Source organism: uncultured Gimesia sp. (genome assembly GCF_937919775.1).
Classification (GTDB): domain Bacteria; phylum Planctomycetota; class Planctomycetia; order Planctomycetales; family Planctomycetaceae; genus Gimesia.
The window spans coordinates 1-40,427 of record NZ_CALFPF010000429.1 but is presented as its reverse complement, the minus strand read 5'-3'; the positions used below and the strand labels follow the sequence as shown (position 1 = coordinate 40,427).

The 40,427-nt window shown below is 52.7% G+C and carries 35 protein-coding genes; 17 read left to right on the top strand and 18 right to left on the bottom strand.

The features are described 5' to 3' along the window. The coding region (locus tag Q0294_RS12010) for an Mpo1-like protein (protein WP_299465353.1) at positions 1–182 on the bottom strand (182 nt) is incomplete at its 3' end. A 218-nt stretch (positions 183–400) separates the two neighbouring features. Here Q0294_RS12010 and Q0294_RS12005 point away from each other — a divergent pair. Together Q0294_RS12005 and Q0294_RS12000 are read left to right on the top strand one after the other, a co-directional pair. Continuing rightward, positions 401–1,573 (top strand): isocitrate/isopropylmalate dehydrogenase family protein, encoded by a 1,173-nt coding sequence (locus tag Q0294_RS12005; protein ID WP_299465351.1) that lies wholly within the window; start codon positions 401–403, stop codon positions 1,571–1,573. A 701-nt stretch (positions 1,574–2,274) separates the two neighbouring features. Next, positions 2,275–2,763 carry a hypothetical protein gene (locus Q0294_RS12000; protein WP_299465349.1) on the top strand — a complete coding sequence of 163 codons (489 nt, stop codon included), beginning with the start codon at positions 2,275–2,277 and terminating at the stop codon, positions 2,761–2,763. A 683-nt stretch (positions 2,764–3,446) separates the two neighbouring features. Here the strand turns inward: Q0294_RS12000 and Q0294_RS11995 are convergent. Further along, the gene (locus Q0294_RS11995; protein WP_299465348.1) at positions 3,447–4,763 is read right to left on the bottom strand and encodes a hypothetical protein; all 1,317 of its coding nucleotides are present in this window, start codon (positions 4,761–4,763) and stop codon (positions 3,447–3,449) included. A gap of 510 nt (positions 4,764–5,273) precedes the next feature. On the opposite strand from Q0294_RS11995, the gene Q0294_RS11990 reads away from it, so the two are divergent. From Q0294_RS11990 to Q0294_RS11980, 3 genes are all read left to right on the top strand, one after another. Further along, positions 5,274–6,092 carry an RDD family protein gene (locus tag Q0294_RS11990; RefSeq protein ID WP_299465347.1) on the top strand — a complete coding sequence of 273 codons (819 nt, stop codon included), beginning with the start codon at positions 5,274–5,276 and terminating at the stop codon, positions 6,090–6,092. Positions 6,093–6,488: 396 nt separating this feature from the next. Further along, a complete protein-coding gene (locus Q0294_RS11985) occupies positions 6,489–7,853 on the top strand; it encodes a hypothetical protein (RefSeq protein WP_299465346.1) in 1,365 nt (454 codons plus the stop codon). Between the two features lie 168 nt (positions 7,854–8,021). Continuing rightward, positions 8,022–9,236, top strand: coding sequence for a cofactor-independent phosphoglycerate mutase (locus tag Q0294_RS11980; RefSeq protein ID WP_299465345.1), 1,215 nt, complete (start codon positions 8,022–8,024; stop codon positions 9,234–9,236). Between the two features lie 395 nt (positions 9,237–9,631). Here the strand turns inward: Q0294_RS11980 and Q0294_RS11975 are convergent, their stop codons facing one another. Continuing rightward, positions 9,632–10,057 carry a bacterioferritin gene (locus tag Q0294_RS11975; RefSeq protein ID WP_299465343.1) on the bottom strand — a complete coding sequence of 142 codons (426 nt, stop codon included), beginning with the start codon at positions 10,055–10,057 and terminating at the stop codon, positions 9,632–9,634. A 353-nt stretch (positions 10,058–10,410) separates the two neighbouring features. Between Q0294_RS11975 and Q0294_RS11970 the strand changes: the two genes are divergently transcribed. Continuing rightward, positions 10,411–10,770, top strand: a complete 360-nt coding sequence (locus Q0294_RS11970; protein ID WP_299465341.1) for a co-chaperone GroES — start codon at positions 10,411–10,413, stop codon at positions 10,768–10,770. A 26-nt stretch (positions 10,771–10,796) separates the two neighbouring features. Here Q0294_RS11970 and Q0294_RS11965 read toward each other — a convergent pair whose 3' ends face one another. After that, entirely contained in the window at positions 10,797–11,897 is a 1,101-nt protein-coding gene (locus Q0294_RS11965; RefSeq protein WP_299465340.1) for an XdhC/CoxI family protein, read from the bottom strand. Between the two features lie 11 nt (positions 11,898–11,908). Then, complete coding sequence (eboE, locus tag Q0294_RS11960) at positions 11,909–13,087, bottom strand: metabolite traffic protein EboE (RefSeq protein ID WP_299465339.1); 1,179 nt, start codon at positions 13,085–13,087, stop codon at positions 11,909–11,911. Positions 13,088–13,414: 327 nt separating this feature from the next. Between eboE and Q0294_RS11955 the strand changes: the two genes are divergently transcribed. From Q0294_RS11955 to Q0294_RS11935, 5 genes are all read left to right on the top strand, one after another. Then, positions 13,415–14,032 carry a sigma-70 family RNA polymerase sigma factor gene (locus tag Q0294_RS11955; RefSeq protein WP_299465336.1) on the top strand — a complete coding sequence of 206 codons (618 nt, stop codon included), beginning with the start codon at positions 13,415–13,417 and terminating at the stop codon, positions 14,030–14,032. A 32-nt stretch (positions 14,033–14,064) separates the two neighbouring features. Continuing rightward, complete coding sequence (locus Q0294_RS11950) at positions 14,065–14,595, top strand: hypothetical protein (RefSeq protein ID WP_299465333.1); 531 nt, start codon at positions 14,065–14,067, stop codon at positions 14,593–14,595. After that, positions 14,567–15,859, top strand: coding sequence for a hypothetical protein (locus Q0294_RS11945; protein WP_299465330.1), 1,293 nt, complete (start codon positions 14,567–14,569; stop codon positions 15,857–15,859). Before Q0294_RS11950 ends, Q0294_RS11945 begins: the two co-directional genes overlap by 29 nt. A gap of 135 nt (positions 15,860–15,994) precedes the next feature. Then, on the top strand, positions 15,995–16,729 hold the full coding sequence (locus Q0294_RS11940) for a hypothetical protein (protein ID WP_299465327.1): 735 nt from the start codon (positions 15,995–15,997) through the stop codon (positions 16,727–16,729). Positions 16,730–17,169: 440 nt separating this feature from the next. Beyond that, complete coding sequence (locus tag Q0294_RS11935; protein WP_299465324.1) at positions 17,170–18,099, top strand: hypothetical protein; 930 nt, start codon at positions 17,170–17,172, stop codon at positions 18,097–18,099. A 24-nt stretch (positions 18,100–18,123) separates the two neighbouring features. Here Q0294_RS11935 and Q0294_RS11930 read toward each other — a convergent pair whose 3' ends face one another. The 3 genes from Q0294_RS11930 to Q0294_RS11920 all read right to left on the bottom strand — a co-directional run bounded on the left by Q0294_RS11930 (position 18,124) and on the right by Q0294_RS11920 (position 21,234). Then, positions 18,124–18,891: an NAD(P)-dependent oxidoreductase gene (locus Q0294_RS11930; protein ID WP_299465321.1), complete on the bottom strand. Its 768-nt coding sequence runs from the start codon at positions 18,889–18,891 to the stop codon at positions 18,124–18,126. Positions 18,892–18,933: 42 nt separating this feature from the next. After that, positions 18,934–20,283, bottom strand: a complete 1,350-nt coding sequence (locus tag Q0294_RS11925) for a membrane dipeptidase (RefSeq protein ID WP_299465318.1) — start codon at positions 20,281–20,283, stop codon at positions 18,934–18,936. Positions 20,284–20,388: 105 nt separating this feature from the next. Next, positions 20,389–21,234, bottom strand: a complete 846-nt coding sequence (locus tag Q0294_RS11920; RefSeq protein ID WP_299465315.1) for a Rieske 2Fe-2S domain-containing protein — start codon at positions 21,232–21,234, stop codon at positions 20,389–20,391. 111 nt (positions 21,235–21,345) lie between these two features. Here Q0294_RS11920 and Q0294_RS11915 point away from each other — a divergent pair, with 111 nt between their 5' ends. From Q0294_RS11915 to Q0294_RS11900, 4 genes are all read left to right on the top strand, one after another. Next, a complete protein-coding gene (locus tag Q0294_RS11915) occupies positions 21,346–21,888 on the top strand; it encodes a hypothetical protein (RefSeq protein WP_299465312.1) in 543 nt (180 codons plus the stop codon). A gap of 320 nt (positions 21,889–22,208) precedes the next feature. Next, on the top strand, positions 22,209–24,671 hold the full coding sequence (locus tag Q0294_RS11910) for a DUF1549 domain-containing protein (protein WP_299465309.1): 2,463 nt from the start codon (positions 22,209–22,211) through the stop codon (positions 24,669–24,671). Between the two features lie 58 nt (positions 24,672–24,729). After that, the gene (locus Q0294_RS11905; protein WP_299465306.1) at positions 24,730–26,064 is read left to right on the top strand and encodes a DUF1501 domain-containing protein; all 1,335 of its coding nucleotides are present in this window, start codon (positions 24,730–24,732) and stop codon (positions 26,062–26,064) included. Positions 26,065–26,094: 30 nt separating this feature from the next. Further along, a complete protein-coding gene (locus Q0294_RS11900) occupies positions 26,095–27,786 on the top strand; it encodes a PPC domain-containing protein (protein WP_299465304.1) in 1,692 nt (563 codons plus the stop codon). Between the two features lie 451 nt (positions 27,787–28,237). Here the strand turns inward: Q0294_RS11900 and Q0294_RS11895 are convergent, their stop codons facing one another. From Q0294_RS11895 to Q0294_RS11885, 3 genes are all read right to left on the bottom strand, one after another. Continuing rightward, entirely contained in the window at positions 28,238–29,794 is a 1,557-nt protein-coding gene (locus Q0294_RS11895) for a hypothetical protein (protein WP_299465301.1), read from the bottom strand. Positions 29,795–29,968: 174 nt separating this feature from the next. Further along, positions 29,969–30,412, bottom strand: coding sequence for a hypothetical protein (locus Q0294_RS11890; RefSeq protein ID WP_299465298.1), 444 nt, complete (start codon positions 30,410–30,412; stop codon positions 29,969–29,971). A gap of 111 nt (positions 30,413–30,523) precedes the next feature. Then, positions 30,524–31,519: a DUF1559 domain-containing protein gene (locus Q0294_RS11885; protein WP_299465295.1), complete on the bottom strand. Its 996-nt coding sequence runs from the start codon at positions 31,517–31,519 to the stop codon at positions 30,524–30,526. 565 nt (positions 31,520–32,084) lie between these two features. On the opposite strand from Q0294_RS11885, the gene Q0294_RS11880 reads away from it, so the two are divergent. Next, a complete protein-coding gene (locus Q0294_RS11880) occupies positions 32,085–33,074 on the top strand; it encodes an AraC family transcriptional regulator (protein WP_299465293.1) in 990 nt (329 codons plus the stop codon). Positions 33,075–33,119: 45 nt separating this feature from the next. Here the strand turns inward: Q0294_RS11880 and Q0294_RS11875 are convergent, their stop codons facing one another. Further along, positions 33,120–34,130 (bottom strand): alpha/beta hydrolase, encoded by a 1,011-nt coding sequence (locus Q0294_RS11875; protein ID WP_299465290.1) that lies wholly within the window; start codon positions 34,128–34,130, stop codon positions 33,120–33,122. 284 nt (positions 34,131–34,414) lie between these two features. On the opposite strand from Q0294_RS11875, the gene Q0294_RS11870 reads away from it, so the two are divergent. Then, entirely contained in the window at positions 34,415–35,083 is a 669-nt protein-coding gene (locus tag Q0294_RS11870) for a metallopeptidase (RefSeq protein ID WP_299465287.1), read from the top strand. A gap of 66 nt (positions 35,084–35,149) precedes the next feature. Here Q0294_RS11870 and clcA read toward each other — a convergent pair whose 3' ends face one another. The 6 genes from clcA to Q0294_RS11840 all read right to left on the bottom strand — a co-directional run. Next, positions 35,150–36,496 carry a H(+)/Cl(-) exchange transporter ClcA gene (clcA, locus tag Q0294_RS11865; protein WP_299465284.1) on the bottom strand — a complete coding sequence of 449 codons (1,347 nt, stop codon included), beginning with the start codon at positions 36,494–36,496 and terminating at the stop codon, positions 35,150–35,152. A 105-nt stretch (positions 36,497–36,601) separates the two neighbouring features. Beyond that, complete coding sequence (locus Q0294_RS11860) at positions 36,602–36,862, bottom strand: hypothetical protein (protein ID WP_299465281.1); 261 nt, start codon at positions 36,860–36,862, stop codon at positions 36,602–36,604. A 59-nt stretch (positions 36,863–36,921) separates the two neighbouring features. After that, a complete protein-coding gene (locus Q0294_RS11855; RefSeq protein WP_299465278.1) occupies positions 36,922–38,277 on the bottom strand; it encodes a DUF1501 domain-containing protein in 1,356 nt (451 codons plus the stop codon). A 336-nt stretch (positions 38,278–38,613) separates the two neighbouring features. Then, positions 38,614–39,375: an aldolase/citrate lyase family protein gene (locus Q0294_RS11850; protein ID WP_299465275.1), complete on the bottom strand. Its 762-nt coding sequence runs from the start codon at positions 39,373–39,375 to the stop codon at positions 38,614–38,616. Positions 39,376–39,557: 182 nt separating this feature from the next. Then, entirely contained in the window at positions 39,558–39,914 is a 357-nt protein-coding gene (locus Q0294_RS11845; protein WP_299465270.1) for a hypothetical protein, read from the bottom strand. Continuing rightward, a partial coding sequence (locus Q0294_RS11840) for a hypothetical protein (RefSeq protein WP_299465267.1) occupies positions 39,911–40,427 on the bottom strand: 517 nt, incomplete at its 5' end. The genes Q0294_RS11840 and Q0294_RS11845, both read right to left, overlap by 4 nt.

The following is a 40,427-nucleotide window of genomic DNA, read 5'->3' as shown; positions in this document are numbered from 1 at the left end:
AAATGTCCCCAAATCTGTAAAGCATAGCCGGAAATCAATGCAATCCCGGCGATCAGCCACTCTCCCGCCATCCCGAAACCGATAAATCCTCCCAAAGCCAGAGGGACACCGATCAGGTGCAGGATCTGGTTGGATCTGTTTTGATGGCGGAGTAGGTAGTTTCTGAGAAAACGTTGTATCATCTGGTTACCTGATTGGCTTGAAAAGTAAGCGATGGCTACCGCGTATAGTTGAAAAGCGAATTCTGTTTTGATACGGTCACTGCTTGCCTGTAGTACTGTTTATTCAGTATCAACCAGTATGGCCTTTGGTTTCAAGAGTCAGCAGGCCTGTAGCATTGCATTCATGCACTTGAGATCCTGGCCGCCTTCCCTTTTTGTCAGAAGTATTTGAGGAAACGATGTATAAAGTCACATTAATTCCGGGAGATGGAGTTGGCCCGGAAATCGCCGAGGCTACAAGAAAGTGTGTGGATGCCACCGGTGTAAAAATCGACTGGGACGTTCAGGAATGTGGAATTGAAGTCATTGAGGCCGAAGGGGGAGTTCCTGACCGGGTGATGGAATCGATTCGGGCCAACAAAGTTGCGTTGAAGGCACCGATCACCACACCAATCGGAAAAGGCTTCCGTAGTGTGAACGTGTTCCTGCGACAGGAACTGGGACTGTATGCCTGCATTCGTCCGTGTAAAACTTACAAGGGTGTGCGAACTTATTTCTCCGAATCGAATGTCGATCTGGTCATCGTTCGCGAAAATACAGAAGACCTCTACGCGGGTGTGGAATTTCAGGCAGGCCAGAAAAATACGGCTGCATTGATCGAGAAGATCAACGAATTTGCCACCGGCAAAAAAATCAACACGCCTCTCGATGAGACCGGCATCAGCATCAAGCCGATGTCTTATCAGGGAACTCGTGATATCTGCAATTACGCGTTTAAATACGCAGTCGATAACAAACGCGATACCGTGACATCCATCTGTAAAGCCAACATCATGAAGTTTACAGATGGTCTGTGGTACGATGAAACCCGTGCCGTTGCCAAAGCCTATAATGCGAAATTCGAATGGGCCGATCTTGCCGAAGGTGTTGCTCCTGACGCGAAGCTGAAAGGCATCGCGACCGACTGCGGCGGCAGCATTGAATACAATGAGCGGCTGATTGACAACATGTGCATGCAGCTGGTTCAAAAACCGGAACTGTACGACGTGCTCGTCACCTCCAATCTGTACGGCGACATCCTGAGCGACCTCTGTGCCGGTCTGGTCGGCGGTCTGGGTGTGGCTCCCGGTTCCAACATCGGTCCCGAGTCGGCCATCTTCGAAGCGACCCACGGTTCTGCTCCCAAATATAAGGGACAGAATAAAGTGAATCCGGTTGCCTTGATTCTGTCCGGTAAAATGATGCTGGATTATCTCGGCGAGCATGAAGCTGCGGACAAACTGGATCGAGCCGTCGCCGACGTGATTGCCGAAGGCAAAGACGTGACCTACGATCTGAAAGATGATCGCAACGATCCGACGGCCGTCGGTACTCAGGAAACGGCAGAAGCCATCTGCAAAAAAATGCGGTAAATTCTGAGACATAATGAGACCTCATATCAACGATGCAGAGCAGCCATCATGCTCTGCATCGTTTTTTTATTTCCGTCAGCGCAACGGACCATCCTGAAAAAATGAACTTGACCTCGTCGCGCCGGCGTGAATGCTGTTGCGTTATAAGCGTCGTCCGCGCGAGTGCAAACAACAAATTCACTGGAATATTCTGCAGCAGTGCCGAAAGCACACTATAAAAGTCCCCTGTTTCAGCGCGATTTCCAAAACCGCTACTCATACGTGCCCCGTTTATCGCAGCGCTTCGAATTTGTTTCATTGAAGTTCGCTGCAGGTTCATAGAACTTCGTTTCCGATTCACTGGACGTTCCCAAAAACAATTCATCGTTCCCACTTGACTCTCCCACGCCATGAAACAAAATCAGCACGATAAAATATTCATTGCAGACATACACCCATGTGCCTGCCCGCAGAGAACAACCACCGACCCCAAAAAACCACTCAGAAAATCCTGAATGAATCCCACCCTGAGCGGCAAAGCGCTAGCTGCCGTTAAAGCAAAACCACTCAGAAAATCCTGGAACCCCCCCCACTGTGAGCGGCACGGCGCGAGCTGCCGTTTTTTTCACCAACAAAATAACGACCAACAATTTTACCAGATCGCCACTGCCCCGGAGAGATGAAAACTGGTAAGCTGATAGAGTGAGCAGGTCCACGTCGCAGTGAAACGAATCCAAGGCACGCCGATGAAATGGTTCAACTTCAAACAGAGACGAAAGCGAGTGCTGCTGGCAGGCACGGCAGGCATCATTCTGCTTTTATGCGCGTATCAGCTTACCGCAGACAACCAGCCCCCTTTGACCGCGGCAGAGTTACAACTGGTGGGCCAATGGTCCGCGGAGCCCGGCGTGCCCACTCGAATTTTTAAACCGGATCGAAAATTCACCACCTCCACCGGGCAGTTTGCAGGTCACTGGCGCATCGATGAAGGAGAGTTGATCGTCACCGTCTGGCAGCCGTATGAGTTTCCCCGCTCGCTCAGCGTCGCCAGTCTCAGTCTGTCGCTGGACTCAATTCAGCGGTCACGCATCCAGGAGACTTATCAGTTTAAGATTGAGTTTTCTGACAGCGGTCAGCAGCACATCGTGAATCATCCGGTAGACAAAGCGCATCCCGATGGAAAATGGTTATGGACCCGCAAAACAGAATAAACCGTGTCGCACAGGATTGCGGCTGACTCCTGTGACAGAGTCCGATCATCAATAGATACATGATCCCGTACGCTCTATCTTCCCCTCGTGACATTGAGGGCAGCTTTGCCCCGCGTCGAATTCCTGTATCAGTTTTTCATCCGTGTCGCATTGGGGACAAGGCACATTGCCAAAGTTGAGCCGGACCACTAAATCCCATTCTTCGTCATTCTCTCTTGGTAAAATGTGTATCACGGCACGTATTTCAGTCGGCTCCTCACCGTCCGGGCCAAGTGCCATCAGCCGCAGTGTTTCGCCCTCGCGGGGGCCCCATTCCGATTGTCCGTCGCCAAGAGTAAATTGTGCGGCGCAGGAAGGGCAAACAACAAATAAACCACCAGCATGGTGCGACCATCCCGAGCAAAACTCGAAATCGCACCGATCACATGAGTAGCTGTGCCCCATCATTTTGCGTAACACCTCTTTAAAGACCTGATTGCTTTACTACCACGAAAGACACGAAAAAGGAAATCCATCCCATTGAATTTCGTGTCTTTCGTGATTTTCGTGGTAGAAAAAAAGAATCATTTCGAACAGTTTCTACATACTGGTTTTGTGAGCGGAATGCCGCTAGCCACCGTTTTTGAACCAGCGTCCCCAACACAAAACCGGCGGCTGGCGCCGAGCCGCTCACTTGATTTCGCTCAGAGTGACAATTCCTGAAACGCGTCCATGGGGATCTCTACGCCGACACCGAACGGCGCGGCGTTGATGGACGTCAGATCCAGTTCGCCGCCGGTGATGTTGACGCGCGCGTAGCCGTCGTCCATCGGTGTGTACAAGTCGCCGTGGTGCTGCAGCATGGACTGACTGATCGACTTCGGAAACGCGGACAGGCCGTGATAGTAGTGATGGCCGTTGCGTTCGACTGACGTATTACCCAGCGCCGCCTGTGCCGCCAGATCCTGCAGTAACGCGACCGGGCCGATATTCACCAGGTCTTCGCCGCTCATCTGATAGCGGTTCGTGTTTTCCGTCGCGTTACGATGGTTGATCAGACAGCGATGGGCGGCCGCCTTCATGATGCCTTTGCAGTTCTTGTGGCTCGTGCCCGCGTAACCCAGTTTGAGCGCCTGTGCCAGCGCGCCGAGTTCCGCGTCCGATTCATCGATGATCACGGGGGGACCGTTTTTCCAGTCGGCAATGTTCGCGATGGCTGGATCGAGGGCCACATCCCGATACAACGGCTGCTCGATGAAGATCAGTCGTTCAAAGAAGGCATGCAGCGACGCATCGGCCTGAATGCGGTCCCACAGTTCGACGAAACGGGGGAACTCGCGATACTGCTCGTTGCCGTCCAGAGTGAAGGCGTAGCTGGTGCCGCACTGCCGGGTGATGACGCGCGCGACAGATCGCAGCCGTTCCAGATCCTGGTCGACATCCCCCTGCACTTTAAGTTTGAAATGATACAATCCATAAAAGCGAATGCAGTCTTCCAGAGTTTGAGGAAGTCCATCGTGAATGCCGTTTTCGGTCGTCAGATCCGCGGCCGTCAGCGGATCAGAAAGTCCCACCGTATGACGGGCGATGATTTTCGACAGCGGCTGCGCGGGAAGAAACTCGTCCGGCGTGCGCCCCGCCAGTTCCGGGTGAATCGCCGCCAGATTCAGGCCCACCCGATTTTCTCGCAGCAGCGTTGCCAGATTACACTGTTCGGCACGCGCCAGCGCATCAAGCAGCGTGCGTTCGACCATGCTGACGCCAAACTGCGCGAGCAGTGACGGCAGCCCCTGCTCCGCAGCCCACTTCACCTGGGCCTGATAGACCTGTTGCCAGAATTCAAACGCCGACGCAGCCGAGACCTCCCGCGCAAAGCCGACAGCCCGCCGTATGACGAGCAGCATCTCGTCAATCTCTTGAGCGGCGGGTTTGTCAGGCGACTTATCAAACCACTTCGGCAGCAGCCCTTCCGAAGCGATCCCGGTGACGACCGTGCCATCAATCTCATACCGACACTGCAAAAACACATGCGGCGCGGCCGTCATCACCGCAACCCCAAACCGAAACGGCATCCGCGTCCGCGTTTCCGTCCGGTGAAGAGTGGCGTCGATGAGTTTAATAGCAGCAGTCATAAAGAGCGTCTTCCCAAGGTCAATCAAAGGCCAGCCTGTGAGTCAGTATCAGTAGTGTGAACGCATTATGACACATTCTCATTCAAAAATGCAAAAGAGTGCAGCCGGTCAGCGCCAGCAACAATGCAGCATCACGAAAATCGACCTCAGCACTGTTCCCCCCCTGCTGACAGAGTGAAGCCCCGCTAAGACTTACGGCAAATTGGACTCTCCCGGTTCCCGTCTACTTCTGGTTATTTTTTTGAAATCTTCGATTTTTGCCGCCAAGTGCCGGTTGGAAGTTCGCTTGAGATGATGTGCACGAGGAATGCCGCCCCTGCAGCGGGGGCGTTTCCATTTGAAACGTCGTGTACGGCTTTCCAACACAAGATTCTCTACTGTTTTATCTGAGGAGTGACCATGAATCCCAACGGGCTCTGCCGGAAATTGCGAATTTCTGAACAACAGTTGTCAAAAATCTGCCAGCATCTGGGGATGACCATTCCCGACCAGGGGGACGACGAATTCACCCCCGCAGAAATTGATCGCCTGCAGACTTTTGTGGCAAAAAAACGGTCTGCTGCAAATCAAAACAAACCGGCCGAGGGACAGAAACCGACCGTAGTTCAGAAACCCGCGGCAGGTCAGCAGTCTACTAACGGAAACAGTGCTCCCGTGCCGACGGTGACCGTTGCGCGTTCGAATACCAGCCCCGCCCCGCCCCGTTCCCTGGCTACGGTGAGTCTCCCTGCAGAGAATTCCGCGGGTACAGAGAAATCGGCCCGTGTAATGAAATCGACAGGAGCAATGGAAACGGCGAGTACGGGACGACGCGCCTGCGCTTACATTATCGATTGCCTGGTCACATTCCTGCTCGTCCCTTTTGTTTTCGTACCGATACTGGGGCTGATCATCATTGGCGTCTTTCTGTTCGCCTACTGGCTGTTGCGGGATGTGGCCGGATCGAGTCCCGGAAAACTGCTGCTGGGAATGCGCGTGGTTCATAACAGTGGCGATGAATACCGTGTGGGGCCGCGGATCATGCGCAATCTTCCGCTCTCGATCGGGCCGTTGTTACTCTGCATTCCGATCATCGGAGTATTCATCGGCTCCCCCGTCGCTTTAGTCATGGTGCTGACTGAGGTGATCATGCTGTTAGCGACAGGCAGGCGCCTCGGCGATCGACTGGCCGATACTGCGGTCAAGCAAGTTCCCAAACTCAAACTGGCATCCGACTAAATCGTGTTTCTTAATTCGAATGGTCCTTATAATCTGGAGCAACCGGGGCTAATGCCCTTCGGCTAAAAAGTCATAACGGCTGTCAAAGTACCTGAAAACAAAATCAGCCGCACGGCGTTAGCCGCGGTTAAAACCGACCTGGGTCAGGTTGCGGTCCTGGGAATCACATTCAAAACCAATCAATAAACACGACCTGGAGGCAAGTTTGTGTAAGCCAATTCCTTCCGGCAATTCTAGTGGTCTCACGTAGCCGGATGCGACACATTCTTTCCCCCGCTCAAAATTCTGCAGGAAATTCCATTCCCACCCCGAAAACGGGTGGAGACATGTAAAATATTTGATACGATGGAGTGCAGAGTCTCGCCTTGTATTGTCCCACCACAGGAGTCATCCCTGATGTCAGATGCGAACCGACCGCACCCTTTGTCTGATTCTCTGTCCCGCCGTGATCTGTTAAAACTGGGAGCCGCCGCGATGGCGGGGACCGCTGGGTTGAACTGGTTGCAGCCCGATCTCGGTGCCGCCGAAACCAAACGGCCAAAGGTCGCTGCGATCTACACGCAGTTCTTTTATTGCTCGCACGCGTATCATATTCTGCATCCCTTCCTCGGGCCGTATCTGTTTAATGGCAAGATTCATCAGCCGCAGTGTGATGTGCTCTCGTTTTATGGCGATCAGTTTACCGACCGCGATCTCTCGCGCGGCGTCGCGAAGAAGTATGACATACCGATTTATAAAACGATCCGCGAAGCGTTGTGTCTGGGCGGCGATGAACTGGCGGTCGACGCCGTCCTGTCGATTGGTGAGCACGGCGATTATCCCGATACGAAATTCGGGCAGACCATGTATCCCCGCAAACGGTTTTTTGATGAAATCGTGGACGTCATGAAGCAGTCGCATCGTTTCGTGCCTCTGTTCAGCGACAAACACTTTTCCTATCGCTGGGACTGGGCGCGGGAGATGTATGATACCTCGCGGAAGTATGAGTTCCCGATGATGGTCGGCAGTTCGGTTCCGCTGGCACAACGCACCATTCCGCTGGAAATTCCGGTGGGAACCGAACTGGAAGGTGCTGTTTCGATTCACGGCGGGCCAATCGAAAAATACGACATTCACGGTCTCGAAGTTCTGCAGTCGATGGTGGAATTTCGCAAAGGTGGCGAGACCGGCATTTCGTCCGTTCAGTTTTTGAAAGGGGATGACCTGATCAAAGCCGGCAAAGAGGGGCGCTGGTCAATGAAGCTGGCGGAAGCCGCCATGCAGGCCGAACTGGGAACTACCAAACGGGGGCTCTTTGATCAGATTGGCGAGGAAGGCACAGCGGAGCCGCACGGCATTCTGCTGGAATACAAAGACGGTTTTCGTGCGAGCATGCTTAAAATTGGTTTGAATGGTTTTCGCTGGAACTTTGCCTGTCAGGTCAAAGGGGAAAACCAGCCGAAAGGGACAACGTTTTACCCCGGCCCGTGGGGGAACCGCAATCTGTTCCGAGCTTTTTCGCACGCGATTCAACATCTGTTCGTCCACAAGGAAGAACCTTATCCGTGTGAGAGGACGCTGTTGATGACCGGCGCTCTGGATGTCGCCATGCATTCTTATTTTGAAAAAGGCTCGGCGTTGATGAAAACGCCCCAACTGGAAATTTCCTACAAGCCGAAAGATTTCAATCGATTTCGGGAAATGGGTGACTCCTGGAAGGTGATCACGAAAGAAATGACGCCGCCGGAAGATTTTGTGGAAGCCGATCCGAAACCACAATAACAGGCGTCTTTTCGCGCCATTCCGCCACAGAGGTTCCGGAAACGGGTTGTGTCGCAATTTCATGACTCAGGTTACTTGCGGGGAGATCGAAAATTCAGGATATTGAGGACAAAACTGTTCTGTTCATTTGATATTCCCAGATCCTGCCCGAGAGTTAGTGTCCCCAAGATGAAATATGTGCTCGTGATTCCAGATGGTTGTGCGGATGAACCGCAGGACGCATTCGGGGGTAAAACCCCTTTACAGGCCGCCCGCGTACCCCGGATGGATGCGATTGTTTCACAGGGAATTCTCGGCAGAACCGACACGGTGCCGGCGTCGATGCCGTCCGGCAGTGATGTGGGGACGATGAGTCTGTTTGGTTACGACCCGCTGGTGTATCACACTGGACGTGCACCGCTCGAAGCGGCTGCGCAGGGAATCGAACTGGGTCCGCATGACTGGGCGATTCGATGTAACTTCGTCACGATCACAGACGGAAACATGGCGAGTTTTACCGCGTCGCAGCTTCCCAATGATGTGGGCGCGGAGCTGATCGAACTGCTGCAGGAAGCGACGGCCAATGATCCTCAGTGGGAGTTTCACCAGGGGGTCAGTTATCGCAATTTGTTGATCTACCGGGCACAGAATCCGGAAGACCAGCCTTTTGATGCGAGAACCTCGACCACGCCTCCCCATGATTTAACAGACCAGCCAATCGCCGAGGCGCTACCTGCAGGCAGAGGGGGCGAGCTGTTACTGGACCTGATGCAGCGCAGCAGGAAACTGTTTTTGAAGTCGGAAAAAAATCAGAACCGGGCCGACGGTCAGCCGGCGGCGACACAGATCTGGCTCTGGGGACAGGGAAGCCGACCCGCACTCAAACCGTTTCTGGAACAGTTTGGAAAAACAGGCGCTGTGATCACCGCCGTTGATTTACTGCGGGGACTGGGAAAATTGCTCGGTTGGGATGTGATCGAGGTGGAGGGAGCCACCGGTTATACCGACACCGATTATGCGGCCAAAGGACGCGCCGCAATCGAGACTTTGCAGAAGTCTGACTTCGTCGTCGTGCATGTCGAAGCGACCGATGAGGCTTCCCATGAAGGAGAAGCAGAGGAAAAGGTGAAGGCTCTGGAACGCATCGACGAACACATCGTCGGCCCGGTGCACGATTACCTGAAAGAGCAAGGCGATTATCGCATTCTGGTTTGTCCTGATCATCCGACGTTTTTGAGAACGAAGACGCACAGCCACGGTTATGTTCCGTTCGCCATCTGTGGCACCCGGGTGCGTCCCGATCAGGCAAACAGTTATGACGAAGTCACGGCGGCCGACAGTAATCTGCTGTTGCCGAAAGGACATCAACTGATGCCATTCTTTTTCGGAACGTTGACGAAGTAGGTTCGCGGGCGCGTTTTGTATTCACTGTTGGCAACGCGTAGGGGTCGACCCGTTGTCTCGATGTAGTTTACGTGGAATCGTTCGACGTTTTTTCCGGTTCCATTCCAAGAATGATTTTGTATGACACGTCACCAGGCGGGCGGACACATGGGTCACGCCCCTACGAAGATCTGTTTCGATACCAGTGAAACCGTCTGCCCCGTGTTGATGTAGGGTGCGGCCCTATGTGGCCGCCCGCTGAGGTGGTGTGTTTGCGTGGAAACGTACGACTGCTTTCTCTGGCCCCATTCTTACCTGTATCACAAATAGAACCCCGACCAGGCGGGCAGCCACACAGGGCTGCCCCTACGATTTGGTTTCGCTAACCCAAAACAAATGCGAACGTTGCGTTTTGCTTATAAAGGCCAGTCGCGCAGAATGCGTTCGACTTCTTCGGCGTGTCCGCTTTCATCGCGGATCATGTCTTCGAGTTGAACGGCCATGCCTTTGTCGCCAAACGCTTCTGCTTCCTTGGCGCGGGTGGTGTAACCGGCGGTCGCTGCTTTCTCTGCTGCGAGAACGGCTTCCAGCATTTCCCGGTTGCTGTGTGCTTCAGCGACTTTCGCCGGAACGGTGGTTGGCTCGCCGCCTAAAGCCACAATTTTATTTGCCAGATATTGCGCGTGCAGTTGTTCGTCGGGCACTTCGGCGAGGAAAAACTGTGTCAGCTGTGGTCGGTAGGGGCCCGTGGCTTTGGCAGCATACGTCGTATATTGAATGATGGCGGAAAGTTCACTCGCCAGATCCTCATTCAGATGCGCAATCATTGTCTGCTTGTCCATGTTTCTCTCCTGTAAAATGAAAATGGGGCGGTCGGCCTGTGATCCGCGTTCCAGTTGATGTCGTAAGTACTTACTTACCTTTATAGATGAACATTCTACATTATCAACTGCAGAAAAAAGAGTAGCGGCTGAAAATAGGCTGAAATTTCATGGTAAGATCAATCATGAAGCGGCTGAAAAATCGGATCTCCCGGCAATCAGGCGTTCAATCCGACACTCGGCTGACATTTTCGGGGTTCTTTTTGTAGTGGTCATGGGCTATGATTGTATTTAGTACGCAGGGTTCGTTATTTTGAGAGCTTGCGTCGTTTCGGTTGTTTGCAAGTACCACTATTGAAGATTGGGAGAGTTGGGTGTCTGACTGGGTTGAACCTCTGGGAATGAGAATCCTCATTCGTAAAGACGAAAGTCGGCAGACGACGAAGGGGGGGATTGTCCTTCCCGACAAGGCGGAGATTCCGAATATCACCGGACGCATTGTGGAAATCAGCGTCCAGATCGCGCGGGATGAAGACTTTCCGATCAAGAAATACGATAAGGTGCTGTTCAATCCCAGCGAAGCCATTCCCGTAGATTTCGAGCCGGATAACGTGCTGTTCGTGGTGCCGATCGAAGATGTCGTAGCTGTCTTTCGTCGCGGTGATTCAAAAACCGATGAAGTGCGCTCCGCCGAAGAACGGGACTATGAAGATTCCGACGACTGGGAAGAATAACCGCTGCTGAGAATCAACGGATGGAGCTAACCGGTTTTGTTCGACACTTTGATTTCTTCCACCAGGCTCGTTCGTTGATATCCTGCGGGGATCGTATCCAGGTTTCGGTAGGCGATCAGTTCGGCGACGATACTCAGTGCAATTTCCGGCACGGTTTGCGAGCCGATGTCGAATCCGAGCGGCGCGTGGACTTTTGCGAGTGCCTCGCGTGGCGTACCGGTCCGCAGCAGATCTTCGAAGATCAGTTTCACTTTGCGTTTGCTGCCAATCATACCGATGTAACGCGCCGGCGTTTCTGCGAGATGCCCTAATGCTTCTTCGTCGTGATTATGTCCGCGGGTGACGATGATGATGAAGGTGTCCCGATTGACAGAAAAATCTGAGAGTGCCGAATCGAAATTTCCGACGATCAATTGTTTCGCGGCGGGAAAGCGTTCGGCATTGCAGTATTCCTGACGATCGTCAACGGCGATGATTTCAAATCCGACGTCGCTGGCCAGTTCTGCCACTTTCTGCCCGATATGACCACAGCCGACGATGACCAGCTGGCACGTCTGATGAAAGGTCAGATAGGCGATGCCCGCATTCACATAAGGTCGGGGGCGGTTCTGGATCGGCTTGAGGCCTTCCCATAATTGCGCCGGTGGTTCCTGCCTGCCGCGCCAGGCGACAATTTTCGAATTCGCATCGATCAGAAAGCGGTCGGTCTCACTCGCCCCCTCTGCTGTTTCGGGGTTGAGAACGATGGCTTCCGTGCAGCCCTGGTCACTCTCCAGCAGTTGCAGCATGGCATTGAAATACGGCAAGTCGTCTGCTGTTCTGACAGGGTCTACGAGCACCTTCATGCGACCGCCGCAAATCAAGCCGTCGTCCCAGCCGTAGTCGCTGTCGAGTTGGAAGGTCATGATTTCCGGCGTGTCGGCATCGATCAGTCTTAACGCGCGGCGTTTGACTTCGGCTTCCACGCAGCCCCCGCCCAGTGTGCCAACCTGCGAACCGTCGCGAAAGATCAGCATGGCGGCGCCCGGTTTCTGAGGCGTTGATCCGCGCGTTTCTACCAGACAGGTATAACAGACGGGCTGCTGCTGCCGGACGGCTTGTTCCAGTTTGAGTAATAGATCACGCATGGTTGGTTGCTTCAGTCAATATCAGAGAGCGTGTTCAGAAGGCTCCGGGCCGCCTGCAGCTCGCGCGTCAGTCCTTCGACCAGTTTCGGTTTCTGATCGCCGGGCAGTACTTCCCAGGTGTAGGTTTCCACTTCCAGATGCGGCGCGTAGTCGAGTTCTTTAACCGTTGCCAGGGCCTGTCTCAATTCCCGATGAGTCGTTCCCAATGGCCCCAGTGATTCTGCATTAATGGGCACATGAAAATGCACCCGCAGTCGTTCGGTGTCTTTTAATCGTGGATCAGGGTCCAGTAAAAAGTCGCGGGTTAAATCGACAATCCGATACAGATCGCCGGTTTTGAAGCAGCCAATCGTCTGATGCAGATAGCGGGGCTCGGCGTACTGTGCGAGCAGATTGCGGCCATCTTCATTTTCCCACGGATTGACGAGTTCAATGGCGTTCGAAATATGAATTTTATTAATCCGGATTTCCGCATGGGCGATCTGCCGGATCGAACCGGGAATATCTTCAAACTCGACGGCCTGATGACAGATATCGTAACAGGCCCCCAGATATTCTCTGACGGTTCCCAGCACCTGTTTTTTCGCGGCGCGTTCATACAGTCGTTCGAAAAATAGAATCAGCTCGTGTGTAAATTCGATAACGCAGAACGGCTCCGGTTCAATTGCCAGACGAATGGTTCTGCCGGTTTCAGCTTTCAGCTGTTTGAGAAAGATGGCCATTTCGATTAATTGTTCAACGCACGTCGCACTGAAATCAGACGCATGCTCAAATTGTTTGAATCCGAGAGGGACCGTGGAAATGCTGCCTTCCGTCTCTTCGGGCAACAGCGCCGACAACACCCGGGCGCACCCTTTGGTGTATTCGAGCCGTTCCGGTTCAGACCAGTCGGGCAGATACACGTTTTCCTTCACGCGGTCGCTGTGAAAATTTCCAAAGGGAAATGCATTTAACGTGTAGCAGGTCAGTCCCCGTTTGTGAATTTCTTCCGCAAAGCGCAAATGCCCTTCCGGCGCCGCCAGAATTTCCTGAATGACAGGTTCTGCCAACCAGAGGCCGGCGGCAAGCGGAGCGTCTAACTGTTGCTGGATCGGAATCGTAAACTCATCCAGTTTCTGCAGGACTTCCGCAACGGTCAAACCCGGATGCACGTTGGTGCAATAACTCAAAGGCAGTGAATTCAGCGTCATAAAACTTCCTCAGCGGGTCCTCATATAGGAAGGCAGCAGAGAACTCAGCGAAGTAAATGCTGTGGCAATTACTTCTATCATAACCGAGACAAACCTGCGGACTACCTGCGAAAAGAATTTATCAGGCGAGATTGCGGTCGTAGAATCAAAGATTCTCTCAAAGTCAACTTGTGTTAACCTGTAAGTTTAGCGACGATAACGGTTACGATCTTGCATGAAAACAGACAAAAACGGGTTTCTCCCAAACTCTGTGAGAAACTTTTTGTTATGCTGCGTGTTTAATACAGGCGGGTCATTTACCCCCGTAGAGGGAGTCTGAAGTCAGTCGTGGTTACAACGGAAATCTTGAATTCACCCTACTTGCGAGATCCGGACGTGCAATTGATGTTGCGCGCCAAGGGGGGCGATGAAGGTGCGTTCACTGAACTGGTTGCGACTTACCAGGACCGGATTGTCGGAATATTTTGCCATCTGCTGGGAAATCAGGAAGCAGCAGAAGATCTGGCCCAGGATGTCTTTTTGCGAATCTATCGTTCACGCGCGAATTATGAACCCAAGGCCAAATTTTCCACGTGGCTGTTTCGGATTGCCAATAATCTGGCCAGCAATTCGCGCAGGAACAAAGGACGCCGCAAAGAGGTGACGCTCAATCCCCAGGATTCCGGTCCGCTCAGTATCAGGCCGGAAGAGCAGTTGCTGATGGAAAAATCCGGGTTGATGCCAGCGCGTCAGGTTGGCCTGAAGGAGACTCAGGCCGTTGTGCGTCAGGCATTGGAAACACTGAATGAGCGGCAGCAGATGGCGGTGCTACTGCATAAATTTGAAGGCATGAGTTACGCAGATATCGGGACGGCGATGAAACTGTCCGAAGCGGCTGTGAAATCGTTATTGTCACGCGCCCGGGAAAATTTACGGGTTCAACTCGAAAAACATATTTACGGTTAAATCAAAACAGGAATTCTCAATAGAGTCCTCCGATGAACAAAGAGCTGAATGAACAGGAACTCGAAAAGCTGGTTGCTTATCTCGATGGCGAGGTGAGTGAGCAGGAAGCGATCGAGGTGGAACAGTCTCTCTCGACTGACGAGGAAACGCGTGCGCACGTCGATGCATTGGAACGGACCTGGGAGTTGCTGGATAAACTGCCGATTGCCAGAGCATCGACTGAATTCACCAATAATACACTCTCGACGATCAAAACCATTCAACTGGAAGCTGAAGCGGCCGAAGAACAGAACCGGTCCGGTTTTTCGTTAAGCAAAAAATCGCAGGCACAACTTCGCAGGGCTGCGATTTTCGGCGGCTGGATGCTCGGTCTGGCAGGCTCGATCTTTTTAGGATATCTGATGACCAATCAATGGCTGCCTGACGAGTCAGAACCATTGCTGAAAGAGTTTTCGTTTATCGAAAACCTTGACACTTACTCGGAAGTACAAAGTCTGGAATTTCTGGAAGAACTTCGGAAATCAGGAACATTCAATGAAACCGCGCAACAGCAAAGTCGATAAAGGGCGTCTTCAGGCAGCCTCGCAGACTCCGGATATCCGCTGGGGTTTGGTTTTGTTACGCGCTGCGGGGCTGGGGCTGGGCACGGTTCTCTGTGTCATGGTGTTACTGGGAGCCAGTGAGCCGGATGCAGGTCAGGAACAGGACAGCCGCAAAAAAATTGAAACCATGTCTCCTGCGGAGCGAGAACAGTTAAAACGCAATTACGAAAAGTTTCAACAACTCACGCCCGAGGAAAAACAGCGTTATCAGAAAATCCATGAAGCGACACTCCATCATCCGGAACTGAACCGGGTCATGCATTCTTACAACGAGTGGGTCAATACACTCTCTCCGTGGGAGCAGGAAGACTTGCGCAAAGCGGGAACTACGGAAGAGCGCATGGAGTTGATTCGCAAATTTCGTGCTCACGGTAATCGTTCGAACCGCCGTGGCGGCCGGACTGATTTTGAGATGTTAAGAATGATTGATATCAACCCCCGAGAGCCGCGCATGATGTTTATCTGGATTCAACCGCCACCGCCGGAGCTCTTTAACGAAGTCGTCGGCATGATCGAACACAGTTTGCCAGGTCCGGTGGATTACCCCAAACCAAAGAATCAGTTGTCTGATTTTGAACGTTCGCTGGCTGTTTTAAAAATGGCAGCTCCTTTGAGAAACCGCAAAGCACCTGACAAAGAAATGCGGACTGACTGGCCTCCTCCGGAAGTTGTGAAAAGCATTCAAAAGTTGCTGGCCGAAAAAAAATATTCGTTCCGCTATTCCGAAGAGCAGCGCAGCCCCAGACCAGTTCCCCGCGAAGTAGATCGGCAGAGGATGCAGGTCTCGTTCTTTTTAGCAAAAGGACTACTGGACCAGTTGATCAATTCTATCAAACAGGAACTGGAGCAATTCCATCCGACCGACGCGGAGCTGCAGAAGTTTTTTGAGACAGAATTAGATACCAAAACCAAAGATTACCTGATGAAATATCCGCCGGAAGAACTTCAGGAAAAACTGAAGTTGATGTACTTTCGGGAACATCTGCCGGAAAAGATCAGGAAAACGATTCGCAGTCGATCCGGCGAATTTAATCAACTGATCGGCGAGTTTGATCTGAAAGGGCCCGCTTTCGAAGGCTCGTTACGGCAAGGGGTCAGAGAACGCATGCAGGATGTGAAAGAACGTCGCCTCGATGGCCCCAAAGACCGTGGAGACCGGCCTCCCCGCGGCCGAAATCCGGGAGAGGGGCCTCCGCGCCAGTCCCGGGATCAGCCTGATGCTTGAAAATCAGGGCGAAATCCTGTCTCATAGATTCTGAAACAAGGTCAGAATCTCAAACCTCATCCGGGAATTTCTGCGCGTCCTGTAATGCGCAGAGATTCTGCGGCTGCGATTTTCTATTGAAACAGGAGCTACTCCATGTTGCGTTCACTTCTCTCTGCGAGCCTGATGACCGGGCTGATGATGTTGACCTCTCTGGAAATCAGTTCGAGTGAGGCCAAAGAACCGGCGCCGTTGAAAACGCTTGAGAAAGACCAGATCCCGAAAAGCATGCAGGGGCTGCCTTTGCTGTTTCACGAGAATTTTCAGTCAGGAAATTCAAAACACTGGGAACCGACCGACGACAAAGCCTGGAAAATGATCCAGCAGGGAGACAATCAGGTCTTCAGTCTGATCACGAAAAAGAGCAACTTCGAACCGCCGGTGCGCTCGCCTTATAACCGTGCGTTGCTGAAAAACATTTCTGTCAGCGATTTTATTTTCGATGTGAAATTACAATCGACGATTCCCGATTATGGGCATCGGTCCTTATGCCTGTTCTTCGGCTATCAGGATGATTCGCATTTTTATTATGTGCATTTCGGCAAAAAAATGGACGATCACGCCAACCAGATTTTCATTGTCAACGACAAACCCCGAACCAAGATTTCCACGAAAACCACGCCGGGCACGAACTGGGATGATGAATGGCATCACGCGCGCGTGGTCCGCGATACGGAATCGGGCTCGATCAAAATTTATTTTGATAACATGCAGGAACCGGTTATGACGGCAACGGACAAAACATTTTTATCGGGACGCGTGGGGATTGGCTCGTTTGATGATACCGGTAATTTTGATGAAATTCTGTTGTTCGGTAAAAAAGTCGAATAGAGAGACGCTCAGTCCTGTATGAACTCAACGCGTTGCCAAGGTCACCTGCGTTCCGTCCACAAAAGTGACACCGTGATTTCAGCAGCCATGTCGCGTTTATTGAGAGTGTCAAAAACATTTCGATGGCCCGCATCCCGGCAATGGTCAGGAGACGTTTGCCTTGATCCTGCGCAAGCTGAACTGGTCAAAACCGGGTAAAAAATGACCCCCGGAGACGGCAGTTCGGTATTCCCCAATAAAAATCGTTCGTTCACATGCGATTTTTATGATTAATGTGTATATTAGAATTGCGGGCTGTTATAAAAAAAAGACAGCACTCTCTACCGGAAAAATGTATTCATAAAGCCACTCGAATATGTTATTATGAACACCATATTAAGCCAGGTGATGGATAAGCCTTCATCATAACAGTTCTTATCTATTCCTAACGGATTATCAAAATGAGTAAAGCTGCCACGGATTCAGAGGAAGACGTTCCTAAGGAATCAACGCTGGAAACCGATATCAAAGCGCTGAAGGAAATCAGCGCCAATTTGAAAATGGACTACAACGGCAATATCGCCCAGGTCTCGTTTTCCGGTTCCAAGCTGGTCGACGGAGGCCTGGTTTATCTGGGGCGCCTGTCAAAGCTGCGGAAACTGGATCTGTCCGGTTCCAAAATCACGGATGATGGGATGGTCCATCTCAAGCCGTTGAAAAGTCTGCGTGAAATTTCACTGCACGGCATTCCGGTTTCAGATGCAGGTCTGGCGGAATTCAAAAAACTGACCAATCTGGAAGTCCTCAATCTTTCGCGCACCAAGGTCACGGATGCCGGTTTGAAGCACCTGAAAGGGTTGGACAACCTCAAAGAACTTTTTCTTACCGGGCTGGAAATCACAGATGAGGGGCTGGCGCATGTTGCCGACCTGAAGAGCCTGGAAACATTGGGTTTATCAGAGACCCAGATTACTGATGCCGCTCTGGCGCATGTCAAAGGCTTGAAAAAATTGCGCGTTCTTCTACTGCGTGATACCCATATTTCCGATGAAGGACTCAAGCATATTAAAGGTCTCACTCGCCTGCAGCGACTCTGGCTGCGAAATACTGCCGTCACAGACGATGGTATGAAGTACCTGATAAAGATGACCGATATGGAATGGCTGGAACTGAATGATACTCAGGTCACCAATAACGGCATCTCGGAAATCAAGGTGCTTGAGAATATGGTCGATATGAATCTGCGGAATACCCTTGTGAACGATAAGTGTATCCCGTCTCTCAAAAAGATGAAAAACCTGGGTACGCTTTACATCGACGGCACGGAACTCACCGAAGACGGAATTTCCAAACTCGAAAAAGCACTCCCTTACTGCCGGATCGAAAAATAGCCGCGCAATTCGAGTCATTTATTTTCAAGCGTAAGTCGATTCAGGGGGGATCGGCTGGTCTTCGCTGCCCATCTGGAACCCCAGTTCTTCGGGAATGACCGTCGGCTGATAACCCAGTATTCTCTGCGCTTTACTCAGATCCCAGCGACGCTGCGAACTTTCTCCCACGATGGTGATGACCTCGCAACCCGCGACCTCTGCGGTCAGTGATTTCTGATAGGCCTGCATCAGATCGGGGAACGGAACCCACTGCGGACGGAGAGGGTGTGTTTTCCAGAGCGGGTGTTCCAGATCAACGGGTTTGGGAATCCGCAGGCAGACGATTGACATACCAAACTCACGCGCATAATGCGCACACATCACTTCGCACAGTTGTTTCGTCAGTGCATACGAGCCGACAGGCAGCGGCGCGGCATCCGATTCGACCCACTGCGGCGCCTGATAACCGAGCACCGTCATCACCGTGCTGGTAAAGATGAACCGTTTCACGCCGGCCTCGTGAGCCGCCTGCAGCAGATTAAACGTCCCTTTCACGTTGACGTCGAACCGTTTTCCGTTCAGGTCATCCCCTTCCATCGGGCCTTCATCGGCCTGTTTCGCGAGGTGAATGACGGCGTCTATGTTCTGCATGGCAGCCCGCGTCTGTGTCGGGTCGGTGATATCCAGGGGAATAAAACGCGGGTCATTCTGGTCCGGGTGAATGTCTCCCAGAATCAGTTCGTCGTCGGTCTGCCAGTGACGCGCGAAATAACGGCCGACATAACCAGCGGCTCCTGTGATTAACACTCTCATAGTAGGGACTCACTTCGAGGGAGATGATTCTGGTATCGCGTTTCAGGTAAATGACTGCTGACAGACCCGCAGAATATTGCCGCCGATAATTTTCTGGATGTCAGCATCAGAGTATCCACGCTGAACCAGACCGACGGTATACAAAGGCCAGTTCGTCCAGGAAACACTGATCCGCATCTCCGGGGTTTCGACAAACGGATCGGCGGGCCACAAACTCCGCCAGGGAGTCCGCGACCTTGGTGCGCGGGGAACTTTTTTGCTCTCTAATGCACTATTGCGTGAGGTGTAAGAGACATCGGTGCCTATGGCCACATGATCGATGCCAAACTTTTTCACCACATAATCGATCTGGTCCAGTAATGCATTGATGTCGCCTGTACCGCCCAGATAACGGGGAATGCAGCAGATGCCGATCAAGCCACCGGTATCAACGATGGCCTTGATCACGTTGTCGGGTTTACTGCGAATATGGTGATGCAAGGTGGCGCAGGTGGAGTGACTGGCGACCACGGGCCGCGTCGAAACCTGCGCGGTTTCCAGACTGGTCTGCCAGCCGGAATGCGCCACGTCGGGGATGATTCCCAGCCGATTCATTTCGCCGACCACGGTTCGGCCGAAGTCGCTTAAACCCGCGTTCGCCGGTTCGGCACAGCCGTCGCCGAGCATATTGCGGCGGTTGTAAGTCATGTGCATCATGCGAATGCCCAACTGATAAAAGATCCGCATGTACTTCATTTCGTCGGTTGTGGTTTCCCACTGTTGCGTCAGCGGGACCCCGTTTCCCGTCAGATATAAACAGTGGCGGCCTTCTTTTTTCGCATCCAGAATATCAGCGGGAGTCACCGCCTTGGAAACAAAATCGGCGAGCATATCCGTCGTATAAGTAAACCGCGCCAGCCGTTTGAGCAGCCGCAGGGGGTCCTGCCCTTCCTCGCCGGCGTTCTGAAAAATACAGGTCACGCCGGCCGCATCGAAGGCTTCTTTGAATTCGCGATGCTCTGCCGGGTCGGTCACGCAGCGCGTCATGCCCATGTCTTCTCTTAAGTCCTGCAGTTCCTGAGGCGAGGCATCCTCTTTAATCGCTGCGGCCAACTTGTCTCCGTCAATGGCGGCCCGTGGTGCAAAACCGTAAGAGTCAAACACCAGCGAATCCGCATGCAGCTGCAGGCCGTGCTCCAGTTGCTTGGGCGTGGGTTTCAAAATGTCGAGCGCCACTTTTCGCGCGTGCAGAATCGTCTCGTTCTGAATCGGTTTTTGTTTTACCGGGGTGGCTGGTGGTGTTTCTTTCTCTTCCGCGGCCGACAAATGTGATGCAGCAGCCACTCCTAATCCGGTAGTGGCGACGCCCAGTGAAGTACCCAGAAACGAACGACGGTTGATGGAGTTGCTCATGATGAATTCCGTTGGTGGTGGGAGGTTGGTGTGTTGTGGCGAGCCTCTCACTCCTGCGGATAACAGTGGTGAGAGGGGGACGAATTCAGGAACGTCAGCTTCTTTTTAACCGCAGCCACATCCGCCACTCGAGCAGCCCGATGCGGCGGGTGCTTCATCGACGGGGTGAAATACAATTCGCCAGGCATAGTTGGCATTCAGCTCCTGCGCAAGAATTTCCAAAGCGGGCATCCGGCTTCCCAGATAATACAGCACGACCGTCTGCTGATCAAATAATTGTTCACAATCGATAATTTCTGTCGGCATGCCCCGTTCCTGAATCAGGGTCTGGCAGTCTTGAAACACGCGGGCTCTCACATCTTCCTGGCGGGCCAGCGTTTCCTGATCTGCTGGCGTGAATTCTCGCAGAATGGTGCCGGCAGACGAGACCGATGTTTCCTGCACACCGGCTGCGGCAAGAATTTCTCCGACCTCTTCGCCGCGGCTGGTTTTTAAAATCACGCGTTCGCGGTGCGCGTAAGTGGCGTCCTCATCTGCTTCGAAGTGATCGACCCAGCCCATCGCGCCATACCGCACCAGAAACGGATTGACGGGAATCTCCTCTTCTTCAATCGTGGATGCATCGAGCAGAAGCACGCCGTCTTCCAGTTTGACTTCGTAGCGGGTCAACGGAAATTCGGGAAAGTCATGGCATGCCCCGGTAGCCACGTCAAAAGTCCAGTCATGCAGCGGGCAGGTCACTTCCGTGCCACAGCCGTCCCCGTCGACCAGTGAGGCGCCCTGATGCGGACAGGAATCATGGATGGCGTAAAATTCTCCCGGCTGTTCATTGTCGGCGACATGGAACACGGCGATTTCAGTGCCTCTGATGGTATATGATTTACGGTTACCGGGAGAAATTTCGGAAGCGTCTCCCAGTGGAATCCAGTTTGTCATGATGCGTTGGTCCATAGTCAATTTCAGACACGGCCACTCTGGCTGTGGGTTCTATTTTATTATATGCTCAACAGGTAATCATACCGTTTTATCCTCAAACTTTCTTCCTGCAGAGAAAAAACCTTCATGGCTGTGCGACATATCTTACTGGACATGGACGGCGTCATCTCCGATTTTATGGGATCGATCCTCGAGTTACATGGACAAGGGCATCTGCTCGGGAACTGGCCCGAGGGAGAAGCCGATTACGCCGGCGTGCTGGGTTTAACCAAAGATGAGTTCTGGAAACCCGTTGACGCGGTGGGCGGCCGGTTCTGGAAAGAGTTTCCTCCGTATCCGTGGCTGGATGAGTTGATGACGCTGCTGAAAGCGACCGCTCCGTTTACCATCAGTACCTCGCCCAGCCGCAGTGCCGCCTGTGCTTCGGCCAAGGTCGAATGGCTCAGGCAGTATTTCCACGAACCGCATTTCATGGATTTCATGATCGGCACTCAAAAATATCTGCTGGCCAAACCGGATGTGGTGCTGATTGACGATCAGCACAAAAATATCGATCTGTTCCGCGAATACGGGGGCCAGGCGATTCTGTTTCCCCAGCTCTGGAATGCCAATTTTGCCATCACCGACAGAATCGGATACGTCAAATCAGAACTGGAACAGATGCTTTAAACGGCATGACTGCTGCCTCGAATGACCAAAGCAGTGGACAAAAGGTTGTTTTCTGGAATAAAGGGTAGTTTTTGCCACTCAGGAAAGGTATCCTAAGTGGTGTTTCATAAATAAAGTTATTAAACGGAAGTTGACGAATAGGAAATATAAGAGACAATATATATTAGCAGGCGACCATAAGACTTAGAGAGTCAGTGCTATCAGGGTTGCTTTTGTAATTTGAGCGTCTGCTGTTAGTGCCTACCTACATTCCTCATAGTACTGCTACCGCCAAGCCTCACAGCGTATCCTTCCTGTTGATTTTGGGATAGAACATCGAGATGAAGTCTCTACTCTATCAATGCCTCGGTTGTCTGATACTGCTTTCTGCATTTTCCGTGCAGGCAGCGGATGCGGTTCCAGCAGCATCGCCGCTTTCGGTTTATCCCGAAAAGGTGGAGTTGATTGGTAAACGTGCGCGGCAGCAGTTACTGGTTTCCGCTCACCAGAATAATCAACCCGTCGATCGCACGCGTGACGTGCAGTTTCAATCGGATCAGCCAGCCGTGATTCAGGTGAATGCGGCGGGAGTGATTCAGCCCGTTTCCAACGGTGCTGCCACCGTGACCGTGACGGATGGTGCGCAGATTGTCAAAGTCGCCGTCGAAGTGAAAGACTTTGAGAAACAGACTTTGATTGATTTCGAGCGCGACGTGCATCCGATGTTTTCCCGCTTTCACTGTAACGGCGGTTCGTGTCATGGAAAACAACGCGGCCAGGGCGGATTTCAATTATCGATGTTTGCCTTCGATCCCGAATTTGATTATGGCGCGCTGACCAAAGAATCGCGCGGACGACGTGCTTCTCCCCTGGCTCCGGATCAGAGCCTGGTTCTGCTGAAGGGAGCCGGTAAAGTTCCGCACGGCGGAGGCAAGAAGCTGCCTGAAAACAGTTCGTATTATGCACTGCTCGAACAATGGATCGCGGAAGGCGCCACACGCGCTGTGGCGGAAGCGCCGAAACTCGTAAAGATTTCAGCCGAACCGACCGAACGCATCATGCAGCCCAAAACGAAACAGCAGATGGTGGTGACTGCGCATTACAGCGATGGCAGCACACGGGACGTCACGGATCTTGCCGAATACATGTCGAGTGAAAGCGTGTATGTTTCCGCGGATGAAAATGGTCTGGTCACTGCAGGCTCACTGATGGGCGAAGCCTCTATCATGGCCCGCTTTATGGGAAACTTTGCTTCCCTGAATGTGACCGTTCCCTCGGATAACAGTGTGCCCGACAGCTATTATGCTGCTTTGCCGCGCAATAATTTCATTGACGGTCTGGTGTGGGACAAACTCAAAAAATACGGTCTCAAGCCTTCGGAAACAGTGGACGATGCAACCTATCTGCGGCGCGTGTCGATTGACATCATCGGTCGTACGCCGACCGTGGAAGAGGCTCGCGCGTTTCTGCAGGATCCCTCTCCCAACAAACGCGAACGTCTGGTGGACTATCTATTGGAACAACCGGAGTACGGCGATCACTGGGCCAATAAATGGGCGGATCTCTTGCGACCGAATCCTTATCATGTGGGCATCAAGACCGTTTTAAATTATGATGCCTGGATTCGGGAATCATTTCACCAGAATAAACCCCTCGATCAATTCACGCGTGAATTACTGACAGCCAAAGGCGGAACGTGGCACAACGGCGCGGTTACCATGTTCCGTGATCGTCGAAAACCCGAAGAACTCACAACAATTGTCAGCCAGCTGTTTTTAGGCATTCGTTTGAGCTGTGCCCAGTGTCATCACCACCCCTCGGAAATCTGGGGTCAGGATGATTTCTACAGCTTTTCCGCCTACTTCGCGAAGATTGGCCGCAAAGGGGTCGGGATCTCCGCACCCATCTCGGGATCGGAAGAAATGGTGTATACCGCGAATTCCGGAAGTGTGACGCATCCGCTGACGGGCGAAGTGCTGCCGCCCCGACCGTTATTCGGCGATGTTCCGGAAATTAAAGCCGATCAGGATCCGCGCGAGCTGCTGGCTGACTGGATTATTTCGCCACAGAATCATTTCTTTGCCGAAGTGAATGCGAATCGTGTCTGGTCTGAGTTGATGGGACGCGGCATTGTTGAACCGATTGATGATTTCCGGGAAAGTAATCCCCCCTCAAATGCACCGCTTGTCAAAGCGCTGGGGAAACATTTCCGGGATCAGAAATTTGATTTGAAACAATACATTAAGACAATAGTAACGTCGCACGTTTACAGTTTGAGCGCGATTCCCAATGAGACCAATGTGGGTGACACGCGGAATTACTCGCGATTTTATCGCCAGCGTTTACGTGCCGAGGTGCTCGTGGACAGTGTGAACGAATTCATCGGCGTTCCAGAAACATTTTCAGCGATGCCCCCCGATTCCACCGCGAAACAAATCTGGACGCATCGTGTCAGTTCCGTTTTCCTCGATTCCTTCGGGCGTCCCGACCCGAATCAGGATCCGCCTTGCGAACGGACCACCGATACCACCGTCGTGCAGGTGCTGCATATGATGAACTCACGCGATATGTATGCCCGCATTCAATCGGCAAAGGGCAACAGTGCCACCTGGGCAAAAAGTAAAATGACGCCTGACCAGATTGTAGAAGAAATTTATCTGGCTGCGTATTCACGATATCCGACCATTGATGAAAAGCGGCTGGGACGTTCCCTGTATGAAAAGGAAGGCGCCGATCGGCAGCAGGTCACTGAAGACCTGATGTGGGCCTTGCTGAATACTCCGGAATACCTGTTCAAGAATTAGAGTACCCTGCCCTGAAAATAACGGCTGTTTCACAACAAATGTCACAGGATCAGAAATTATGAACATTTCAAAAAATTGCAATGGAATGACCAGACGGAATTGCCTGCAGCTGGGTCTGGGTGCGATGACCGGCCTGGGAATGGTCGATCTGTTACGTTTGCGGGCACAGGCCAACGGGGCTCCTGCACCACAGCCGAAAGCCAAAGCCAAAAGCGTCATCCTGATCTGGATGGACGGCGGCCCGAGCCATTATGAAACGTTTGACCCCAAGCCCGATGCGCCGGTGGAAATTCGCGGCGAATTCAACCCGATTTCGACCAAAGTTCCCGGCGTTCAGTTCTCGCAGCACATGACCCGACTGGCTTCGATCTTCGACAAATATTCGGTGCTTCGTTCAATCCGTCATAACCAGGGCAACCACGGTGCCGGCAATCACTATATGATGACCGGTGCCCCGCCCCGTATTCCTGTGGGCTGCGGTGCCTTCGTCAGTTTTCATCCCAGCATGGGTTCGGTCGTCGCGCATCAGAAGCCGACGACGAACAACTTGCCCCCGTATTTCTCCATGCCCAGCATGTCCCGCTCCGGCGGACCTAACTTCCTGGGTGCCAAGTATGCTCCCTTTGTTGTTTCTGATAATCCTAATACGAAGGGTTTCAGTGTCCGCGATCTGGCGTTGCCCAGCGGCTTGACCGATGCCCGTTATCAGACCCGTCGCGATTTGCGGCAGCAGGTCGATCAACTCAAACGCATCAAAGACAAAGTTGCCGGCGATCCGGTGTTGAACCTGGATGAATACTACGAACAGGGCTATAGTCTGGTTGCTTCGACTGAAGCACAAAAGGCGTTTGAGATGGATCTCGAATCCGATAAGCTGCGTGATAAATATGGCCGCACCCCCTTTGGCCAGCGTGCTTTATTAGCCCGTCGACTTTCTGAAGCAGGCGTCCCTTTCATTACTTTGTACGAAGGGGGCTGGGATAATCACGGCGGTCTGTTCAAGTCATTCACTGACAGAATGCCTGCCTTTGAAAATACCATTGCGACTTTGATTGAAGATCTGGACGAACGCGGTTTGCTCGAGACCACCATGGTGCTGGCGCTGGGTGAGTTCGGACGCACACCGCAAATCAATCCGGGCGGCGGCCGCGATCACTGGTCGAACGCGATGTCCGTGCTGATGGCCGGTGGCGGGACTCCCGGCGGGCTGGCTCTCGGAGCAACCGACAAAGCCGGTTATTCTGCCGTCGAACGCGTGCTTTCCCCCGAAAACTTTGTCTCGACCATTTACACCAAAATGGGCATCGACCCCGACAAAGTCCTGTATACGCCGGAAGGACGTCCTTCGCATCTGGTCAGCGATCCGACTCCGATTCCCGAGTTATTCGTATAACTTTAGACCCTGACTGAGAATGATTTACCGATGTCATCTACCGCTCGGATTGTGCCCGTTGTTATCTCGATGTCGTTTGTTCTCAGTCTGCTCACGCAAACCGTAGCGGCCCCTCCCAGTGTGAATTATCTGACTCCCGCAGGCGGACAGGTTGGTCAGAAGGTCGAAGTGACCGTCGACAAAACTCTGGGAACGGCCCCCGTATCCGTCTGGATGTCGGGCCCCGGCTTGACCGTTGAGATTCCGGAAAAACCGGCGAAGGGCAAGGAAAAGCAGTTTTCGATTCAAATCGACGCGGCCGCGAAACCCGGCCTGTACTGGCTGCGGTTTCATAATGCGGAAGGGGCGTCGGAAATTCGTCCGTTCCTCGTCGGTACGCAGCCCGAACAAGCGGAGGCCGAACCGAATGATGATCTGTCACACGCACAAAAAAGTCAGCAGCCCAGCGTGACCATCAACGGCGTATTGTCCAAAGGTGGCGACGTCGACACGTATCAGGTGTCACTGAAAAAGGGAGAGACGCTGGTCGCTTCAATGATCGCCAACGAACAGATTGGCTCTCCGATGGACAGCGTACTACAGATTCTCAATCATCGCGGAACCGTGCTTTCGCAGATCGATGATACGCTCTGGTATGATCCGCGCATTGTGTTTACGGCTCTGGAAGAGGGAACCTACTACATCAGAACGTTCGCGTTCCCCGCCGATGCGAACAGCAGCATCGCCTATTCCGGCAGCGCTGCTTATATCTATCGCCTGACACTCACAACGGGCCCGTTTGTCGATCATAGTCTGCCGCTGGCGTTTCATACCGCGACGGCAAAACCGGTTGCGCTGGAAGGCTGGAATCTGCCTGACAATCTGAAAACGCTGCAGCCTGTTGCAGAGGGAAACCAAAACACCGCGTTACTCAGCCATCCCCAGTTGGCCAACTGGTTGACGCTTCCCGTCAGCCCGACGCCGGTCATTCTGGAATCAAACGAGAGCCAGCAGGAAAAAGGCCAGGCACTGACGGTTCCCACGACAGTCACCGGAAAAATTGCAGAGCCGGAAGAGATCGACGTGTATCACTTCCCCGCGAAGAAAGGGGAGAAGCTCTCGTTTCGTGTCGACTCGCATGCGTTGGGATATCCTCTGGACGCGCATCTGAAACTGTTAGATGCGACTGGCAAGTTGCTGAAAGAGATCGATGATCCTGTGCGGAATCACTTTGACGCGCGAATGGATTACGCGATCCCCGCAGATGGCGAATATCGTCTGCAGGTGACCGACCGTTTTCAGCATGGCGGTGCTCGCTATGTGTATCTGTTGTCGATCCTGCCCACCGAAGCCGACTTCGCGTTAACGACGCCGGAAGAACAGTACACGCTGACGACGGGGGGTAAACCGCTGGAAATCGAAGTCACCATTGATCGCCAGAGTCCGCGTTTCAGCGATGACATTGAAATCAGTCTGGTCGGCCTGCCGGTAGGAGTGACCTGTGCCCCGGTGGTTTCCAAAGTCAAAGAGAAGACCGAGAAATCGCTCAAACTGAAACTCGAAGCTAAGCCGGACGTCGTGTTTCAAGGCCCGCTGGTGATTCAAGGCGTGAGTGTCAAAGACAAAACAAAAACACACACCGCAACCGCCGTCATCAAAGGCATCAGCCCAAAACGCAACACCCCCCGCCCCAAACCGGATCTCGAACTGCCTTACCTATGGCTGACGATTAAGAAGAAGTAGGGTTGGAACAGTTCACAAAAAGTGAGCGGCACGGCGCCAGCCGCCGTTTCTGTGTTTGGGTTCCTGTATCAAAACCGGTGGCTAACGCCGTTCCGCTCACAGGAACAATGCTGCAGAAACAGTTCGAATTTGTTTTGGGGTAGCGAAACCAAATCGTAGGGGCGTGACCTATGTGTCCGCCCGCCTGGTTGTATTCAATGTTCTCTCGTATGTGGAGGGAATTGGTTGATCGCAACGATTTGAATGTCTATAAGCGAACCGCCGAAAGAGTCAATTTAATGTGGGTGTAGCCGGAGAAAAGCGGACGTATTTTTGAGGTACTCGTATAAAAGTGAGCGGTACGGCGCTAGCCGCCGTTTTTGTGTTGGGGTTCCTAAATCAAAAACGGTGGCTAGCGCCATTCCGCTCTGAAGTTGCCCAGGCAAGAAAACTGGTTCTTGTCTGAATAGGATCACTTCAGCGCTTTAATCATCTCCTGGGCTTTGGTTTCGAAGATCGCCTGCCATTCGGGGGCCAGCATGCAGTCGCTGTCTTCCTGGGCGCCGCCGACGTTTTTGAGCTGATCGGCGGTGGGGGCGTAGTAGTTATAACCGTTGGTGTAGCCGGCGACGAACGTGTTTTCGAACGGCGAATTTTTCTTGATGTTCAGGCCGATGTTGACCGTCAGTTCTGCGGGGAATGTAACCATGCGGAAGTCGCCGACTTTGATGCCGAACACTTCGACGTCGAGCGTCTTGCCGGCGGCCTGGTTGCGGGTCTGGTGTTTGTTGAGCAGTGCCAGGTTTGCTTTGTTGCGCGTCATCATTTCCATCTTGTAGACGTTGTTAATGTAGCGTTCCATGTTTGCACGGTTTTCTTCATCGAGCTTCATTAAGCCGTCGCGTCCCAGTTTCTGTTCCAGCATGTAACGGTGTGAATAGTAGGACGGATGGTCTTCGTAGAGCTTGTATTTCACGATCAACGGCAGAAATGTTTTCAGGTTCAGGCTGGTTCCCTGCAGGGAATTGAGCAGTTGTTCCTGTTCTTTCTTCAGAGATTCAATGCGGGTTTCATTGTTGGAACGGGGCACTGCCAGCGTTTCGTTCATGACTTTTAAGGAACCCGCGTCGCTGCATTTGATATTTTTGATTGCCTTCAGCGTGCTCAATCCGAGCAGATTACCCAGCGTCTCGGCGTCGCGGGGATTGTCGACGTCCTTGTATTGGGCCGGGTTGATATCGCCGCCACAACCCTGCACGAACAGGGCAATCGCGCCGTCGCTCAGATTATCTTCGATGACTTGCGACGCGAAGCCGCTCATGTCGGCGGTGTTACCTTTGTTGGGCACACCCTGAATGGGATGGCAGGCGAAGTTGTAGACGACGGCCAGCGTTTCGCCGTTCTTTTTGTCGAGTTTCAGAATGCCGATCTCGGGGTCGATGGGGCCGATGCCTGCGACTTCTTCATCGGGAGGTAGCGAATAGGCATGACGCACGTCGGCTTCTTTGCCGTTTTTGAGGAACAGCCGGCGATTCTCCATCACGCGATCTTCGTGCCCGGTGCCGACACCGACATTCACGGGGACCAGGTTTTTCGCCGCCTCTTTAATCGCCTGCACGGTCCGCTGTTCCACGTCTTTACACACGATACCATGGCAGTGACTGGCGTTGACCATGATGTTTTCCGGTTTGATCTTGAGATCTTTTTCGATCTGATCGCGAACGTTGCCCAGGTATTCATTGGTGATGGAGCCAATCTCTCCGATGGCAACCGCATCCACGGTGACGATGACGGCGGTCGTATCGCCCTCTTTGATCACCAGGGCTTTCACAAACAGCGGATCATTCACGAGCGGCACATCGCGGTTGGTAATATCCACCTTGGCGGCACCTGCCAGGAGTTCGCCTGCGGAGGCAATCGCCGGCGTGAATAATACTCCGGCGAGTGTGATCAGGAGCATCGAACAGCTCAGTTTGATCGCGGTGCGGGGATGGTTGGGGAGCGCATGTGAAAGGGAGCAGCAATTCATGGTGACATCGTTTCTGAAACTGGTTGTGATGATCTGAAAAAAGACGACTGTCGGATGCAAAAAACGTATCAAAGTGATCCTCTAGTTTAACGGTGCCATTGATGTTCAAGCACCTGTTCTTTCAGGAATATTTCGAATTAAAATAAATCTTCCGGAGCCTCTGCCTCGTGAACACTACTTCAAATCAAAATCGTATTTGCCTTCCCCTTCTTTCACGTCGGCGGTGAGGCCGCTGCTTGATTCGCCACGATACTTTGCCGGCAGACTGCTCAGGCCGCTCTGCTGCTGGGCATTGGCGGGAGAGAAATCGAGGGGAGGCGTGATAAACACGGTATATTCGCCGACGGGAATCATACCGTCGAGTGTATAAGAACCATCTTCTTTCAAATCGCCTCCCGCACCGATTCCGGTTTTACTGGAATTAAAATTGATGCGGCAGTCAGTGAGAGGCTTGTCTGCGAGATTGATGGTGCCGGAAACGGCGCCCATCGGTTTTGTATCGGCCTGACTGCCGCCACAGCCGACGAAAATGCTGATTGCGCATACGATCAGAAAACAGAAACCGGCACCACGAACTCCGGCGAAAGCAGATTTTAAACAGGGGCTCACGGGCAACATGCAGTATTCTCCTGGTGGTCTTATCGTTGGGTATAAACACGATCGTCGAGTGGGAACATGGATACGGTAAATAGCCGCCCGTATCCGCTCCACCAATTTAAAAATGTTCAATCAGAACTCGCCGACAACCAGTCCGTCATTCAAGGTACCTAACGAGAGCAAGGTGGTGAAGTTGAGGTTATCCGAGATGAATCGTACGGCTCCATCACCCAGCAGCACATGAACTCCACCGACATGGTATGACGTCAGGGGGCCGTTATTATATCCCGCGCCCGTATAAGCGGGTGCGGTTTTGGGATTGGAAGTGTAACGGATCGTAACGACTCCCCCCCCTCCGTAACCATCACCGCCGGAGGTACCCGGAAATCTCATACCCGACCAGCCGCCAGAAAGATTCTTACGGCGGTCGTCTCCGGCAATGGAGCCGGAGTCTTCTCCTACGATGATCGTGTTTGAGGTGCCGTCAGTGCAGTCTCTCATCCGTATGGTTTTACCAATTTGCAGCATGCCATTCTGGCCCATCGTTCCGTAATAGGTATTTACCGCGGCGTTGGGGTTGCTGGCTGCATTGAAAGGAGCAATGGTATCGCTGAATGCCCCCCCGATGCCGACATAGTCCATGGTCATCCCCACTTGTGAGTCCTTCGGGGTGGGATGTCTGCCTCCGACCGTTCCCACATAAAAAGGGTCCAGAGGGCTGGAAGGGCATTTATACACATTGACGTATGCTTTATCCAACGCTTCATTGGATCCCGCTCCCGTTCCATATCCACCACCGCCCGTCCAGTTGTTTGTGGTATTATAACCGCGGCCATTAGCAGGAGTCTGCGTCAGCTGATTGTAAAGAGGAGCCTGATCGATGTACGGCAGGATGGAAGACCGCCAGTTTGCCTGCCACATGTTGTACTGAGAACCAATCGGAAATGTGGTAAACGCATCGTGATAGTTGTGAAATGCCAGACCGATTTGTTTCAGGTTATTTTTACACGCGCTGCGGCGGGCCGCCTCTCGTGCCTGTTGCACAGCGGGCAGCAGTAAGGCAATCAGGATCGCAATGATGGCGATGACCACCAGCAGTTCGATTAATGTAAATGCTTTTCGTTTCACGTGACCTCATCCTTTTCTAAAATTAAGAAAGCAATGATTTGATTTAAAAAAATGAACTTTCACGTTATAGCGGAGCGCAGAACTGGAAAACGTGTTTCGTGGTGAGCCATGAACCTGCTTTTCGTTTGTTACCGTTCTAAGCAGGTCAAAGTCTCGAAAGGAACATTTTCGGATGTTCCATTTGCAGGAATCAGGCGGAATCAGAAATCATCATTTACCGGAATTGAGTCGCTGAAAAATCCAGTCTACGAAGTTCTAATCTACAGAGAGTTTCAGAGATAAAAATGTCTTATCAGACCTAAAGTTTTCACTATCGGACATTCCCCATGCGAAGAGGATGCAGGAGTCTATAATCTTGGGAAAGTGGGTTTTCGATTGTTCAAAAAGCGGTTTAAAATGCGTTCGCTGTATCTGTCTGCTCAAAGATGTTTATAATGAGAACGTGGTGATTCGCTCGATCCCACGGTAGTGTTTTCGTTGAATTGGCGGCTGTTTTCGATTCAGTGAAGACCCTGGCGAAAAGCGTTCGTAAAAGTGAAAATCAGACTTTCGAAATCGGGCAAATATGCGTCATAAAACTACAGTCCAGGCACCAGAAACATCGAGACAGCTCATCCAGCGCGAGATCGATGTCGAAGCAGATAAAACCGACCTGTCTTATTATCTTCCCTCCATACGCCCCCAGAGAATGGCTTCACTCAAACAAAGCTGGAGTTACCTCGCGTATTATCATCCAACGCCGGGTCCGTTTGCCCGATTTACTTCCGGCCATTTTCCGCCGAAAACGACGACGCAGAAACACAATCACTCGGTCATCGCCATGCACGGCAGTCTGCAGGGACCGCTGACACTGTTGACACCCGAGGGAGGTTATGAGCTGGATTCCGGCGATTTTTGCATGATCGGCCCGGGCGTCGATCATCACTGGTTTAACGAGGGGCCGCATACGGCGTCGACCATTGCATTCCTGATCGATCTGGAGCGCCTCGGCGAGTGGCCGGAACAGTCGGGGGTTGCTGAGGCCTGCCGTGAGCTGGAGACGCTTGTCAAAGGGGTCGAGTGTGTGAAGACTGCGGGAAATCCGGATCTGCAGCACGCATTCTGGAGAATGGCTGACCAGTTGATCGCGGAACATCCCCATCGCATGGTCGATATCACCAGTCGCCTGCTGTTGTTTCTGTCTTTGATCCTCAATCATTTTGCGCCCACCGTCAGCGGCAAAATTCAGGACGACGTCGCGCAACGCATTCGACGCCTGCTGATCAACCGTGTGAATGACCGCTTGACGATTCCCGAAGTCGCGCGTGAAGTTCACGTGAGTCCCACGCTTGCCAAAACCGCATTTCGCAAAACCTATGGCTGTGGCATCATGGCTTATTTCAACGAGATCAAAATCTGGCAGGCCAAACGCATGTTGAGTGATCCCACACTGACGGTCGATCAGGTGAGCCGCAAGCTGGGCTTTTCATCCCCCGCCTATTTTACGCGAGCCTTTCGCAAACTTTCCGGAGAAACCCCCAGCAGCTTTCGGAGTAAGCGGTTTCCTTCCGAGTAAATCTGCAGCGGCCCGTGACGCGCTGTTTTTTTCATTATACTCCGTTTATGGCGCGACCGTCTGCGCGAAGATCTGTCTGGCGAATTGATCGTAGGCGGCGGTCAGTGTGCCCCGGGCTTCGGAGAGCAGGTCGTTATGGGTGCCCTGCTCCACCGACACCATCTGTTTGGGAATGCCTGTCGCTGAAGCGGGTGAAGCGGCGTCGAATAATTTTTTCCCCAACGCATAGGGGACGATCTGATCTTCGGTTCCGTGAATCACTAACACAGGACAAACGACATTCGGAATCACGGTCTGGCTGGGATACTGATCCCAGAGTAACCAGGAGACGGGGACCCAGGGATAATGAAACGAGGCGGCATCGACCATCGAACTGAAAGTAGAACGCAGCACCAGCCCCGCGGGCGGCGTTTTCTGTTGACAGAGTTCGCTGGCGAGTAATGTCGCCACGCCACCTCCCAGCGATTCACCCATCAGAATGATGCGATCCGGATCAATTTTGCGATCGCGGACGGCGTACTTCCAGAACGCACGGGCGTCGTTGAGCAATCCGGTCTGACTGGGGCTGCCCGGATTTTCGGCGTAGCCGCGATAGTCGAACGCGAACACATGCAGACCGAGACTGGCCAGCAGCCGACAGGTTTCGATGCGGTGCAGACGGTTTCCGCCGTTACCGTGGAGCAGGATCACGACCGGCCGTCCTTTCGCCAGTTCCGCGTCGCAGCCTGCGCGATCATTGCAGGCGACTTGCCCTGCCAGAAAATGCCAGCCTTTCAGATCGAGACCATCTTCCGTTTTGGTGGAAATCTCATGTATCGCACCGAAGGGAGCATTGGCCTGATCGACGGATAAAGAGGTGACCCGCGTGGGTTGATAGATGAGCCAGCGTTGTACAAGCATCAACAGCATCAGCAGCAGTGCATAAAATGCGCACACCCGCCAGAGATAATAAACGAGCATTTGTTTTCCGGTGAGTGGTTTGTCAAATATCCCGCGTGGTAAAGGGACCAGCCACGGTAGCCAACGTTTCCAAGCTGATTGTGATTTCGTATTCATGCGTCATCGAGATGGATCAAACAATGTGATAAGTGCTTACTTCCCTTCTATTCTATACAAGCGATTTACAAATGCCAGAGGTGATGTCGCTCTCTCCGTCGTTGCACCGGCAGCCCTGACTGCTCTGATTGTTCCGCTTTTCGTTTGAAACCATTAAAATCGATCCTCAAATTATCCCTTCTCTTAAATGTCAGAGGATCAGCATGCGGAATCATCGGTGGAATTCAGAAAGGCTGCCTGCACGGCTTGTGATCGTGATTCTGTTTTGTGCGGCAGGATCACTTTTGGCTCGACTGCAGGCGGAAGAAGCTCCCACGTTTTATGACCCGGTCGAACAACAGATTGAGGGCTGGACGGTAGCCGTCGATCCGTTACTGCTCGCTCCAGAACGCGCCGAGGCGGGCAGGAAGGCGTTAACCGCATTGGCGAACCATTTGCAGCGGGTCAAATACATTCTGCCGGAAGAACGAATTGCGCAGTTGCAGAAAATGCGAATCTGGATCGAGCTGAAGAATCCGAAGCTGAAGAATATGCAATACCATCCCGACAAAGGCTGGTTGATTGCCCACGGGCACGATCCACGTCTCGCGAAACACGTGCATATTCCGATTGCCGGGCAACTGCTGGAGCAGAAAATGTGGGCCAAGCATCCGTATGTCGTCCTGCACGAACTGGCGCACGCCTATCACGACCAGGTGTTGAGTTTCGATCAGGCCGACATTGTGGCGACATTTAATGCCGCCAAAGAGAAAGGCATCTACGAAAGTGTGCTGTTGCATACGGGCAAAAAAGTACGGCACTACGGTTTAAATAACCACAAAGAATATTTTGCGGAATCGACCGAGGCCTATCTGGGCGTGAACGATTTCTACCCGTTTGTACGAGCGGAACTCGAAGCACACGATCCGACAATGTATGCGCTGATGATCAAAATCTGGGGCCCGGTTCCGTGAGTAGGACTGCGACCGACGTTTGACATCATTTCATGCGAATCGTCACCGGTTCGTGATAAAAACTGGTCAATCATCCTTAATCTTCTTATCTTCCAGTGTCCGCTCCAGCAGCAGGTCGTAAACCGGTTTACTGCCGAGTGACTGGGCGACGATGCTGGCGGTCATGCAGGTGACAATCATCGCCGGCAGCAATTCGAAGCTCGCGGTCATCTCCGCTACCAGTACGATGCCCGTCATCGGTGCCCGCACCGTCGCTGCGAACAGAGCCCCCATAGCGGCGATGGCAAACGCGCCGGCATGCATGTCGACGTGGGGCACCGCCGCTTGTGCCGCATAGCCGAAGCTCATGCCGATCAATGCGCCCAGCGCCAGCATCGGGGCGAAGATGCCGCCGGGAACACCCATTGAATAACTCAAAAATGTCATGGCGGCGCGAACAACGAGCAGGGCCAGCAGCACACCAAACAGAGGAGCCCCGGAAAATAACTCTGCGACCAGTTTCTCACCACCGCCCACGAAAGCGGGTGCGACCATCATCAGTGCTCCCACCACAGCGCCGACGGATGTGGCAATGATCAACATCGTACGTCGACTCAAACGATCAGATAAACGCAGGCATTTCAATAACGTCGTATTGAAGCCGGCGCCCAGCACGCCGATCAGCGCCCCCAGCAGCAGATTAAACGGAAAGAAGAACAGGATCTCTTCCGGCGGAGGCAACGTCGGCAGCCAGGTCTGGAGCTGGACCGGCAGTTGAGGCAGTGTGCCGAACACCTGGTCGCTCACCAGATTCGCCGTGATACTGGCGAGAATCACCGCATGCAGTGAGACAAAGTTGTATTGGAACCGGTGGCGCATTTCCTCAATCATGAAGAGAATCGCTCCCAGTGGCGCGCTGAACGCAACGCTCAACCCTGCGGTGGCACCAGCGGCCAGCAGCGTGTTGATGGTATGGGTATTGCCCTTTGCTTTCTCGCCCACGATCTGGCCGATGCAGCCGCCTAAGTGGATCGTCGGGCCTTCTCGCCCCAGCACCAGGCCCGCCCCCATCGACAGCACACCGCCGAAAAATTTGACGGGCAGCACGCTTTTCCAGCGAACCGGCCTGAGTCCTGACATCGCGCCTTCGATTTCCTGAATGCCGCTCCCCGCTGTTTCGGGTGCGAATCGACGCACCAGTGTAGCCGAGGCTGCGACCATTGCGCCTCCCATCAGTGCGGCGATGAGGGTCGCCATGATTTCATGACCAGCGAACATTGTGGCAATGACGGCATACAGGTCAATCGCGCGATCCACACTATAGTGAAACGCCGATCCCACCGTTCCCACGCCCAGACCAATGATCAACGCCAGCAGATAAACCCGCATCGCTGATTTCAGTTCCAATCGCCGGTTCAACTCTGCTTCATGCATGTCCGTATCCATGTTCTGGTATCAATGAATTTCGTGTACCGCCTTGTTCACCGTCGGGAAAGATAACAGGTGTCGGGCTCGAATGGTAGCTTTTCCCGCGGCTCTTTAATAGATCCATTCAACGGGAATCCCGACCCAGATGACGAGATAGCCGATCGCAAGCAAATAGCAAAGGCAAGCACCAGCGATCATTCCCCCAAGAGGGTGTTTCAATAAAAAACCGAGGGCCGCAATCGATAAGCCGGCGATGATCCCGAGCCAAAAAGCTATTCGTATGTGGCTGAAAGCGAGATTCAGATCATGCATACTGAGATAGAGATGCCGCATCTCGACCACAATCAGAAAGACAATGCACAATGCCGCCATTGTGGTCAATTTCATTGGTTGTCGGGGCATATGAGTCAAGCAGAATGAATGGAACAAACTTAAACCAGCTCTCGCATCGGCTGAGTCGGGTCGACCAGATACGTCGGTCGTCCTGACAGATCCGTCACCGTTGTGGTGTTCACATCGATCCCCAGGTTGTGATACAGCGTGGCAAACACCTCGTTGAAACCGACCGGACGATCCTCGACATGTTCGGCGAAACGGTTCGTGGAACCAATCACCTGACCGGTGCGCATTCCGCCCCCGGCCAGCATGGCGCAGGAAACCTTCGGCCAATGATCCCGACCGACCGTGGGGCTGATCCGCGGCGTACGCCCGAATTCTCCCCAGACGACCACAGAAACGTCTTTTTCCATCCCCCGGTTCTGCAGGTCCTCCATCAGCGCGGTCAATCCCTGGTCGAGCATCGGAAAATGTTCTTCTTCATGCTCGAAGATGGTGCCGTGCGGCTTGCCGTGCCAGTCCCAGCGACCGTAAGCCAGCGTGACGCAACGCACACCCACTTCGACCAGACGGCGGGCCATGAGAAAATAATCGTTCAATAAAGGTCCCGCGTCGCCGTAACCGGCCGGCTTGTTCGAGCCGCGGCCATAACGATCGCGCAACTTCGGATCTTCCTGAGACAAGTCCAGAGCCTGAGCCAGCCTGCTCGAAGTCAGAATACCAAACGCCTGTTTCGTGTAGGCATCGATCCCCTGCATATCCTCGACTACTTCTGCTTGTCGCCGCATATTATCGAGCGAGGCCAACAGCGTTTTGCGATCATCCAGTCGCGCCGCGTTGACACTGTTGAGGATCATGTCCGCTTTGCCTTCCGCGCTCGGCTTGAAGGCGGAATGGGCGACTCCCAGAAAACCAGGCTGCCCCACGTCCGCCCAGGGGGCGTTGCCCATCTTCGGCGATAACCCGATGAAGGGAGGCACCGCCGGATCAGTCCCACCCTGCAGCTTTGACAATGTCGACCCCAGCGAAGGCCAGCCTCCCTGCGGTTGACGGCTGGACCGTCTACCCGTCATACACTGGAACGAAGCATGTCGCCCTTCGGAACCGACCATCGAACGAATAAAAGCAAACTTGTCGGCCATCCTGGACAGCCGCGGCATCAATTCGCAAATTTCGATGCCGGGAACGTTGGTTGCGATCGGCTCACGCGGACCACGAATTTCAGATGGAGCATCCGGTTTGAGATCAAACCAATCCTGGTGCGGCGGGCCACCCGACAGAAAAATCATGATCACCGCTTTATGAGAGTCCCGTTTGCCGGAGAGATCCTGCGCCCGCAAAATTTGTGGCAGTGACAGCCCGCCCATGGCCAACGAACCAATCTGCAGGAAATTCCGTCGCGAGATCCCGTCGCAAAAACGATGCTGTTTGCCACTCGCAATGGTCAACATAGAGCTAGCTTCCTGGAGGCAGGTCGTTCTGAGAAAATGTGATATCAACCAGCGTCTCTTTAAGTTGTCATGATAAAAGGGATTATCGGAAACATCAACACATTTTGATGAGTGAATTGAAAAAGGCATGCCCCCGTTCAAGGGGAACCGTCTGCTTCACGAAAAAGAGAATGGAGCTATTTATTGTAGAGATAACGACTTGCGCTGCGCTATTCACGGGAAATGCGAAAAGAAATGAGCGGAATGGCGCTAGCCACCGGTGTGAGATTCGGCATCAATGCTCTTTAATGGCGGCTGGCGCCATGCCGCTCACTTGACGTTGAAACGAAAAGAAACTCACCCTTTCCGCAGTTCGCTGAACGCGGTCTGCATCGCGTGCTGCAGCATCAGGCCGTCGTTGGCATACACGACCAGTCGGGCGCCCTGGCGGATTGTGCGGACGGCCTGTTTCGTGGTGCCGAACCAGCAGCCGGCGGCGACGTGTTGCTGATTGGCCGTGTCGATCACACGTTGAATGGCGGCGATCAGATCCGGATGATCGTACTCGCCGGGAATGCCCATGTTGGCCGTTAGATCGCCGGGGCCGACGAAGACCGCATTCACGCCGGGAATCGAACAGATCTTCTCCAGGTTCTCGATGCCGGGCACCGATTCGATCATCGGAATGAACAGTGTGTTCTCGTTCTTTTTCTCGATGTAGTCGGCCGTCTTTTGATTCACAAATTTGCCCGTCTTGAGCACCTTGTCCAGCACGATGCCTTTCAGCGGTCGATAAACGGCGGCGGCCGCCAGTTCCTGTGCCTGTTCGTATTCTTCGACATACGGCACCACCACGCCATCAAAGGTATCACAGACGCGGGCCACATCAGCGGCGTCGCGGCTGTGCGTGCGGGCGAGGCAGACGATGCCTTTGGAATTCAGCGCATACCGCAGCGGCAGGAACTCGGCGAGATCGAGGGTGGTATGTTCGGGCGTGACAATCACAAAATCGAGCGAGTTCTTCGGAATCGATTCCACCATCGCCGGCACGACAGAATATTGAAACAGCGATCCATACACGGTTTCGCCTTTGAGCAGTTTGTCTTTCAACTTCTTCACCAGCATAGCCGCCTCACTTCAACAACAGAGAACAGGAAGGAATTCGCCAAAGACGCTCACTCCATAATGCCGGGTGGGGGTTCGGATGTAAAGAAAAAGGGGTCAAATTGGGGGAAAGGCGATGTGTATATTGAACAGTCAGAAGAACGCTATATCAGCTGAAGTATTGCCGCTCTCGGGCCTCAGTCTAGCTCACCGAAACAAGACGGAATCGATGTCCTCACCTGATCTAGCCATTTTTGCCGGGCTTTTATCATTTCTACAGATTGTTCCGGCTCATCATTTATAACTCCCGTACTTTCTGCATACCAAATAGCGGCTATCAAATTTGTATCTTCTGGTTTCAAAGGTTCGATCACCTGAATCCCTGCAACCGCTCTCTCTAATACCTGATTTGCAGTTTCTAACAAATCGTTCCGATAATCAATTTCATCAGCCAATGGGTGTTTCCAGAATCGCAACATAAGCTCTACGAGAACTTCCGATTCAAATAAACCAGCTAAATTCAGGCATCGTCGAGCTATTGATTCTTCGCTCATGTCGCAGCAAGTTCCAAAAAATTCATACGCGGTTGATTTCGCCCGATCAGATATGACTGTAGACCTCTTCGGTCAAGCTGATCTACGTTTTTTTGTAAGTATATTTCCAGAAACCATTCGCCAGTATTCGGTACAAATTGATTAAATGCTGTTTGTGCAGACATTGTACGCGTTGCTCTGTCCATCAGATTAAAAGTCTCGCCAATGTATAAAGGTAAAGAGTCATTGGAACCACTTTTTAATAGGTATACTGCAGGTGATTTCGGAATATTTTTATATCCGTTTTCATCCAACTCAAATCGTGTTGATTTTCCATTAAATGAAAGATATTTTTCTGATGAGGCACGCCAACTATGAGCTTGCTTTCTTATTCTCAATGCAGCCCATCGATAATCGAATGATTTAAATCCAGGGGCCATGCTTCTCGCAAAATCATCGAAACGAGATGCAGCATATGGGTCACAGAGAACATGATCCAGACTTGAATATCCCATATCCATCATGCGACGTAAT

What these genes read in the sequence shown, in the direction of transcription:
- Q0294_RS12005 (WP_299465351.1), top strand. Translation starts at nt 401, where the DNA reads ATGTATAAAGTCACATTAATTCCGGGAGATGGAGTTGGCCCGGAAATC.
- Q0294_RS11990 (WP_299465347.1), top strand. Translation starts at nt 5,274, where the DNA reads ATGAATCCCAACGGGCTCTGCCGGAAATTGCGAATTTCTGAACAACAG.
- Q0294_RS11985 (WP_299465346.1), top strand. Translation starts at nt 6,489, where the DNA reads ATGTCAGATGCGAACCGACCGCACCCTTTGTCTGATTCTCTGTCCCGC.
- Q0294_RS11980 (WP_299465345.1), top strand. Translation starts at nt 8,022, where the DNA reads ATGAAATATGTGCTCGTGATTCCAGATGGTTGTGCGGATGAACCGCAG.
- Q0294_RS11975 (WP_299465343.1), bottom strand. Translation starts at nt 10,057, where the DNA reads ATGGACAAGCAGACAATGATTGCGCATCTGAATGAGGATCTGGCGAGT.
- Q0294_RS11965 (WP_299465340.1), bottom strand. Translation starts at nt 11,897, where the DNA reads ATGCGTGATCTATTACTCAAACTGGAACAAGCCGTCCGGCAGCAGCAG.
- eboE (WP_299465339.1), bottom strand. Translation starts at nt 13,087, where the DNA reads ATGACGCTGAATTCACTGCCTTTGAGTTATTGCACCAACGTGCATCCG.
- Q0294_RS11950 (WP_299465333.1), top strand. Translation starts at nt 14,065, where the DNA reads ATGAACAAAGAGCTGAATGAACAGGAACTCGAAAAGCTGGTTGCTTAT.
- Q0294_RS11945 (WP_299465330.1), top strand. Translation starts at nt 14,567, where the DNA reads ATGAAACCGCGCAACAGCAAAGTCGATAAAGGGCGTCTTCAGGCAGCC.
- Q0294_RS11940 (WP_299465327.1), top strand. Translation starts at nt 15,995, where the DNA reads ATGTTGCGTTCACTTCTCTCTGCGAGCCTGATGACCGGGCTGATGATG.
- Q0294_RS11935 (WP_299465324.1), top strand. Translation starts at nt 17,170, where the DNA reads ATGAGTAAAGCTGCCACGGATTCAGAGGAAGACGTTCCTAAGGAATCA.
- Q0294_RS11930 (WP_299465321.1), bottom strand. Translation starts at nt 18,891, where the DNA reads ATGAGAGTGTTAATCACAGGAGCCGCTGGTTATGTCGGCCGTTATTTC.
- Q0294_RS11925 (WP_299465318.1), bottom strand. Translation starts at nt 20,283, where the DNA reads ATGAGCAACTCCATCAACCGTCGTTCGTTTCTGGGTACTTCACTGGGC.
- Q0294_RS11920 (WP_299465315.1), bottom strand. Translation starts at nt 21,234, where the DNA reads ATGGACCAACGCATCATGACAAACTGGATTCCACTGGGAGACGCTTCC.
- Q0294_RS11915 (WP_299465312.1), top strand. Translation starts at nt 21,346, where the DNA reads ATGGCTGTGCGACATATCTTACTGGACATGGACGGCGTCATCTCCGAT.
- Q0294_RS11910 (WP_299465309.1), top strand. Translation starts at nt 22,209, where the DNA reads ATGAAGTCTCTACTCTATCAATGCCTCGGTTGTCTGATACTGCTTTCT.
- Q0294_RS11905 (WP_299465306.1), top strand. Translation starts at nt 24,730, where the DNA reads ATGAACATTTCAAAAAATTGCAATGGAATGACCAGACGGAATTGCCTG.
- Q0294_RS11900 (WP_299465304.1), top strand. Translation starts at nt 26,095, where the DNA reads ATGTCATCTACCGCTCGGATTGTGCCCGTTGTTATCTCGATGTCGTTT.
- Q0294_RS11895 (WP_299465301.1), bottom strand. Translation starts at nt 29,794, where the DNA reads ATGAATTGCTGCTCCCTTTCACATGCGCTCCCCAACCATCCCCGCACC.
- Q0294_RS11890 (WP_299465298.1), bottom strand. Translation starts at nt 30,412, where the DNA reads ATGTTGCCCGTGAGCCCCTGTTTAAAATCTGCTTTCGCCGGAGTTCGT.
- Q0294_RS11880 (WP_299465293.1), top strand. Translation starts at nt 32,085, where the DNA reads ATGCGTCATAAAACTACAGTCCAGGCACCAGAAACATCGAGACAGCTC.
- Q0294_RS11875 (WP_299465290.1), bottom strand. Translation starts at nt 34,130, where the DNA reads ATGAATACGAAATCACAATCAGCTTGGAAACGTTGGCTACCGTGGCTG.
- clcA (WP_299465284.1), bottom strand. Translation starts at nt 36,496, where the DNA reads ATGCATGAAGCAGAGTTGAACCGGCGATTGGAACTGAAATCAGCGATG.
- Q0294_RS11860 (WP_299465281.1), bottom strand. Translation starts at nt 36,862, where the DNA reads ATGGCGGCATTGTGCATTGTCTTTCTGATTGTGGTCGAGATGCGGCAT.
- Q0294_RS11855 (WP_299465278.1), bottom strand. Translation starts at nt 38,277, where the DNA reads ATGTTGACCATTGCGAGTGGCAAACAGCATCGTTTTTGCGACGGGATC.
- Q0294_RS11845 (WP_299465270.1), bottom strand. Translation starts at nt 39,914, where the DNA reads ATGAGCGAAGAATCAATAGCTCGACGATGCCTGAATTTAGCTGGTTTA.